This is a genomic window from Streptomyces sp. RFCAC02, assembly GCF_004193175.1.
Taxonomy (GTDB): Bacteria; Actinomycetota; Actinomycetes; order Streptomycetales; family Streptomycetaceae; genus Streptomyces.
The window spans coordinates 3362432-3420102 of sequence record NZ_SAUH01000001.1 but is presented as its reverse complement, the minus strand read 5'-3'; the positions used below and the strand labels follow the sequence as shown (position 1 = coordinate 3420102).

Sequence of the window (57671 nt, the reverse complement as noted above, 5' to 3'; positions counted from 1 at the left end):
AAGCCACGATGATCGTGCAGGTCGGCGCCGCGACCACCGAGATCGCCGTCCTGTCCCTCGGCTCCGTCGTGGCCGCCGACAAGGTGCCCATGGGCGGCGAGACGATCGACCGCGCGCTGCTCCAGCACCTGCGCAACGAGCACGAGGTCATGCTGCCGTCCCTCGCCGTCCGCCCGCTGCACGACGCCCTGGCCGACCCGGGCCGCGGCCTCGCCGAGGTCGTCGGGCGGGACGTCGCCACCGGGCTCGCCCGGACCGTCTCCGTCGACCCGCGCAGCCTGCGCGCCGCCGTCATGCCGCCGCTGACGGCGCTGCTCGACACCATCCGCGCCGTCCTCCACCGCTGCCCGCCCGATCTCGTCGCCGACCTCGCCGACCGGGGCGTCATGCTCACCGGCGGCGCGGCCGGGCTGCCGGGCCTCGACGCGATCGTCCACGAGAGCACCGGCATGCCCGTGCGGGTCGCCGACGAGCCCGGGCTGTGCGCCGTCCAGGGCCTCGGCGCCCTGCTGGAGGGCCGGGCGCGCCCGCGGCGCATCGTGCACCCCGAGCCGTCGTCGCCGCGCCGCAGGGGCCGCAGGGGCGGCCGGGTGCCGGCGGCCGCGCGCCGCGGCCCGGTCGCCGTCGACCTCGACACGGACGGCGCCGTCGACGGGCAGGACGCGGACGGCGCGGCGGACACGGACGCGCGCTCGCAGGAACCGAAGGTCACCGCCTGAGCGCCCCTCCGACCAGCCCCGCCCGGCCACGCGGGCGGGGCACCCCATGACCTACGCTCCTGAACCATGAACGCCCCGTCCCAGTGGCCGGTGGTGGCCGCCGTCTCCGTCGGGGGCGCCATCGGTGCCTGCGGCCGCTACGGGGCCGGCCTCCTGTGGTCCACGCCCGCCCCCGGGTTCCCGTGGACCACCCTGCTGGTCAACATCACCGGCTGCGCGGCCATGGGCGTCCTCATGGTGCTGATCACGGACCTGCGGTCGCCGCACCGGCTGGTCCGGCCGTTCCTCGGCACGGGGATTCTCGGCGGCTGGACCACCTTCTCGACCTGGTCGCAGGACCTCGAACGGCAGCTCGACGACGGCCGGGCGGCCGCCGCCCTGGCGTACGCGGGCCTCACCCTCGCCGGCGCGCTGCTCGCCGTCACCCTCGCGGCGACGGGGACGCGCGCCCTGATCCGCCACCGGGAGACCCCGTGACGACACCGCCGCCGGCGGGCGCGGCCCTGCGCCTGACCGTCCTGCTCGGCCAGGACGACACCGCGCACCACCACCCGCTGCACACCGAGGTGGTGCGCCGGGCGCACGCCGCGGGACTCGCCGGGGCGAGCGTGTTCCAGGGCGTCGAGGGCTACGGCCGGACGTCCGTCGTGCACACGGCCAGGATGCTGTCGATGAGCGAGGCCCTGCCGGTCATGGTCGTGCTGGTCGACACGGCGGACCGGATCAGGGCGTTCATCCCGGACCTCACGGGGCTCCTCGACGGCCGGGGGCTCGCCACCGTCGAGCCCGTCGAGGTGGTCCGGTGAACTGGCTGCTCGTCGCCGTCGGCGGCATGGTCGGCGCGCCGCTGCGCTACCTGACCGACCGGGCCGTGCAGGCGCGGACCGGCGGCACGTTCCCCCTCGGCACCCTCACCGCCAACGTCGCGGGCTGCCTCGTGCTCGGCCTGCTGACCGGCGCGGCCGTCGGCGCCCGCACGCAACTCCTGCTGGGCACGGGGCTGTGCGGGGCGCTGACGACGTACTCGACCTTCTCCTACGAGACGCTGCGGCTCGCGGAGCAGGGATCGCGGCTGCTCGCGTCAGCGAACGTCGCCGCGAGCGTGCTGGCCGGCCTCGGCGCGACGTTCGCCGGTGTCGCGCTGGGCGGGGCGCCGGCCGGGTAGACCGGCGGGCGCCCCCGTCCCGCCCCCGCGCGGGAGACGGCGACGACCAGCACGGCCATGACCAGGGCGGCGATGCCCGCCACCAGATAGACGCGGCCGAGACCCGTCGCGAACGCCTCGCGCACCAGGGCCTCGTCCCGGATCGGCGCGCCGCCGCTGACGGCGCGGGCCGCCGCGTCCGTGAGCCCGGCGCCGGTCACCACGTCCCGGACGGCGCCGCTGAACAGCGTGCCGAGGACGGCCACCCCGAGGGCGAACCCGAGCTGCCGGAACGTGTTGACCGCCCCGCTCGCCATCCCGGCGCGCTGCGGCGGCGCGGCGGCCAGCGCCGCCGACACCAGCACCGGCAGCGCCGTGCCGACGCCCATGCCGCTGATGACGAGGCCCGGCTGCAGGACCGTCCACGACGACTCGGGGCCGATCGCCGTCTGCGTCAGGAGCCCGGCGCCGATCAGCGCGCAGCCCGCGCCCACCGCGATCCACGGCGGGAGCCGGTGCAGCAGCCGCCCGGCCGCCCCGGCCGTGACGAACGCGGCCGCCGCCATCGGCACCACGGCGAGCCCGGCCCGCACCGGGCTCAGGTCCAGCACGGACTGGAGCCACAGCATCGTGTACGTGTAGTGGGCGAACGCCGCCGCCGACAGGACGGCGGCCGCCCCCATCAGCGCCGCGAACGACGGCGTGCGCATCAGCCCCAGGTCGAGCAGCGGCGCCGCCGAACGGCGCTCCACCAGCAGGAACAGGACGAGCGCGACGGCCGCGGCGGCGAGCGAGACCAGCGTGAGGCCGTCGTCCCAGCTCTCCTCGCCGCCCCGGATCAGGCCGTAGGTGAGCGCCCCCGCGCAGGCGGTGAACGCGACCGTGCCCGGCCAGTCGATCCGCGCCGCCGTACCGCGCGACTCGGCGACCGTGCGCCAGGTGATGAGGACGGCGAGCGCGCACACCGGGAGGTTGACGAGGAAGATCCAGCGCCAGTCGAGCCAGTCGGTCAGGACACCGCCGAGCAGGATGCCGATCGCGCTCGCCGCGCCGCTGACCGCGCCCCAGACGCCGAAGGCGACGCCGCGGTCCCGGCCGGAGTAGGCGGCGGCGAGCAGCGGTGCGTTGGTGGCGAACATCGCGGCGGCCGCGACGCCCTGGACGCAGCGCGCGGCCACGAGGACACCGATCGTCGGCGCCAGACCGCTGACCAGGGACGCGGCGGCGAACCCGGCGAGACCGACGACGTACACGCGGCGGCGCCCCAGCAGGTCACCGGCCGCGCCGGCCGCCATCAGCAGCGCGGCGAGGGCGAGCGCGTAGATGTCCATGACCCACTGCAGGCCGGTGAACCCCGCGTCCAGGTCGCGGGCCATGGAGGGGAGCGCGGTGACGACGATGGTGACGTCGATGAGCAGCATGAGGTTGCCGAGGCAGACGGCGGCCAGCGGCCACCACTTCCCGCGGACGCGCGGGCCGGGTACGGAGTTGTCGTGTACGGACATGGGACAAGCCTCCGGGCCGCGGCACGGCACCTGCCAGCCAGGCACCCGTCCCCGGCGGGATCCGACGTGCCAGGCTGGTCATGTGGCGGAATTCGATGACATCGACCGGCAGCTCGTGCACGCCCTCCATGTCGACGGACGCGCGCCGTTCAGCCGTATCGCGTCGGTCCTCGGCGTCTCCGACCAGACGGTGGCGCGCCGGTACACCCGGCTGCGGACGGCGGGCCGGCTGCGCGTGGTGGGCCTGTGGCAGATCGGGGCGCGCGGGGACACCGGCTGGACGGTGCGCCTGCAGTGCGTGCCGGGCGCGGTGGACGACCTCGGGCGGGCGCTGGCCCGCCGGCCCGACACCATGTGGGTGCACGCCCTGTCGGGCGGCGCGGCGATGACGTTCGCCGCACGCATCCCGGAGGACCCGGACGGCACGGGCGAACCGTCGCTGCTGGAGCAGTTGCCGCGCACCCGCCAGGTGACCGGGGTGACCGTGCACAGCACCCTGCACATGTTCTTCGGCGGCTCGCAGAGCCCGGTCGGCAAGTCGGGGGCGCTGTCCGCCGAGCAGGTCGCGGCGCTGGGCGACACGCCGCGCGACGTGCGTCCCGTACCGCCGCCGCTCCGCAGGACCGAGGGCGACGAACGGCTCATGGCGTGCCTCGCGGAGGACGGGCGCGCGCCGGTCGCCGACCTCGCGGCGGCCACCGGCTGGTCGCAGACCACCGTCCGGCGGCGCCTCGCCGAACTGCTGGAGCACGGGGCGGTGTACTTCGACGTCGAGTGCGACCGCCGCGTCTTCGGGAAGCGGACGCGGGCGGTGCTGTGGCTCTCGGTGCGGCCCCGGCTGCTGGAGGAGGCCGGGCGGGCGCTGGCCCGGCACCCCGAGGTGGCGTTCGCGGCGGCGACCACCGGGCCGACGAACCTCTTCGCGTCCGTGCAGTGCGGGGACACGGCCGAGCTGTACCGCTATCTGACGACACGGGTCGCCGCCCTCGACGGTGTCGAACGGATCGACACCGAGCCCCTGACCCGGACGTTCAAGGGTGTCACCCCGCGCGGCGGCGGCCCCGCGGCACGCCCCTGACCGCCTGCGCGCACGGCCCGCGTGGTGTCATGGGGGTGGGCAGGAACCTACCGGGAACGGTGGCCGAGCCACGTCCACCCACGAGTGTGAAAGAAGGCGTGAGGGTTTCATGAGCACGCACTACGACGTCGTCGTCCTGGGCGCGGGCCCGGGCGGCTACACCGCGGCGGTCCGTGCCTCCCAGCTGGGGCTGCGGGCCGCGGTCGTCGAGGAGAAGTACTGGGGCGGTGTGTGCCTGAACGTCGGCTGCATCCCGTCCAAGGCGCTGCTGCGCAACGCCGAGCTGGCGCACGTCTTCCAGCACGAGGCGAAGACGTTCGGCATCCGGGTGGACGGCACCGTCAGCTTCGACTACGGCGAGGCGTTCAGCCGCAGCCGGAAGGTGGCCGAGGGCCGCGTCGCCGGTGTGCACTACCTGATGAAGAAGAACGGCATCACGGAGTACAACGGGCGCGGCACGTTCACCGACGCGCACACGCTCCAGGTCGCGCTGTCGGACGGCGGCAGCGAGACGGTGACGTTCGACCACTGCATCATCGCCGCGGGCGCCACGACCCGACTCCTGCCCGGGACGTCCCTGAGCGACCGCGTGGTGACCTACGAGGAGCAGATCCTCACCCAGGACCTGCCGGGCAGCATCATCATCGCGGGCGCGGGTGCGATCGGCGTCGAGTTCGCGTACGTGCTGCACAACTACGGCGTGAAGGTCACGATCGTCGAGTTCCTGGACCGGATGGTGCCGCTGGAGGACGCCGAGGTCTCCAAGGAGCTGGCCCGCCAGTACCGGAAGCTCGGCATCGAGGTCCTCACCTCGACCCGCGTGGACGGCATCGACGACTCCGACCCGAACCGGCCGGTCCGCGTCACCGTCACGACGGGCAAGGGCGAGCAGAAGGTGCTGGAGGCCGACAAGGTGCTCCAGGCGATCGGTTTCGTGCCCCGGGTGACCGGTTACGGCCTGGAGGCGACCGGTGTCGCCCTCACCGAGCGCGGCGCGATCGCGGTGGACGAGCGGATGCGCACCAGCGTCCCGCACATCTACGCGATCGGCGACGTGACGGCGAAGCTCATGCTGGCGCACGCGGCCGAGTCGATGGCCGTCGTCGCCGCCGAGACGATCGCGGGCGCCGAGACCATGGAGCTGAACTTCCCCATGATCCCGCGCGCCACCTACTGCCAGCCGCAGATCGCGAGCTTCGGTTTCACCGAGGAGCAGGCGCGGGAGCGCGGCTACGACGTGCAGGTGGTCAAGTTCCCGTTCACGGCGAACGGCAAGGCGCACGGCCTCGGGCAGCCGTCCGGCTTCGTGAAGATCATCAGCGACGGCCGCCACGGCGAACTGCTCGGCGCGCATCTCATCGGCCCCGAGGTGACGGAGCTGCTGCCGGAGCTGACGCTGGCGCAGCAGTGGGACCTCACCGTCCACGAGGTCGCGCGCAACGTCCACGCGCACCCGACGCTGGGCGAGGCCGTGAAGGAGGCCATCCACGGCCTGGCCGGCCACATGATCAACATGTAGCCCGGTCCCCCGGTTGCGTCTGTGCGGCCCGTCCCCGTGCGCGGGGGCGGGCCGCACAGGGTTGCGGTGCCCGATTCTGGATGTCTAGGCTCCCGGATATGCGGATGAGCGAGGGTGTCGAGTGGGCACTGCACAGCTGCCTGAACCTCACCTGGGTCGAGCCGGGCGAGGCGCGGACCGCGGCGCGGCTCGCCGCGTTCTACGACCTGCCCGCCGCGTACCTGAACAAGCAGCTCCAGGCGCTGGCGCGCGCGGGCATCGTCACCTCGACGCCCGGGCCGCGCGGCGGGTTCCGGCTCGCGCGGCCGCCGGAGCGGATCACCGTCCTCGACGTGGTGACGGCGATCGAGGGGCCGGGGGACGCGTTCCGCTGCTCCGGGCTGCTCCGCAACGGGCCCGAGGGTCGGGACGACGTGGACTACGCCCGGTCCTGCCACGTCTCGCAGACGATGCGGCGGGCCGAGCTTGCCTGGCGCAGGGAGCTGGCGGGGCAGACGCTCGCCGACCTCAGGGACGACGTGGAGCGGTCGCACCCGGGGACGCCGGCGCGGACGCGGGAGTGGTTCGCGCGGCAGCGGCCGTAGCGCCCGGGCCGCCGGATCAGGCCGCGGTGTCGGCCTCGATCTCGTCGTGCAGCCGGGCGCAGATGCGGGTGAGGAGCCGGGAGACGTGCATCTGCGAGATGCCGAGCCGGTCCGCTATCTCGCTCTGGGTCCGCTCCTCGAAGAACCGCAGGTAGAGGATCTGCTGGTCGCGTTCGGGCAGGTCGCTCAGCCGGGGGCGCACGACCTCGCGGTAGAGCACCTGCTCGAAGCCGGGGTCGGCGTCGCCGAGCGTGTCGCCGAGGGCGTAGCCCTGTCCCTCGCGGGTGATGTCGGCGTCGAGGGACAGCGGGCTGAAGCCGCCGAGGGCGGCGAGGCCGTCGCGCACCTCGTCCTGGGTGAGGCCGCAGTGTTCGGCCAGGGCGCGGACGGGCGGCGCGTGGTCGTCCACCCGGACGTCGAGCTCCTGGCGGGCGGCGCGGACCCGGTTGCGGATCTCCTGCGTGCGGCGGGGCACGTGCACGCCCCAGAGGTGGTCGCGGAAGTGACGTTTCACCTCGCCCACGATGGTCGGGACGGCGTAGCTCTCGAAGGCCTTGCCGCGCTCCGGGTCGTACCGGTCGACGGCCTTGACCAGGCCGAGGGCCGCGACCTGTTCCAGATCCTCCAGACTCTCGCCCCGGTCCCGGAACCGGCGTGCGAGCCGGTCCGCCATCGGCATCCAGGCGCACACCACCTCCTGCCGGAGGCGGCGGCGCTCGGCGCCGTCGGGGAGGGCGGCGATGCGGGCGAGGCTGTCCGATGTGTCCGGGGCGTCATCGTGCGGGTGACGTCGCGTCCGGGTCGGCGGGTGGGCCGTTGTTCCCATGACTGTGCTCCGCTGTGACTGGGCTGAATGGACTGTGCTGGTGACACTGCTCGGTGTACTGGTGACCTGGTGGTGACCTGTGTGGTGACTGGCGCGGTGACACTGCTGTGTGGCCCGCCCGAGTGAACAAATGGGACCGATTTGACCGGTCTCGTCCACCCTTGTCCTCCGCTTGCCCGTCCTGTGCATGCGTAAACACGTTCGACGGGGGGTCCGCCGCGGTTGCCCCGGTCCGGGCGGCGGAAGGAGACTCGGGGCACGGACCGGGCACGTCGTTCGGCTGGGTGCGCGGGTACCGATCACCTGAACGAGGGACATCGGTCCGGGAACGCGGCCGGCCGGGCCTCCCGTTCCACCGTCGGAAGGTTTGCGCAGAGCGCGGAGGAAGGGGGGTCGTATCGGTGAACGTGCTGGACGTCCTGCTGATCGCGGCGGCCGTGGCGGCCGGCGTCGCGGGCTACCGTCGGGGGCTGCTCGCCGGGGTGGTCTCGCTGGCCGGCTTCGTCGGCGGCGCGGTGCTCGGCGTATGGCTGCTGCCGTTCGCGATCGACCCGATGACGCCGGGCGCGGCGAGCACCACGACGGTCGCCCTCCTCGTCGTGCTGGTGCCCGCGGCCGTCGGGCAGGGGATCGCCTGGCCGCTGGCCCTGCGGCTGCGGAAGGCGGTGCGCTGGGCGCCGGCCCGCTGGCTGGACGGCGTCGGCGGCGCCGCGTTCAACGCCGTCGCGGCCCTGCTGGTGGCCTGGATCGCGGCGAGCGCCCTGCTGCCCACCCCCTCGGCCGGGCTCAACCGCGAGGTGCAGGGCTCGTGGGTGCTCGGATCCGTGCAGGAGCGGATGCCCGACCAGGCACCCACCTGGTTCAGCCGCGCCACGCACGCGCTGACGGACGCCGGCTTCCCGCAGGTCTTCGACCCCTTCGCGAACGCCCCGACCGCCGAGGTGCCCGAGCCGTCGGGGGACAACGTCACCGAGGCCGCCGTGGCCGCCGCAACCGGGTCCACCGTCAAGATCACCGCCACCTCGGGGCTCGGCTCGGGCCAGGAGGGCAGCGGGTTCGTCTTCGACGACGGGCTCGTCATGACCAACGCGCACGTCGTCGACGGCGCGTCCGCCGTGTCGGTGCAGGTCGGCGGCGTCGGGCCGAGCATGGACGCCACCGTCGTCCGGGCGGACGAGCAGGTCGATGTCGCGGTTCTCGAGGTGTCGGGTCTCGACGCGCCGGTGCTCACCGTCGCCGGGGACGCGGAGCGCGGTGATCCGGCCGTCGTCGCCGGCTACCCGGAGAACGGCGGGCTCGACCTGCGCGCCGCCACCGTCGCCGGCCGCACCGAGGCGCGCGGCCAGGACATCCACGGCGAGAGCATGGTCACCCGCGACATCTACACGATCCGCTCCCTGGTCCGGCCGGGGAACTCGGGCGGCCCCCTCCTCACCACCGACGGCGAGGTGTCGGGGATGGTCTTCGCCCGCTCGGTCACCGACGCGGAGACCGGCTACGTCCTCACGGCCGACCAGATACGCGGCTTCATGTGACAGCGGAGCCCCCGCGGGTACCCGTACGGGCCGTACGCACGGTCCCCCGGGGCCGCGAAGCCGCGGGGAGAAGGAGCGCCCATGAAACTGCCAGCCGCGCGCGGGGACCTGTCGGCGGCACTGATCGGGACGCTGGAGCGCGACCCCGACCCTTCGCCCGGCGCGGTGGACCTGCCGTCGGGGACCGGGGGCGCCGATCCGTTCGGCGACGACGTCCAGCTCGCGCTGTTCCTCGCCTACGAGCTGCACTACCGCGGCTTCGACGGGGTGGACGACGGCTGGGAGTGGCACCCGGAGGTGCTGCGGCTGCGGGGAGCGCTGGAGCGCGCCTTCCTCGCCGCGCTGCGCACCGAGGTGCCCGTCCATCCCGACGTGGAGTCCGCCCTGGACGGCCTGCTCGTGGAGCCGGTCGAGGCCGGCGGGATCACCGGTTTCCTGCGCGAGGAGGGCGAGCTGCGGCACCTGCGCGAGTACGCCGCGCTGCGTTCGCTGTACCACCTGAAGGAGGGCGACCCCCACGCCTACGCCATCCCGCACCTGCTCGGGCGCGCGAAGGCCGGCTTCGTCGCGGTCGAGTACGACGAGTACGGCTCGGGGCGGGCGGACCGCATGCACCAGCGGCTGTTCGCCGACCTCATGGCCGACCTGGGTCTCGACCCGGCCTACGGCCGGTACCTGGAGGAGGGCACGCCCGAGATGCTCGCCACCGTGAACCTGATGTCGCTGTTCGGCCTGCACCGGGCGCTGCGCGGCGCCATGGTCGGCCACTACGCCTCCGTGGAGATCACCTCGTCGCCCGCCTCGCGCCGGATGACGCAGGCGATGGAGCGGCTCGGCGCGGGGCCGGCGGCGATCCACTTCTACGCCGAGCACGTCGAGGCGGACGCGGTGCACGAGCAGGTGATGCGGCGCGAGGTCGTCGGCGGGCTGCTGGCCGACGAGCCGGAGCTGGCCGGCGACGTGGTCTTCGGCATCGACGCCACGGAGTGGCTGGAGGACCGGCTCGCGCGCTCGATGATCACGCCGTGGCGTGAGGGCCGCTCCGCGCTGCGGGCGCCGTGACGGGGGCGGTCCGGCGGTGCGCGGCGCGTACCGGGTCCCCGTTCGCCCGCGGGTGACACGGCCGCGCGGCGGCGCTCAGGCGTCGTCGTCCGGGCCGCGGCGCGGCCGGCGGACGGTCCCGTTCCTGCTGCGGCGGCGGTGGCTCGTGTCGCAGAAGGGGAACAGCTTGCTCCTGCGGCAGGTGCACAGCGCCACCACCGGCCGGTCCGACCGGGTCACCGTGCCGTCCTCGCCGACGTACTCGACCGGTCCTTCCACCAGCACCGGGCCGCCCGGTTCCATGGACACACGGCGGGCCGGCCTCGGCGGTTCGACCGCTTCCCCGGTCTCCCCCGTGCCCGGCTGCTCAGATGACGCGTTCGCCGCGGACAACGGCCAGCTCCTCCCTCTCCTCGCCCGGACGCAGCAGGCCCTGCGCCCGCAGCCAGGCTGCACGTTCCCTCATGACCGGCCCGAACGGCACGTGCCGCCGGGCGGTGATCCCCGCGTTCAGTCCCGACGACTCCAGGACCCGCGCGGTGCGTTCCGGGTCGCACAGCCCCGAGTGCACGATCAGCACCACGCCGCCCGGGCGCAGCAGTTGCGGCACGGTGTGGCAGATCCGGTCGAGCACGGCGCGCCCGTCCCGGCCCGCGTCCCAGGCGAGCGCGGGGCCGCGGCGGGGCAGGTGGCGGTGCGGCGAGGGGACGTACGGCGGGTTCGCCAGCACGAGGTCGAACGTCCGGCCGGTCACGGGGGCGAACAGGTCACCCCGGTGCACGCGGACGCGGCGGCGGGCCAGCAAGGCGTTGATCCTGGCGGTGAGCACGGCGCGGCGCGACGCGTCCACCGCGGTGACGCGCGCGGAACCGAGCCGCGCGGCGGCCAGGGCGAGCGCGCCCGATCCCGTGCCCACGTCGAGGACGCGGGCGCCGGTCGCCAGCCGCTCGCGCACGAGCGCTTCGAGCAGCAGGGACGTGTCGTCCTGCGGCCGGTACACGCCTGGGGGGCTCAGAAGGAACACGCCGACCCGGGTACCCGCCCGCCGCGATCCGAAGCGCGGGCCGCGGGACAGCGAACAGACGGGGAAGCGGCCAGAAACAGACATGAACCAGGCGACGACCGTTCACTGCCGCGTAGATAGTGTCAGTTCATGACCGAACGATTCACTCTTCCGGACGGTATCGAGCTGGCCTACGAGTCGACGGGTGAGGGACCGCTCCTCGTCCACGCCCACGGCATGCTGCTGGGCCGCGCGGCCGAGGACGCGATGGACCTCTACAGCTGGGACCCGGTGCGCGCGCTGCCCGGCCGCCGTTTCGTCCGGTACGACGCGCGCGGTCACGGGGAGTCCACCGGCCGGGCGGAGAACTCCGACTTCACCTACCCGGCCGTCGCCCAGGACCTCCTCGACCTCATCGACCGGCTGAGCCCCGGCGCCCCCGTGACCGGCATGGGCGCCTCGCTCGGCGCGGCGACCGTGCTGACGGCCGCCGCGCTCGCCCCGGAGCGCTTCGACCGGCTGGTGCTGCTCATACCGCCGACCGCGTGGGCCACGCGTCCCGCGCAGGCCGACCGCTACCGCGCGGACGCCGACCTGCTGGACGAGCGGGGCATCGAGGCGCTCGCCGAGGCGTGGGCCGGCGCCCCCGTCCCGTCGTCCCTGGCGGACGCGCCCGGCTACCCGCCGCGCTCGCCCGGCGTGCACCCCGAGGTGCTGTCCGCGCTGCTGCGCGGAGCCGCCCGCTCGAACCTGCCGGCACACGAGGCACTGGCCGCCCTCCCGCAGCCCACGCTGATCCTGGCCTGGGCCGACGACCCGGGGCACCCCGTGTCCACGGCCGAGGAGCTCGCCGAGGTCATGCCCGGCGCGCGGCTGCACATCTCCACCGACGCCGCCGGCGTCAGGACCTGGGGCGAGCGGATCGCGGCGTTCCTCGGCGGCTGACCGCGCCCGCCCGGCGGGGGAACCGCGGATGACGGCCGGGCGAACGTTCCCCCGGCCCCCTCCCGTACGCCCGGTGCACGCCCCGATACTCACGGACGGCCCGCTCGTCCGCTCCCTTCCTCGGAGGCACGCACCGTGGCACATTCCTTTCCCCGGCGTACGTTCGGCCTCGCCGCCGCCGGCCTGACCGGTCTGCTCGCCGCCGGTCCCCTCGCGGGGGCCGCGGCGGCCACCGCCCCGCGCGGACGCGCGCACGAGGCGCCCGCGCCTCTCCCGCGCGCCCACGCGCACAACGACTACGAGCACGCACGCCCCTGTTCGACGCGCTCGACCAGGGGTTCGGCAGCGTCGAGGCGGACATCTGGCTGGTGGACGGGCACCTGCTGGTCGCGCACGACGCCGAGGACCTCGACCCGGCCCGCACGCTGGAGGCCCTGTACCTGGAACCGCTGGCCGCCCGGGTGCGCGCGAACCGGGGCGCCGTCCACCGGGGGTACGGCCCCGGGTTCCAGCTCCTCATCGACATCAAGACGGCCGGCGGACCCACCTACCGGGAGCTGGCGCGGCGGCTCGGTCCGTACCGCTCGCTGCTGACCCGGTGCGTGGACGGGCGGGTGCGGCCCGGAGCCGTGACGGCCGTGGTCTCCGGCGACCGGGCGGCGCGGGAGCCGATGGCGGCGCAGCGGGTGCGGTACGCGTTCTACGACGGCCGGCCGGAGGACCTGGGCAGCGGGGTCCCCGCGTCGTTCATCCCGCTGATCAGCGCGTCCTGGAGCGCGGTCTTCACCTGGCAGGGCGAGGGAGCGATGCCGGCGGCCGAACGCGCCCTGCTGCGCGACAGCACCGCGCGGGCACACGCGGCCGGGCAGCGGGTCCGTTTCTGGGCCACGCCGGACATCCCGGGGCCGGCGCGGACCGCCGTCTGGCGGGAGCTGCTGGCGGCCGGGGTCGACCACCTCAACACCGACGACCTGGCCGGTCTCGCGGCGTTCCTGCGCAACGCCCGGGCCGCGGCCTGACGCCCGGCCGGCCGCCGGTCCCCGGGGTCACGCTCCGGGGGCCGGCGGCCCGGGCCGGACGGGGAGGTCGTCGATCCAGGCGTAACGGGTGCCGCCGCCCCGGGTGTTGCGCAGCTCGTAGAGGCCGGTGGCGGGCGGCTCGCCCCGCTCGGGGCGTGCGGCGAGCATCAGCGGCAGCGGCGCGCGGTCGGTGATGACCAGGTCGATCGTGCGGCCGTCGCGCGGGCCGCCCTCGAAACGGACTCGGATCACGGGAAGCGTCGCCATGCGCGCCAACCTACTGGCGCGCCGCCCGCCCGAAGTGCCCGGGAATCTTCCCCTCTCGCCTGTTTCCACGGGCGCCCGGACACCTCGTATCACCCGGACGAGCGACAAGAGTCGAAGGGATCAGGGCGCGGGCCGCAGGGCCGAGCGCTGGCGTCCGATCCCCTCGATCTCCAGTTCCACGACATCGCCGGCCGCGAGGTAGGGGAAGCGGCCGGACAGGGCCACGCCCTCGGGCGTTCCCGTGTTCACGATGTCGCCCGGTTCCAGGACGAGGTACTGGGACAGTTCGTGGACGAGCTGGGCGACGCCGAAGATCATGTCGGACGTCGACGAGTCCTGGCGGGGCTCCCCGTTCACCCAGGAACGCAGGCGCAGGGCCTGGGGGTCGGGGATCTCGTCGGCGGTCACGAGCACCGGGCCGAGGGGGTTGAACGTCTCGCAGCACTTGCCCTTCGACCACTGGCCGCCGGACTCCTCCAGTTGGAAGGCGCGTTCGGAGACGTCGTTGCTGATCGTGTAGCCCGCGATGTGGGCGAGGGCGTCGGCGGGGGTCGCGAGGTAGCGGGCGCGGCGGCCGATGACGACGGCGAGTTCGACCTCCCAGTCGGTCTTCAGCGCGCCGCGGGGGATCAGGATGTCGTCGTCCGGGCCGACGACCGTGTTGGGCGTCTTGTGGAACAGGATGGGGCGTTCGGGGGGCTCGGCGCCCGACTCGCGGGCGTGGGCGATGTAGTTCTGCCCGATGCACAGGACGGCGGAGGGGCGGGCGACGGGCGGGCCGGTGCGTTCGCCGGCCAGGTCGGTCACGGGCAGCGCGGCCGGATCGCCGGGCACGAGGTCCGGGTCGTCGGCGAGGGCGGCGAGGAACCGCCCGTCGATGTCGTCGGTGACGGGCCGCAGGTCGCGGGCGGTGCCGTCCGGGGCGACGAGGACGGGGCGTTCGTGCCCCGGCTCGCCGACGCGCATCAGGCGCATACGGGTCTCCAGCTCGGTGGTTCGGGCAGTGCGGTTCCGGTCTGTGTACTTCCGGTCTGTGTGCTTCCGGTGTGTGCGGTGGGGCGTGCGGGGATGTGTGGTGTCCGGGTGACGATCCCGGAAGCACTCTTCCGCAACCAGGCGTGCGGGCTCAAGCGTGCGCCCCTCAACTCACCGCGTACGCCCGTACGATCGGGCGAGGTGAAGAGAAGGTGACAGACGGAACGGAGTGCGTCGTGCGGCAGGATGACGGCCCGTCGCGGGCCCGCAGGCAGAAACCGACAGTCCGTGTCCGCGCCATGGGCGCCGCTCTCGGGACGGCCGTCGCGCTGGCCCTGCCGGTCTGGGCCGGATTGCCCGCGGCCCCGGCGTACGCGGCGGACGCCGTCGCGCACGACGACTTCGACGGCGACGGCTACCACGACCTGGCCGTCTCCCATCCCCTCGCGACGGTGAACGGCCACGCGGGCGCCGGTGTGGTCGTCGTCCTCTACGGGTCGGCGAACGGCCTCTCGACGGCCCGGTCGACGGTCGTCTCGCAGGCGTCCCCGGGGGTTCCGGGCGCGGCCGAGGAGGGTGACCGGTTCGGCACGGCGACGGCGAGCGCGGACCTCGACCGCGACGGGTACGCCGATCTGATCGTCGGATCGCCGGCTGAGGCCGCCGGCGGTGTCGCGGAGCGCGGCAGCGCGACCGTCGTGTGGGGCGGCCCCGGCGGGCTGTCCGGCGGCGCCGAACTGGGCGCCGGGACGATCGCCGCGGACGACTGCGGTTACGGCGGCACGGTCGCGGCCGGCGACCACGACGGTGACGGCGCACCGGACGTAACGGTGGGCTCGCGCTGCGCCACGCACCGCTACGAAGGACCGTTCACGCGGGCGGGCGCGGCCGCGGCGCACGCGGTGGACGCCGAGGAGCCGCCGGCCGGGCGTCCGGTGCTCACGCTGTTCGGCGACGTGGACGGCGACGGCGCGGCGGAGCGCGTCTCGCTGCCCGGTCCGGCGGCGGACGACCCGGGTGGCGCGGTGTGGGTGGACGACTGGCGCGCGAACGGCACCGTGCGGACCGCGCTGACCGCGGCCGAGGGGCTGACCGGCGCCATCGGGGACGTGGACGGCGACGGTTACGGCGATCTCGTCATCGGCGACCCGCAGGACCCGCTCGGCACCCGCCCCACCGGCCGTTCGGGCGGCGAGATCACCGTCTGGTACGGCGGCCCCGGCGGCATCGACCCGGCGCAGAGCCCCACGCGCCTGTGGCAGGGGTCGAACGGTCTGCCCGGCACGAGCGAGGCGGACGACGCGTTCGGCACGTCGGTCGGCGTGGGCGACGCGGACGGCGACGGCTACGCCGACGTGGCGGTCGGCCTGCCGGGCGAGGATCTCGGGACCGTCCAGGAGGCGGGGAGCGTCATCGTGCTGAGCGGCACGGCGGACGGCCTCACCGGGCGGGGTGCCCGGTCCTTCAACCAGGGCGTGGCCGGCGTGTCGGGGGCGCCGGAGTACTGGGACCTGTTCGGGGAGCGCGTGCGGCTGGCGGACCACGACGGGGACGGGCGGGCCGACCTCACGGTCGGCGTGCCGGGGGAGAACGCGGAGGGCTGCCTGTGGCTCGCCCCGGGCGGCGCGTCGGGACCCGCGGTGGACGGGTCGTCCGGGATCTGCTCGGGGTCCCTCCCCGGGTACACGGCGGACGGGCCGGGGTTCGGCGAGGTCATCGCGCCCTGACGGGTCCCGGCCGGCTCAGCCCTCGGGAACCTCGGCGGTGGTGGTGGCCAGGTCGATGACCATGAAGTTCGCGCCCTGGGAGTCGGCGACGGCGGCGTAGCGGCCGTACGGGCTGTCCATCGGCCCGTCGATCAGCCGGCCGCCGAGGCCCCGGACGGTCGCGACGGCCGCGTCGCAGTCGCCGACCGCGAAGTACACCTCGATGTGCGGCACGACACCGGACGGCGCGTCGCGCGGGACGCGGAAGCGCCCGACGCTCGGCGCGCCGTCGAGCTGCCAGACGGCGTAGTCGATGGCGGCGGCGCCCTGGGCCTCCACGCGGCTCACGGCGAACGGGAAGACGCCGGCGAAGAACGCGTCGGTCGCCTCGGCGTCCCGCGTGTACACCTCGGCCCAGGCGTACGCCCCCGGCGTGCCCCTCAGGCCGAAGCCCCGGTGCGTTCCGGCCTGCCAGACCCCGAAGACCACGCCGCCGGGGTCGCGGCCGACGAGCATCGCGCCGAAGTCCCCGACCTGCATGGGCTCGACGAGCACGTCGCCGCCGTGGTCCCGGACGCGCTCGGCGGTGGCGGGGACGTCGTCGGAGGCGAGGTAGAGGTTCCAGGCGGCGGGAGCGATGTCGCCCTGGCCCGGCATCTGGGGGGCGAGCGCGGCGACCTGTGTGCCGCCCCGGCCGTGTACGCCTGGGTGTATCCGCCGAAGGAGGCCGCGCCGGGATCGAAGTCCCAGCCGAAGAGCTGGCCGTAGAACCGTTTGCCCTCGTCCACGTCGGGCAGCGTCACGTCGGCCCAGCAGGGGGTGCCTTCGGGGAAGTCAGCGATGCCGGCCATGTCCGCGCCTCCGCGTCCTGTGTGGCGTGCCGGTGTGCACCGTCTTCCCGGTGCGCACCGTCTTCCACGCTAATCACACCTTTCGCGGCCCGCATGTCACGGCGGTGGCGGCGGGCGGTCAGCCGGAGCGGGTGCGGCCGCCGAGGAAGCAGCCGTGGGAGCAGACCCACAGGACGAAGGCGTGCCCCCACCGGTCGCGGACGGTGCCGACGCGGCGCCCGGACGCGCCGAGCCGCCGGCCGCAGCGCGCGCAGGCGATGCCCATCTGCTGGACGGGCGATAACCGGGTGAGGTCGGGCACGTCGTACGCGCCACCGCCATTCGCAAGCACCGCAACTGCCCCTTAGGCCGACCGCGGCCGCCGCCGGACCTCCCCGGTGGGACATGCCGCGGTCACAGGACAGATACCCCGTCGCACGGTCCCTCTCACCGTGTCCCCCGGGCGTCCGCGATGCGCCCCGTGCGCGACCGGCAACACTGGTACGACGTTCATCGAAGTTTGACAACGCTCGTACTTCACTGGTTGGCTTGCGCCCGACGGACGGACCCACCCGAAGAGAGGCCGGCGCACATGGCGATGACCGTGCGGTTCCACGAGTACGGCGACCCGGAGGTACTGCGGATCGAGGAGGTCCCGGCGCCGGAGCCGGGGATCGGCGAGGTCCGCATCCGAGTGGACGCCATCGGCCTGAACCGGGCCGACGCGCTGTTCCGGCGGGGGCAGTACGGGCGGCCGGTGCGGGCGTTCCCCGCGGGCCTCGGGTACGAGGCGGCGGGCGTCGTCGAGGCGGCCGGGCCGGGCGTCACCACCCTGCCCGTCGGCAGCCCGGTGAGCACCATCCCGGCGTTCAGCATGACCGACTACGGGGTCTACGGCGACACGGCCGTCGTCCCCGCCGCCGCCGTCGTGCGCCGCCCGGACGGCGTGGACGCCGTGACGGGCGCGGCCACCTGGATGACGTACCTCACCGCCTTCGGCGGGCTGCTCGAAGGCGACGACCTCCGCCCCGGCGGCACCGTCGTCGTGACGGCCGCCTCCAGCGGCGTCGGCATCGCGGCGCTGCGCACGGCCCGCCGCGTCGGCGCCCGCGCCATCGCCACGACACGCACGGCGGCCAAGCGGGACCAGCTCCTCGCCGCGGGCGCCGACGCGGTCGTCGTCACCGGCGAGGAGGACCTGGCCGAGGGCGTCCTGCGCGCGACGGACGGGCGCGGCGCCGACGTCGTGTTCGACGCGGTGGGCGGCCCGGAAGCCGCGGCGCTGCCGGGGGCGCTCGCGCCGTCCGGACGGATCGTGCTGTACGGGGCGCTCGGCGGCGCGACCGTCGAACTGCCGGCGCTCGCGACGCTCAGGTCCGGGCTCACGCTGCGGGCGTACAGCATCTCGGCGGGCACGACGACATCGGGCGACACACTGCGCCGGGCCACCGCCTTCATCACCTCCGGACTCGCCGACGGATCGTTCCGGCCCGTGGTGGACCGGGTGTTCGACCTGTCGGAGATCGTGGCGGCGCACCGCCACCTGGAGTCGGGGACGCAGGTCGGCAAGGTGGTCGTGACGGTCCGCCACTGAGGCGCGCCGGGCGCCCGTACGGCCCCGCATGGCCGGCGGGAAGCCGGGTACGCGGGGCGGAATGGGTGCGCTGCTCGCTCTTGCCTCCGCGGTCGTGTACGGCGTCGTCGACTTCTTCGGCGGACTGCTGTCGCGCCGAGCGCACTACGCGACGGTGACGGTCGTCGGGCAGGTCGGCGGGCTCGTGCTCGCCGTCGCGGTCGCGGCGTGGGCCGGCGCGGACCATGTGGGCGGGGCCGACCTGCTGTGGGGCGCGCTGTCGGGTGTCGGCAGCGGGACCGCGATGCTGTTCCTCAACCGCGGGATGAGCCGGGGCGCCGTCAGCGTGGTGGTGCCGGTGAGCGCCGTGACGGGCGTCGCGCTGTCCGTCGTCGCCGGGGTGTGCTTCCTGGGCGACCGGCCGGGGTTCGCGGCGTGGCTCGGGATCGTCGTCACGCTCGCCGCGCTGTGGCTCGTGTCGCGCGGCGACGGGAGTCCGGCGGCCCGGGAGGAACGGCCGGCGGTCGCGGACGGTCTCGTCGCGAGTCTCGGCGTGGCGGTCCAGTACGTGGGGCTGGCGCAGGCCGACCCGGCGAGCGGCCTGTGGGCGGTGGCGGCGGGACGGCTCGGGGCCGTCCTCGTGCTGCTGCCGACCGCCGTGCGGCACGCGTCCCGGCTGCGGGAGACGCCGGGACGGCTCGGCGCGGCGGCCCTGATCGGCGCGGGGGCGGCGGTGGGGCTGATGCTGTACCTGGACGCCGCGCACCGGGAGATGCTGGCGGTGGCGGTCGTCCTGGCGTCGTTCTACCCGGCGATCCCGGTGCTGCTCGGGATCGCCGTACTGCGGGAGCGCCTCTCCCCCGGGCGGACCGTCGGCCTGGTGGCCGCGGCCGCGGCGATCGCGCTGCTCACGGTGGCGTGAGCCCGGGATTCACTCCTGCGGGGGATGGCGAGATTCATCACTCTCCGTATAGCTTGTCGCCATGAATGTTTACGGAGAGCAGTCGAAGCGGGCGGGGCACCACCCGGACGGGCCGACGCGCCGGAGGTGCCTGCCCGTCCCGTCCGGCGGTTCCGCCCTTCCTCCCACCGGACGGGCCGCCGCGGCCGGACACCGATCCTCCCCGGCGGTGGGACCGCTCCGGTGTTCCCGCCCCCTGCCGCGGGGTTCCTGCGGGGAGGAACGCCCCCCGGTGGACGGTTCGGCGGTGCGGCGCGGTCCGCGCCCGGCACCCGTCCCCTGTCCCGCACCGGCACACAGCAGGCGGGCCGCCCGGTCCGCCCCGTGGCTCGGGGGGAAGCCGGGCGGCCCACCGTGCGGGTCAGCCGGCGGTCCGGAGGGAGAACCGTCCCGGCAGGCTGGTCGCGATCAGGGCCAGGGCGGTCACACCTGCCGCGACCAGGAGGTACGGCACGGCTGCCGGCGCCGGGGCCGCCTCGCCGGTCATCCCGGCACTGAAGCCCGTCAGCACGGCCAGGGATATGGCGCTGCCGATCAGTACCGCCGTGATGGCCACGGTGAGGGATTCGAGGCGCAGCATCCGCAGGACCTGCCGGCGCGTGGTGCCGACCTTCCGCAGCAGCGCGAACTCACGGCGCCGGTCGGCCGTCGCCATCGCGAGCGTGTTGACGGCGGCGATGGTGGTGAAGGCCAGCACGAGTCCCATCGCGAGGAACGCGACCTGTGCCCCGTTCTGCCGCTGTTCGGCGAGGGCGTCGGCGACGTGGCCGCTGCCCTTGACCGACAGGCCGGGGTGACCGGCGAGTGCGGCGGTGAGTTCGCCGTCGGACAGGGTGGTGGCGACGAGCACCGTGTCGGCGAGCGGGTTGTCGACGTGCGCGGACAGCAGGTCGTAGGGCAGTGTCAGGTCGCCGAAGCCGAGCGCGCGGTCGTAGACGGCGGCCACGGTCGTCTCCACGGGGGTGCCGTCGCCGAGGACGAGGGCCAGCGTGTCGCCGGGGTGCAGGTCCTTGCTGTCGGAGATTACGTCGCTCACGGCCACGCCGCCCTCGCCGAGGTCGGCGAGCGACCCCTCGGTCACCCCGAGGTCGAGTGTCGCGTCGAGCCCGGGACCGGTGGTGACCCCTGGACCGAGTACTTGTCGAGCCCGGGCGTGCGGACGGTGGAGTGCGTCACCTCGGTCACGGCGGTCACGCCGTCGGTGTCCCGCAGGGTCTCGACGGCGGCGTGGGGCACGCCGGGGCCGGCGGCGGCCACGACCCGGTCGGCCACCACGCCGTCACGCGCCTGCCGCTCCGCCGCGGCGGTGAGCGTGGTCTGGGTGAACAGGACGGTGCAGGCCATGGCGACGAGCAGGGTCAGCGGCGTGATGACGGAGGCCAGCCTGCGGGCCCCGGCCCGGGCGTTGTGCGCGGCCAGGTGTCCGGGGACGCCGCACCAGCGCAGGGGTGCCCCGATCAGGGTGAAGGCGACGCGGCACAGCGTCGGACCGAGCAGCGCGACCGCGATCGACAGCAGCAGCACGGTCAGGTAGGTGACGGGGGTCGAGGCCGGTTCGATGTGCAGGACCGTCAGGACGAACAGGAGGACCACTCCCCCGGCCAGGGCGGCGAATCCGGCGATCAGGCGCGGCAGGGGCGTGCGGCGGGGTTCCGCCGCGGCCTCGGTGAGCGCCTGCGCGGGCCGGACGCGGGCGGGGCGGCGTGCGGAGATGCGTGCGGCGAGCCAGGCGGTCGGCAGGGTGGCGAGCACGGCGGCGGCCATCGGGAAGAGGCTGTGGACCTGTCCGACGGTCTCGGGGACGGTGCCGAGGCCGGTCAGCCGGTCGTACAGCCATCCGGAGAGCGGCAGTCCGGCGAGCGCGCCGAGCGGTCCGGCCGCCAGGGCGACGAGCAGGGCCTCGCGGCCGATGAGCCGCCGGATCTGGCGCGGGGTGGCCGCGACGGCCCGCAGCAGCGCGAACTCGCGTGCCCGGGCGTGGGCGGTGAGCCCGAAGGTGCCGACGACCACCAGGACGGCGACGATCAGCCCGGTGCCGCCGACGGCGCCGCCCATGCTGACGAGCTGCACGCGGGCCTGCTCGGCGCCGGGGAACTCGGACTGTCCCCGGTCGTCCCCGGTGCGGACGACGGCGCTGGTGCCGTCGAGGGCGGCGCGGGCGCGGTCGGCGAGTTCGGCGGTCGTGGTGCCGTCGGCGGGGAAGAGGCCGGCCATGGTGATCCGGCCGTCGTGGCCGGCGAGGCCGCGGGCCTCCTCGTCGGAGAAGAAGACGGCGGCCTGTTCGGTGAGGGCGCCGTCCGCGATGCCGGTGACGGTGTGGGCGGCGGGGTCGCCGGTGGACTGGACGGTGACCGTGTCACCGACCGAAAGGCCGGCGCGGTCGGCCAGGGCGCGGTCGAGGACGATCTCGCCGGGCTGCCCGGGGGCGGTGCCGTCGGTGAGGGTGAACGGGGTCAGCGGTGCGGAGGACCAGGCGTGGCCGAGGGCTTCCGGGCCGCCGAAGGGGTGGCCGCGCTCGTCGAGCGGGGTGGCGGGGAAGGTCAGTTCGGTGATCACGGCGTCCGCGCCGGGCAGGTCCGTGAGGCGTTCGGCGGTGTCGGCGGGCAGCCACACCCGCTCGTACACCGGCTTGGCCTTGTGCTTGGTCTTGTCGTTCTTCCGGGTTTCGTGGTGGACGTTCTGGTCGGCGGTGACCACGATGGGCGTGGCCGCGTAGCGCTCGGTCAGGATCGGGCCGCGCAGGCCGGTCTCCAGCAGCGAGCCGCAGGCGGTGACGAGCGCGGCCGCGCAGAAGAGGGCGAGGAAGGCTCCGACGAAGCCGGAGGTGCGGGCGCGGAGGGTGGCAAGGGCGTAGCGCAGCATCAGGCCCACGCCCCCAGGTGCGTCATGCGGTCGGCCACACGGTCGGCGGTGGGGGCGTCCATCGTGTCGACGATCCGGCCGTCGGCGAGGAAGAGGACGGTGTCGGCGTGGGCGGCGGCCACCGGGTCGTGGGTGACCATGACGACGGTCTGCCCGCCGGTGTCGACGCAGGTGCGCAGCAGGCCGAGGATCTCCTTGGCGGTGACGGTGTCCAGGGCGCCGGTCGGTTCGTCACCGAACACGACGTCGGGGCCGGTGATCAGGGCGCGGGCGACGGCGACGCGCTGCTGCTGGCCGCCCGACAGTTCGGCGGGCCGGGCGTTCGCCTTCCCGGCGAGTCCGACCCGTTCGAGGATCTCGGTGACGGCTCTGCGGTCGGGTCTGCGGCCGGCGAGCCGCAGCGGCAGGCCGATGTTGTGGCGGACGGTCAGCGCGGGGACCAGGTTGAACGCCTGGAACACGAAACCGACGCGTTCGCGGCGCAGCCGGGTGAGGGCGGTCTCGTTCATGCCTTCCAGGCCGGTGCCGCCGATCGCCGCGGTGCCGGTGGTGACCCGGTCGAGGCCGGCGGCGCAGTGCAGGAAGGTGCTCTTGCCCGAGCCGGACGGCCCCATGACGGCGGTGAACGAGCCGGTGGGGATCGTCACGGACACGTCGTCCAGGGCGCGGACGGCCGAGGCGCCGCGGCCGTAGACCTTGGTCACGGAGTCGAGCCGTACGGCCGGGACCCCGGTGCGGGCGGGGGCGGTGGAGGCGTGGGTGGTCATGGGTGGCGCTCCGGTGAGTCCGATGTGGTGAGGGGAGTGGTGGCGGGAGGGGTGGTGAGCGGGGCCGGGAAGGCGAGGAAGCGGGTGAGGACGGTGCGGGCGCCCGGTGGTGTGGCGTCGTCGGGGCGCTTGTAGCGGTTGAGGAGGGCGATGTACTCCTCGAAGAACTCGCGCAGTTCGGGGAGGGTGAGGCGGATGGTGCCGCGCGAGTAGGGGTAGGCGTCCTGCCACTCGTCCGGGTCGCCCGCCGTTCGCTGGATCTGGTCGAAGAGCCGCAGGTCGGCCGCCCAGGCGAGGCGATTCATCTCGTCCACGACGGCGCGGGTGCCCTCGTCCTGGGCGCTGCGGGGCGGGAGCCTGAGGTCCTGGGCGACCGCCCGCCACCAGCGGCGCCGTCCGCCGCCGGGGTCGTCGCCGGGCGGCCCCGTCTCCTCCACGAAGCCGTGGCGGGCGAGTTCCCGCAGGTGGTAGCTGGTGGCGCCGGTGTTGAGGCCGAGGGCGCGCGCGAGTGTCGCCGAGGTGGCGGGGCCGTGGAGGGTGAGGTGCTCCAGCATGCGCAGGCGCCGGGGCTGGGCGAGTGCCTTGAGGGCTTCGAGGGAGGGCGTGAAGGGCATGTGCACAGCCTCTTGTGCACAGTCCGCTGTGCACATCCGGCGGCCCTCCGTCTTCGGGGTGGGGTTTTCCCCACCCTCGGGACGGAGTGACGACGCCCGCCTGATGGTGACGCGGCATGCCGGAGGTGAGGACAGCCCCGTGCCCCGGCGCGGTGGTGCTGCGCCGGGGCACGGGACGGAGGGTGGAGGCGGAGGTGGGACGGGGGGTGGGGGGGCGGGCCCCCGGAGGCGCGGGGAGTTACCGGGCTTCGGCGCCGACCGCTTCCGGGGTCCCGGTCGGTTCCCCGGTGGGTGCGGGGGCTTCGGCGGTCGGGGCGGTGGGGCTGTCGTCGGCTGCGGGGGTGGCCTGGCGTGCTCTCCGGGGCAGGAGGAACGCGAGGGCGAACGCGAGGACCGTCATCCCGAGGGCGAGCAGCACCACCTGACGTTCCGCCGACACGAAGTCACCGACGGACGCGGGGCCGTCCGTGCTCCCGGTGACGCCGGAGAAGAAGACGGTCCCGAGGACCGCAACGCCGAGACTCGACCCGGTCTGCTGGAACGACTCCAGGAGCCCGGAGGCGGAGCCCAGTTCGTGGTTCCTCACGTCGCCCAGCACGATGTCGAACAGCGGCACGAAGATCTGCCCCATGCCGAAGCCGTAGATCAGCAGCGGTACGACCAGGTCGGAGCCGTCCACCCCGGTGCCCGCCGAGCCGATGACGAGGTGCGCCAGCACCTGGCCGACCGCCATCACGGCGAGACCGATGTGCAGGATGTGCCGGCCGAGCCGCCCCATCAGCGCCCCGCCGAACGCCGACCCGAAGAACGCGCCGATCGCCCACGGCGCCATCACGATGCTCGCGTCCATCGGCCCGTACCCCCTGCCGAGCTGCAGGAACAGCCCCAGCGTCAGGGAGAAGCCGACGATGGCGCCGAAGAAGACGACCGTGAAGCCGAGGCCGGAGGAGTAGGAGCGCAGCCGCAGGACGCCGAGTTCCACCAGCGGTGCGCGGCCCGCCCGGAGCCGCCGCGTCTGGCGGACACCGAAGAGGACGAACGCCGCCACGGCCCCGGCCGTCATCGTCCACAGCCAGGCGGGCCAGCCGAGTTCGCGCCCCTGGACCAGCGGGAAGACCAGCAGGAACATGCCGGCGCCGCCGAGCAGCGCACCCACGCCGTCGAGCCGCAGCCCGTCCTGCCGCCCGCCGCGCGGCAGGGACCTCACCCCGGCGGCCAGCGCGAAGGCGCCGAGCGGCAGGTTGATGAGGAAGACCATCCGCCATCCCGTGCCCCACACGTCGGCGTCCACCAGCGTGCCCGCGACCAGCGGCCCCAGGATCGTGGCGAGCCCGATCACCGGCCCGAGCGCGCCGAACGCCTTGCCGACCTGCTGCGGCGGGAACAGCGCCTTGATCAGTCCGAACGACTGCGGGAGCATCAGCGCCGCGCACAGCCCCTGCGCCGCGCGCGCCACGATCAGCGAGCCGGGCGACCAGGCCAGCGCGCACGCGGCCGAGGTGACGAGGAACCCGGTGACGCCCCACAGCAGCATCCGCCGCCGCCCGAACATGTCGCCGAGCCGTCCGCCCGTCAGCAGCCCCACCGCCATGGCCAGTGTGTAGGCGGTGGCGACCCACTGGAGGTCGGCCGTCGTGCCGCCGAGGTCGGCGCGGATGGCCGGTCCCGCGACATTGGCGACGGTGGAGTCGAGGAGGTTCATGATCATCGCTGCCAGCACGGCGAAGAGGCCGAGCCAGCGGCGGTCGTGGCCGGACGCGGCGTGTGCGGCCGGGGAGGAGTCGGCGTTCGTGTTCATGGAACGACGATCTCCCGTATACAGGCACGGTCCTTTCCGCTTTCCCGCATGAGAATGGTCGGCGTGCTGGAAACCTCCGCCCGCCTCCTCCGTCTCCTGTCCCTTCTCCAGTCCCCGCGCGAGTGGACCGGTCCCGAACTCGCCGACCGGCTCGGCGTCACACCGAGGACCGTCCGCAACGACGTGGACCGCCTCCGCCGCCTCGGCTACCCGGTGAACGCCACACGCGGCCCGGTCGGCGGCTACCGCCTCGGCGCCGGTTCGTCCCTGCCGCCGCTGCTGCTCGACGACGACGAGGCGATCGCGGTCGCGGTCGGCCTGCGCACGGCGGCCGGCGCGTCCGTCGCCGGCATCGAGGAGTCGTCCCTCAGCGCCCTCACGAAACTCGAACAGGTCCTGCCGCCCCGGCTCCGCCGCCGCGTCGCCGCGCTCGGCGCGTACACGGTGAGCAGCGCGCCGCCCGGCGACCGGGACCGCGTCGCCCCCGACGTGCTGACCGTCCTCGCCGCGGCGTGCCGGGACCGCGAGCGCCTGCGGTTCGACTACCGGACGCACGAGGGCTCGGTCGGCCGCCGCGACACCGAGCCGTACCGGCTGGTCAACCGGGGCCGCCGCTGGTACCTGATCGCGTGGGACACGGGACGCGAGGACTGGCGGACGTTCCGGGTGGACCGGATCACGCCACGCGTGCCCACAGGGCCGCGCTTCGCGCCGAGGGAGCTGCCCGAGGAGGACCTCGCGGGCTACGTGCAGCGCGGCGTGCACCGCGCGTACGCGCGTTTCGAGGCGCGCGTCATCGTGCACGCGCCGACCGCCGTCGTGGCCGAGCGCCTGCCGCCCGGCAGCATCGCCCTGGAGACGCTGGAATCCCTGGACGAGAACTCCTGCGCCGTGACGCTCGGCGCCGACTCCGCGCGCACGATGGCGCAGTGGCTGCCGCACTTCGACGCCGATTTCGACACCTCGGCCAGTCCGGAACTCACGGCGGCCTGCCAGGAACTCGCCGCCCGCTGCAACCGCGCGGCGCGCCCGCCGGGGACCGGGGCCTGACCGGCGGCCACCGGGCGTGACGTCGTTCCCGCCGGCGAGGTGTCCCCGGCCGGAAGGGAAGATCGACACTGTCCTACGCTGACGGGACGGCGTTCGGGCCGTCACGGCACTGGAGGGACGTTCCGGAGATGCGTGTCTTCCTCGCGGGCGCGGGCGGCGCCGTCGGCCGCCCCCTCGTCCGTCTCCTGCTGGCCGCCGGACACCACGTCACCGGCACATCCCGCACCGACTCCGGCGCGGCCCGCGTCCGCGGCCTCGGCGCCGACGCCGTCCGCGTCGACGCGCTCGACCCCGCCGCGCTGCGCGAGGCCGTCACCGCCGCCGCGCCCGACGCCGTGCTCCACATGCTGACGGACCTCACCGCCGCCGACGGCGCGGCCAACAGCCGGCTGCGGCACGAGGGCACCCGCAACCTCATCGACGCCGCCCGCGCCGCCGGCGTCACGCGCATCGTCGCCCAGTCCATCTCCTGGGCCTACGCGCCCGGCGACGGCCCGGCCGGCGAATCCGTGCCCCTCGACCTCGGCGCCGACGAACCGCGCCGCTCCATGGTGGCCGCCGTCGACGCGCTGGAACGCACCTCCGCCGAACTGCCGCACGCCGTCGTCCTCCGCTACGGCCTGCTCTACGGACCCGGCACCTGGTACGCCCCGGACGGCGCCGCGTCCGCCGCGCTGCGCGGCGAGCCGGGCGACGCCTTCCTCGGCAGCGTCGCGCCGGACGGCTCGGTGGCGTCGTTCGTGCACGTGGCCGACGCCGCGTCGGCGGCCGTCGCGGCCCTCGACTGGCCCGCGGGGCCGGTCAACGTCGTGGACGACGAACCGGCGCCCGGCCGCGCCTGGGTCCCGGCGCTCGCCTCGGCCGTGGGCGCGCCCACGCCCGTCCCCGACCCGCACGCCCCCGGCGCGCCCTGGGCACGCGGGGCGCGCAACGACCTCGCGCGCGCCCGTGGCTGGCGTCCGGCCCGGCCGAGCTGGCGGACCGGCTTCGCCCACCAGTCGGACAATTGATTGGCGGCTACACGTACCTCGTCTAGGGTGGGCGCATGTCGCACCGCGCCCCCACCCCGCCCCCGGCAGCCCGCGCCGCCTCCGCGAGGCGGTCCCCGGTACGCGACCTGCTGGCGCTGACCGCCCGCCCCGAGGTCATCTCGTTCGGCGGCGGACTCCCGGCGCCGGAGCTGTTCGACGCCGAGGGGCTGCGCGCCGCGTACGACCGGGTGCTGACGGACGCGCCCCACGCCGCCCTCCAGTACTCCACGACCGAGGGCGACCCGGCCCTGCGCGCCGCGATAGCCGGCCGCCTGACCGGCCAGGACCTGCCGACCGACCCCGACCGGCTGCTCATCACCGCCGGCTCGCAGCAGGCCCTGACGCTCCTGGCGACCGTCCTCCTCGAACCGGGCGACACGGTCGCCGTCGAGGACCCGACCTACCTCGCCGCCCTCCAGTGCTTCGGCTTCGCCGGCGCCCGCGCGGTGCCCGTCCCGTCCGACGAGCACGGCATCGACCCGGCGGCGCTCGCCGACCTCGTGGCCCGCGAGCGGCCCAAGCTGCTGTACCTCGTCCCCACCTTCCACAACCCCACCGGCAACACCATGCCGGCCGCCCGCCGCCGGGCCATCGCCGAGACAGCCGAACGGCACGGGCTGTGGATCGTCGAGGACGACCCGTACGGCGAACTCCGCTTCTCCGGCACGCCCGAGCCGCGCATCGCGTCGCTCCCCGAGGCGGCCGACCGGACGGTGCTGCTCGGCAGCTTCTCCAAGATCATGGCCCCGGGCATGCGGCTCGGCTGGCTGCGCGCCCCGGAGGCGCTGCACGGGCCGTGCGTCATCGCGAAGCAGGCGGCCGACCTGCACACGTCGACCATCGACCAGGCCGCAGCCGCCCGCTACCTGGCCGACAACGACCTCGACGCCCACCTCGCGCGCGTCCGCGCCGAGTACCGCACACGCCGCGACGCGCTGGTCGCGGGCCTCCCGGAGGCCCTGCCGCCCGGCAGCACGTGGAACCGGCCGGACGGCGGCATGTTCGTGTGGGCGCGCCTGCCCGAGGGCCACGACGCGACGGAATGCCTGGCGAAGGCGATCACCAACGACGTGGCCTACGTCCCGGGCGCACCGTTCTACGCGGGCACCCCGGACCGGACGACACTGCGCCTGTCCTTCACGACACACGCCCCGGAGACGACGGCGGAGGGCCTGCGCCGCCTGGCGAAGACGTTCCTCTGACGGCGGGGCGGCTCTACTCCCCCGCCTCCTCCTCGAACTCCTCGCACGGTATGAGCTGCATGGTCGCGTCCATGAACGGCTCAATCAGATCCGACAGCACACGGACCGACTCCTCGTCGTCCTCGGGATAGGGCGCTTCGACGGTGAGCGTGACGGAGACGAGCTGGTTCGCGTGGCATTCCATCCGCGCCATGGCGACACCGGGCCAGACACGGACCTCATAGGCCCCATCCCGCTCCACCGCGTCATTCAGATCGACGCCCAGGTCTTCCCGACTGATCGTTTTCTCGAAGTCCATGTCGCTCGACGTGAAGGCCCGGACGGCCTCCTCACCGTCCACCAGCAACAAGCACTGGTGCATGGTGAACGGTCCATGGTTTTCGAACAGCCAGGGCGTCTCCAACTCATCGCCCGGCGGGAGAAGCGGATCGTAGAGAGCTTGATCGACCCCGACACCACACAGCGTCTCCGGCAGCGCGTACTCACGCTCACTCGGACCGCCGCACGCGGACAGCACGATGATGAGCCCTGTTGTCCCGAGGGCTACCGCACCCCTGCCCCTCAGACCCCCCACACCCACTACCCTCCGGACTCCTCGCACGGCAGAAACTCGGCAACGGCGGTCATGTAGGACTGGACCAACTCACCCAGGATCCGCCGCTGATCGTCGCCGTCGATCGCAGGTGCCCGCACTCCGAGGGTCAGCGTCTCGATGAAGCTGGACGAACCGCTCGGCACCACACAGGGCACTCGGACCAATCCCAGGTCGGGCCACACCTGTGCGTCGAACCGCCCCTCGACCTGTCGGCCGTCGTCCAACGACTGCGACAACTCCTCGTCCCTGAGGTAGTGCTCGAACAGCTCGGCCGGGGACCCATCGGAGACAACGACCGGTTCCCCGTCGACACGGTACGAGCAGGTGTCGGACAGCAGGCTCGCGAGGTCATGAGAGAACTCGCCACCGACGGTCAGTTCCTTCCCCGCCGGAAACAGCGGCTCGTAGAGGTTCGGCGGAACCTCGAACCCACAGAACGTCTCCGGCAGCGCGTACTCACGCTCACTGGACTCGCCACCGCACCCCGACACCGCGACGGCGAGCGCGACTCCTACCAGAGCCGCCAACTTTTTCCCCCTCACGCCCCCACCCTGATCACTCCTGGAACTCCTCGCACGGTATGAGCTGCATGGTCGCGTCCATGAACGGATCGATCAGATCCGACAGCACACGGACCGACTCCTCGTCGTCCTCGGGATAGGGCGCTTCGAGAGTGAGCATGACCGACACGATGTCGATCGCGTGGCACTCCATCCGCGCCATGGCGACACCGGGCCAGACACGGACCTCATAGGTCCCGTCCCGCTCCACCGCGTCATGGAGATCGACGTCCAGGCCGGCTCTGCTGATTCCGTCCTCGAAGTCCATGAACCCGTAGGTGCCCGCCGTGACAGCGGGATCGCCATCGACCTGCAACTCACACGTGTGCCCGACGTACGGCCCAGCGATGTCGAACACCCGACGGGGCTCGAAGTCTTCACCTGGCGGGAAGATCGGTTCATAGAGAGCCTCATCGACTCCGACCCCGCACAAAGTCTTCGGCAGCGCGTACTCACGCTCACTCGGACCACCACAGGCGGAAGCCACCATCGCCGCCAATCCAATCGCTACGCAGTATCGGCGCGACCTCACTGCTCCGCCTGCCACTCGACGCGATGCCCGAACCACTGTTGCATCACCAGAGGGACGGCGTTCGCATTGATCTCAGCATTCGCTGAACCAGTGGCGCGCCGGACGGCACTCAGCAGTGCATCACTGGCCGCTTGATAACTCCGCCGGAAACTCGACTCCGCGTCTTCGATAATCTCTTCGCTTTTATCCTGCCGCAACGTCTCGAAAATCGCTTCACTGATCATACCGACGCCTTCCTCGATGATCGGACCAGCCAGCGGAGCGCGTTCGGAGATCCGTCCGACGGCCTCATCAATGACATACCCAGCCCATTGCTCAGCCAAGTCCACCTTGCCGTTGTACTCATCCTGCTCTGCGATTCCGACCTCATACACCGCATCGGCCCGCGCCTCGGCGAGAATTCCCGCCATGACCGCTCCGGGCGCCATGGCTCTGGTAAGACGCGTCGATGTGTCGGCTTGTCCCTCATCGGACGGGGCATTGATCGCATGGTCGATCGCCACTGCCGTGTACGCCTGCTGGGCGCCGGTGAGGATCGCGTAGGAGTCCGGATCTCTGCCGATCTGCGACACGAGATCCGTCAGATTCTCGAAGGCACTGAAGTCAGCAAGAAGCGGTTCTCCGGGGAGAGCCACCATCTCGTCTCCGACCGCAAATTGCATCTCCCCCATGTAAGCGGCCATCATCCTGGCGATATTCGGCCGCATGAAAGCATACTCACCACTGTCTCCGACCAGACTCACGTCTTCGTCGAGGATTCCCAGCACCGCGTCCATCACGCGGGTGCCGGATGCTGTGTGGCGGATGTTCGCGGTGGTCGTCGGTTCGCCGGTCGGGATTCCTGTTGTTGCGGATTCCAGGGCTGAGGCCAGGCCGGGGCGGTTCGATTCCAGGGTCGGTGAGCCGTGGTGTGGCCAGGCGCGTTCTGTCAGCAGGTAGTCCAGGCGTTCCGGGTCAGCTCTCGGGTCCAGGTAGGCCGCCGCCGTGTCCGGGTCGTGGCTCATGATGCCGAGGACGCTGTCCAGCGGGTCCACGGCGAACCACGTCATGTCGTCCTCGTCCAGGTAACGGTCGGCCGCCGGGCCGCCCACCGTGAGGTTCCACAGGCCAGGGCGGCCGCCCTGGTCGGCGTCCTCCGCCGTGATGAGCTGGTCGGCCAGGTCGCTCAGGAAGCGCGTCGAGTACGTGGGGTGGTCGCCCTCGCCCAGCAGGCTGACCAGCAGCTGGTAGCCGAGCACGGGCTCGTCCGTCAGCGTCGGCACGCTGAACTCCCGCAGGCCCGCCTCCTCCAGACCTGCCATGAAGTCGTCGCGGAACCGGCCCCACTGCGCCCGCTCGTCCGTGCCGGCGGGCGGTGGGTCGGTCGCCGTGGCGAGGACGGCGCGCAACTGGTCCTGCAGGTGGCTGTGCCGTGGCAGGTCCGGGTCGGCCGCGATGCGGGCCGTCAGGTCGAGGAGACCGCCCGCGCCCAGGTCGCCGAGGAAGGAACGGGCGAACTCCGGGTCGTCCGCGTTGATCTCCAGGGTGCGCGTGAACTCCGCCCACTCCGACGCGGACAGTTCCTCGCCGTCGGCCAGCCTGCGCGCGTATTCCTCGGCGTGGTCGGCGAGCATCTCGTCGGAGTCGCCCCAGGGCGCGCCGTTGAAGATGCCGTCCTCGCGGGAGTCGGTATCGGTCGCGGCCTTCGTCAGCAGGACACGCAGGGTGAAGTCCGCCTCGCCCACCGCGTGGACGGCGGCGTCGAGCCGGACCTGCCACGCGTCACGGGCGGTCCGGATCTCCGGTATGCCGGTCCGGTCGAGTGCGTCGCGGACGTACCCGTGGGAGTCCACGGTGAAGCCGGCTTCCTCCGCCTGGGCTGTCACGTCCAGCAGGGTCGCGCGCAGTTCGACGAGGGTTGTGTGGCCGTCGCGCAGCATGCCGGCCAGTGCGCGGCATTCCGTGCGTGCCGCCTCCAGTTCGGTCAGCGTCGCGGTGAAGCGTGCGCCGGCCGCCGTGGCGGTCTCACCGGACCAGGTGCCGCCGCGTTCGCGGGTCAGGTCCGCGATCCGCACCTCGTAGTCGTCCGTCACGCCGACGAGGTCCTCGGCGGCCCGTTCCAGGGCGTCGGCGGCCGCCTCGATGCCGGACAGGTCGGCCGCGGTGATCTCGTCATGGCCGAGCACCGCCGCTCACACCCCCCACGGCCGGGTGCCGCCGTGCCACTGGGAGGCGATGTCCTGATCCAGTGCGCCGAGGCCCGTGCCGGCGGAGCGGGGGATGTCGGCGTCGGCGACCAGGCGGTCCCGCAGCCGGTCGGTCTTCCCGGTCCACGACTCCGCCAGCCGCACCAGGCCGTCCGCCGTCTCCCAGCCGCGCACCCCGCCGGCGGCCCGCTCCAGCTCGGCCGCCGGAGGGCGCACGGTGTCGCGTGCCTCGTCCGCCAGGTCGTTCTCCAGGTAGTCGGCCGCCCGGCGCAGGGCGTCCGGCTCGATCCCCAGGTCCTCCGTGCCCTCGGCGGGCGCGCGTGCCGGCAGCAGCCCCCCGGCCGCCACCTCGCGGCGGGCCGATGCCTGGATGGCGGCCCACTCCTCGTCGAACGTCCCCACGACTTCCCCCTGGTCCCGGCCCTGTGTCAGAAGGCCTCGAACTTCCACTGCTGTGCGCGCGCCTGGTTGCAGTCCCACTGCCGCACGTTGGTCCACGACTCGGACTTGCCGTTCTCCACGTCCATGCAGTACTTGCTGTGCCCGGCGGCCAGTTCGAAGTAGCCGTCGCCCACCTCGGTGAGCGACCAGCGCTGCGACATCGACTCGTTGCACGTGTACATCCGGATGTCGCCGCCCATGTCCTGGCTGGCGTCCTGCACGCCCACGCAGACGTTCCCGGACTGGAGCATCCACAGGTCGCGGCCGACCTCGTGGAGCGTGAACCGCTGCGCGTCCCCGTCGTTGCAGCCGAACGACTGCACCGCAGTGCCCGGGTCGGTCAGGCCGTTGGAGCGGTCGAGGCAGGTGCCGAGGCCGGAGATCAGCCGGTACGTCTGGCCGTCAACGGGTTCCGGTCCCTGGATCGTCTCGGTGAGGGCCGTGCCCGACTCGGCGCCGGTGTCCTCTTCCTCGACCTCCTCCTCCTGCTCCTCCTCCTCGATCTCCGGCTCCGGATCGGGCTCCTCCTGCACCACCGGGGCTTCCTCCTCGACCGGCGGTTCCTCCTCCTCGGTGGGCTCCTCGGCCGCCTCCTCCGTCTCCTCCTCCGTGGGCGCGGCCGGTTCGGCGGGCTCCGTCTCCTGCTGCTCGGGGGTCGGCTCCAGCGTCCCCGACACGAGCGTCGTGTCCGGGTCGCCGTCGCCGCCGAGCACAGCGCCGGCGGCGACGACGCTCAGCGACACGACGACGGCCGTGGCGACGCCCCAGCCCATCGACGTGAAGACCCTGCGGCCCGGCAGCAGCCCGCGCGGCGCCACCGCCGGTTTCTTCCGGTACGTCGAGGCGAAGCCCTTCTCGGGTTCGTCCACCATCGCTCTCGTTCCTCCCTCACGGGCGCGTCAGCGCCGTTCGAGCCGCCACATCTGCGCCGCGGCACCGTTGCAGCGCCACTGCTGGACGTTCGTGCCCCACTCGGACGAGCCGTACTTCACGTCGAGGCAGTGCCCGCTGCGCACGGATGTGAGCTGGTAGTAGCCCGAGCCGAGGGACGTGACCTCCCACTGCTGGGCCGGGGCGTCATTGCAGTACCACATACGGACGTTGGCGCCCTCGGTCAGGGAACCGTTCTCCACGTCCGCGCAATTGTTCTTGGAGTGCAGGGTGTAGACGCTACCGCCACGTGCCTGCACGGTGAACTCCTGGGCCGGGGCGCCGTTGCACTCCCACACCTGGAGATTGGTCCCGGGGTCGTTCGAGCCGTCGTCCACGTCGAGGCACAGGCCGGACGCGGCCCGCAGCCGGTAGGCCACGCCGTCCTGCAGGGGGCCGGCCCGCACCGCCGGGCTGCCGGCGAGCGCCTGTCCCGACCGTTCGGTGGAGTTGTCCGGGGCGTCCTGCCCGTCGTCCTCGTCCGTCCCGCCCGTCCCGCCCGTCCCGCCCGTGTCCCCGGCGGTGTCGTCGGAGGCGCCCGTGGTGCCGGAGCCGCCCGTGTCGCCGGTGTCCTCGCCGTACGCCGGGGCGTCCGGGCCGTCGTCCGCCGGGTTCACGGCCTGACCGGTGTCGCCGGCACCGCCGCCGGACGCGGCCGCTTCGCCGGTCCCGGACTCGTCGGTCTCCCGCCGGTCGTCGGCGGGCTCGTCCCCGGTGTCGTCCACCGTCTCCGCCGGCTCCTCGGCCGGCGCGTCGCCGGGCGTCGCGTCCGTCTCGACACGCGCCGGCAGCTCGGCGGCGACGGGCGCCTTCTGCCCGCCGCCCCCGTCGAGCACGGCACCGGCCGCCGCCACCGAGCCGGACACCACCAGCGCCGTCACGACCGCGCAGGCCAGCGACGTGAACACCCGGCGGCCGGGCGCCAGATCACGCCGTGCCAGCGCCGGTCTGCGCGCGAACGCGTCGGCGAAACGATCCGCCTGCCGGCCGGGTCGTCTCCTCACCACAAGTTCTCCCCCTCCTGGGAACGGGCCGGGCGGCGGCGGGTCAGGCGATGGGCAGCGGGAGGTCCGTCTCGTCCAGCGTCATGAGCTGGCCGGGCTCCGGGTTCTTCATCTCCGCCATGCGCATCGCCTGCCGCTCCGTCATCTGCTGGAAGAGCTGGCGGGCCGTGCGGCCGTTGCCGAACCGGTCGCCGCGCGGAATGGCGCCCATGAACCCGGTCAGCGCCTTCCGGCCCGCCTCGCTCAGCTCGTAGCGGTGCTTGCGCGCGTGGTGCTCGACGATGCGGACCAGCTCCTCGTCGGAGTAGTCCGCGAAGTGCAGGGTGCGGGTGAAGCGGGAGGCGAGACCCGGGTTCGAGTCGATGAACCGGTCCATGTCGTTCGGGTAGCCCGCCGCGATGACGACGACCTCGTCCCGGTAGTCCTCCATCAGCTTCACGAGGGTGGCGACCGCCTCGCTGCCGAAGTCCTGCCCCATGCCGATCCCGGCCGGGGCCAGGGCGTACGCCTCGTCGATGAACAGGACGCCGCCCCGCGCGCGCAGGAACGCCTCGGTCGTCTTCGGCCCCGTGTGCCCGATGTACTCGCCGACCAGCGCGCTGCGGTCCACCTCGACCAGGTGGCCGTACGACAGGAGGCCGAGCGCGTTCAGCAGGCGGCCGTAGAGCCGGGCGACCGTCGTCTTGCCCGTTCCCGGGTTCCCGGCGAAGACGAGGTGGCGGCTCAGCGGCGGCGCCGGGAGGCCCGCCTCCTGCCGCATCCGCACGGTCTGCATCAGCTTGACCATGCCGCCGACGTTCTCCTTGACGCCGTCCAGGCCGACGAGTTCGTCGAGTTCGGCGAGCAGGTCCTCCAGGGACTCCTCCGGCGGCGCCGGGGGCAGCTCGTCGGCGTCCGGGTCGGCGGGCGTCTCGCCCGGGTGCGCGGCGGCGCCGCCGTGGGCGCCCGCGGGGCCGGCGTGCGGCGGGTTCGGGACGTGCCGGCCGGGCGGGCCCGCGGGCTGCTCGGGGCGCTGCGGGCCCTTGTCGTCCGGGGTGTTCGGGTCACGCGGCGGCCCGTCCTGCGAGCGCTGGGCTCCCACGCCCGGCAGCCGCGCCGTGCCGACGTTGATCGACACGCAGTTCTCGACGACGGCCTGCGCGTCCTGCGCGAGCCCGAGGTCCTGGGGGGAGTCGAAGACGCGGCAGCCGAGGAACCGGGGCTCCGCGTCGCGCGCCACGTACAGCGCGGGGAGCTTGCTGGCCAGCACGTCGCAGTGGTCGAACACGCCGCGCGCCCCCTCCCCGACGAGCACGCCGTGCTTGCCGCTGCGGATGATCCGCACCGCGCGCACCCGCGGGTCGGCCCCGGCGGCGAGTTCGAGGCCGTTGCCGCGCTGCCGGGCGAGGGAGCTGTGGAGCAGGGCCGACTCCTCGGTGGAGCGCAGCCGCACGCCGGTGTCGCCGCCGGTCACCCGCGCGTCCCGGAGCGTCGCGCGGGCTTCGTCGCGGACCTCGACGCCGCACAGTTCGGCGTCGGCGATCGTCGTGTCGCTGATCTCGGCGCGTGCCGTGTGGTCGAGCCGTATGCCGGAGCGTGCCGCCTTCTCGACGCGGCAGTCGGTCAGCAGCACCTCGGCCTTGTCCTGGACGAGGACGCCGTGCCGGCCGGGGCCGAAGACGCCGCTGGCCCGCATCAGGACGCGTGACGAGTCGCGCGCGCGGATGGCGGAGCCGGAGCCGCCGTGCACGCGGAAGCGGTTGGCGCGCAGGACGGCGGTGCCGGAGACGGCGACGCCGATGCCCTCGACGCCGTCGACCGACGAGTCCTCAAGACGGGCGAGGGCGTCGCCCGTCAGGTGGAGCGCGGTGTGGCGCGAGGAGCGCAGCCGGGTGCGGAGGGCCAGCAGGACGCCGCCGCCGGTGGGGTCGGCCAGTTCCTCGGCGAGGTCGTGGTCGATGGGGATGCTTCTGACGGGCGGGTCGGGCCGGGGGGTCGTGCTGCGGGAGCCGAGGACCTCGATACGGCCGCGGGCGACCGTGCAGTCCTCAAGGACGAGGGACGCTGCGTCCTCGACGCGCAGCAGCGCCTCGGACGGTTCGTCGCCGCGCAGGGTGATGCCGCGGAGCCGGCAGCCGGGCGCGGCGACGGTCATGGTGCCGGCGGTGGTGCGGACGATGATGACGACGGACCCGTTGCCGTACTCGGGCCGCAGGGTGACGCGGCGGGAGAGCCGGAGGGTCTCCGTGTACTCGCCCGGGGCGATGCTGATGACGGCGTCGGCGGGAGCCGCGGCCAGCGCCTCGGCGATGGTCCGGTGGGCGCCCCGCGTGCGGGGTGCCACGCGTATCGGCTCGTTCTCGTCGGACATGCTCAGACCCCCTGGTCGTGCTCGGTCGTCCCGCCCGGGGACGGGTAGTAGTCGGTCACCGGGCCCAGCACCGGTATGTGCATCACCGGCGGCACGGAGTTCGCCACCACGGCCGCCCGGTCCGGCGCGGGCGGTGGTGCGCTCGGCGGTGTCAGGCCGAGGGATTCGCGGACCAACGGGGTGAATCCTACGGCGGCGATCGACTTGTCCAGCAGCTTGCTCAGCATCGGGATGAAGACGAAGTCGATGACGCCCTGCCGGTGGTACCAGCGGGCGCCGGCGGTGTTCTGCATGATGGCGCGGACGAAGCCGGAGGTCAGCGACGAGATGACGGTGGCGGCCGCGGAGCCGGCGGCGAAGGCCGCGGCCTCGGCGGTGGACACGTCGATCCGCTCGCCGTCGGCGGTCTTGATGCCGAAGACGTCGATGGCGGCCAGCTGGCCGAGGAAGGCACCGAGCGGGCCGACGACGAAGCTGTCCTTGAAGTACTCGTACGAGCCGCCGCGCCAGCGGAGCACGGCCTCGTTGAACGCCCACTCGCCGAGCCAGTCGTCGTCGTCCTGGCGCCAGCGGTACGGGAAGCCGCGGTCCTGCCAGTTGAGGCCGACGCGGTAGGTGCTGCGGTGCATGGCCCAGTTGTGGAGGCCGATGGAGGTGCCCTTCGTGGCGCCGGAGATGACGGCGGCGAGGGCGGCCTGCGCGACGTCCGTGAGGGTGAACGGGCCGGGCAGCATCGCGTACACGGCCATGCCCATCAGGAAGTCGATGGTGTACTCCGTCAGGAACTCGACCAGGATGTGCTGCCAGTTCCGGACGAAGAACGGGGTGTAGGCGGACTCGACGCCCCACAGGGGCCGGCCCCCGTTCCTCGCGCTGAGGTCGACCGTGACGGCCGTGCCCCAGGGGGTGCGGCGGTTCTGGCGGAACTGCCGCTCGTAGCCGCGGAACTCGTTGAGGAAGCCGATGTACCGCGTCTCGCGGCCCGTCAGCTCGAAGTCGGGCCGGAAGCCGCTCCAGTAGCGCTCGGGTCCCCCGAGCACGAGCGCGCCGTTGCTCATGCGTTCCCAGACGAAGCCGGAGATGGTGCGTTCGCCGATCACGGACGGGGTGCCGTCCGTGCCGTAGAAGTGGCGGCGCCAGTGCTTGGCCATGCTCTCGCGCTCGACGTACGTGCCGTCCGGCAGCCGCTCCATGGTCCGGGACGCGGCGCCGCTCTCGTACTCCTTCCAGGAGCGGTACGCCTCCGTGCCCCGGACGGTCGTGGCCATGCTGTCGGGGGTGGGGGCGTACTCGCGGACGCGCAGCGGCATGTCGTTGAAGTACCGGCGCGCGGCGCTGCCGACGGCCCTGGGGATCTCCTGCACGACGACGTAGGGGCGGGCGTCGGGGGTCGTGGCCGTGGCGGTACCGGTGGTGGTCCCGGTCGCGGCGGGGGCGTCGTGGAGGCGGTCCTCCCAGCGCGCGCCGCGCCGCCAGCCGGGCAGGACGCGGTCGCCGTCCAGCCAGACGCGGACCCGGTCGTCCTGCCGGCCGAAGTCCAGGACGTTGCCGTGGGCGTCCGTCTTGCGCCAGTTCCACACCTCGGCCGTCGTCCCGTCCGGGCGCGTCCGGCGGGAGACGAGCCACGCGTCGACGGTGACGCCGTCGGCGAGGACGCGGTGTTCGCGCTCCAGCAGGCCGTTTTGGTAGTCGCGGAACGACTCGCGGTCGAAGTAGTTGATGTGGTCGAACTGGTTCTTCGAGGCGAGCTTCCTGACGCCCCCGGTCTCGGTTCCCTCGACGCGCCAGGTGGCCTTGCCCGACGTGTAGACGCTGACGATCCCGACCTCGTCGCCGGCCACGCCGAGGGCGCCCGTCGGCAGGGTGTCCTTGCGCGCCAGGAGTTTGCCCTGGTGGGTGACGAGCGTCCAGTCGCCCTCCGGGTAGGCGGCGGGGTCGACGACGCGCTCGGCGTCGCCCGACGCCCTGGTGACCGTCGTGGTGCCGTCCGGCAGGTCCTCGTCGACGGCCGTGCGCCGGACGGGCGGCGCGCTGCGGTCCGCGTGGACGGTGCGCCGGAAGTCGATGCCGTCGTCGCCCCTGGCGTCGGCGGGACGTGTCGCGGGGCGCGGGTGGTAGTCGAGGATGGTGCCGTCCTTGAAGCCCATCCGGATGACGTGCCATTCCTTGCCCGGGTTGGGCGTGTACCAGTCGCCGTCCGCGAGGTCGCGGGTGTAGCGGTCCTGCCACAGGACGTCGTCCACGGATCTGCCGGTGGCGGCCGGCGGCGGGACGGCGTCGAAGTCGTCCCGTTCGAAGGTCCGGTGGCCCGACAGCTTGTCCTTGCCCTCGGTCCACGGCAGGTAGCCGGTCACCCGGTCGACGTCGTCGCCGTCGATCTTCGGGACGGCGACGTCGAACCCGGCCTTCAGCTCGCTGCCATTGGCCAGCTTCCGGATCTCGCCCGCCACGTGGGCCTGCTGGTCGACGAAGAGCGAGTTGAAGCCGCGCTGGCTCAGGACGGCGATGCCGGACTGCGTGCCCGCCCGCCAGTCGAACGTCTGGAGCTTGCTGTCGAGGACCCAGGTGGCGCGGTCGGTGGTGTTCGCCCAGCGGCCCGCCGCCGGCAGGGACCAGTCGGGCCTGACCATGTGCCGCCACGACGCGGTGCCGAGGTCCATGCCGCGCATCTCGGAGCTGAGCAGCCACCGGTACAGGTTGGGCGGGCGCTGTTCGGCGATGCGCCGGATCTCGAGGAACGTGCCGTCGGCCGCCAGCTTGGCGGAGCCGGACTCCTTGCCCTGCGGGGAGATGGAGGTCCAGGTGTCCTTCGGCAGGCCGTCGGGGCCGATGTCGAACGCCTTGTAGCTGCGGACGCCGGTGTACGCCATCGAGCCGGTCTTCACGTTGACCTCGGTGAGGGCGCCGGTGCGCGGGTCGGGCATGCGGTCGGTCCAGCCGTTGCCGAGCCGGTGCCACGACCGCCGGCCCTGGGCGACGTGCCGGAAGTCGGCGTCGTAGCGGTGCCAGGAGCCGGTGTCCCCGGTGCGGAACGCGAACGGGGCGCCCCGGCCGTCCCGTTCGGCGATGACGTAGCCGCCGTCGGGCGACTCGCGGTAGTGGCGCACCGGTCCGGCCGGGGTCCGGGTGACGTGGAGCTGGTCGTGGTAGTCGAACCAGGTGCGGCGGCTGGTGCCCCAGATCCGGATGCCGTGGTCCACGAAGTCGCCGCCGGGCGTGAGCTCGACCCAGCGCTCGCGTTCGGTGAGGCCCCACGGGATACCTGCCCTGCGGTTGACGAAGCCGGTGACGCTGCCGCCGGTGTGGGCGTCGAGGAAGTTGCCGTTCGCGAGGGGGCGGCGTTCGAAGACGAAGCCCTCCTTGAAGGTGGTCAGCGTGATGTGGCCCGCGCCCAGGCCCTTGGTGTCCACGATGCCGCGGTCGAGCCACCTGGCCTGCGCCGGCGGCCGGTTGCCGCCGCGCCAGCGCTCCCAGGTGCCGGACGCCTTGCCCGCGTCGTCGTACGTGAAGTCGAGGCGGAAGTACTGGTCCCGCACCAGCCCCTTGCGGAAGACGGCGTTGATGCGCTGCTCGACGAGGCGCCCGTTCGCCTCGTACACGCTGTACTCGTTGTTGCGGAAGCCGGGCTGCCCACTGGATCCGGTGACGGGGCCTTCGATCCGGTAGCGGTTGTCCCGGAAGGTGATCGTGCCGTGCTGGAGCGTCGGCTCCAGCTCGCCGTCCAGGAGACGGATCTCCATGGCCGCCGGGTCCGTGGTGAGGTAGCGGCGGCCGACGCCGTCCGACAGCTCCACGACGGTGAACGACTCCGTGGTCGTCGTGCCGTTCTCGCCCTGGAACCGGACGGTCGCGGTGCGCGCGTTGTTGTTCGCCGCGTCCGCCGCGCCGATGTGCTTGTCCAGGCGCCCTTCACCGTCGAACAGCCACACCTGGCTGCCCTCGCCCTCGGCGCGGAAGCCGGTGTCGGCACCGCCCGGCTCCCCGCGCGCGCCGGTGCGCACGGTGTCCATGAACTCCATGTGGGCGTCAAGCAGCCGGTACGAGCGGTACTCGGCCCGGCCGATGGTGGCGCTGGTGATCCGGACGTAGCTGCCCGCCGCCGTGAGGCCGCGGTGGTCGAGCGTCAGCGCCTCGAACTCGAACCGGCCGGTCGCGTCGTACCGGGAGACCGTCCGCCCCCCGTCGCCGAGCCGGAACGCGCCGCTCCGCAGCCGGTCGACGGTCAGGCCGTTGTGCAGCAGGGCGCCGTTGTCGCCCCGCAGGGTGATCGCCCCGCCGCTCACGGGGAGGTAGGCGTAGCCGATCGTCCCGGTGGTGGCGGGGTCCGCCGGGTCGGTGAGCCGGGTCAGGCGGACGGCGTCGTCCGTCACGGCGCCGTCGCGGTCGAGGATCGTGATCCTGCCGTCCGCCTCGATGCGGTGGCCGCCGCCGCCGAGGCGGGTGACGACCGGGGTGAGGACCGTCCCGTCGAGCAGCGTCAGCCTCGTGCCCGCCGGGTCGGCGGTGAAGGTGAGGCTCCCGCCCTGGAAGGCACCCGCCCGGAGACGGATCGTCTCCTGGACGAAGCTGCCGTCGGTGCGGAACACCTGGGTGGAGTTCCGCGCGGCGTTGGTGATGACGTACGTGCCGTCGCGCTCGGCGAAGCCCCCGTTGTTGAGCGGGTGGATGTCCCCGGCGGGGGACCGCAGTTGCGCCTCGCCCGGTATCCAGCGGTGCGCCGGACGGAAGACGTACATCTCGACGCTCCCGTCACGGCCGCTCAGCGGCGCCGCGTCGAAGACGTGCCGGCCCTGGTCGTCCAGCACCGCGTGCGGGCCGGTGTCGGTGGGTACCCGGAAGAGCCCGTGGGGCTGCGGCTCGGCGTCGATCTGGCGCCCGGACCGTGTCAGGACGTGCGGCCGGACACGTCCCTCGAAGTCCAGGATGAGCCTCCCGCCGTGGTACGCGCTGCCGACGACGCGGTGCTCGGCGCCCACCGGCCTCGCCACGAACGCCCCGGGGACACCCTCGATCCGGTAGGTGTAGGTGCTCCCGCCCCGTTCCACCGTCATGTCCCTGTGGCGGGTGTCCATGGTGCCGCCGAACGACACGGTGTCGGGGCGCGGCTGCCCGCGGTCGAAGAGGCTCTGGGGGAAGTCCGGGTCGTGCCCCCAGGTGGTGAACTCGCCGGTGGGCATGCCGTCGGGGCGCAGCACCGTGACGATCTCGTAGCTGTGCTGGCCGTCCGTGTCGAGGCCGAACCTGACCCCCGGCCTGCCGGGTTCCGCCTGGATGACCACGTAGCCGCGGTCACGGCCGAGGCGTACGACCGTCGTGTGAGGAACCGGCCGCAGCCTGCCCTCGCTGTCGAGTTCGTGCAGACGCGGTGTGCCGTCGCCCTCGGGCACCTGGAGGATCCTGCCCCTGAGCGGCCCTTCGTCGTAGATCTCGTGCCGCTGCTCGACGAGCCGTCCGCGGAGCGTGTACTGCGAGAGGGTGGGGACCTCGTCCACGAGGATCGAGGTGCCCGCGAACCGGACGTCGCCGGTCTCCCAGTGCTCACCGTGGAGTTCGCCGGACGCGTAGGGGCTGCGTTCCATCCCCGCCGGGAACGCGGCCTGGCGGACCGTGCGGCCCGTCGGCCGGCCCCGCCGGTCGAGGAGCGGGATCTCGACGTCCTGCTCCTCTCCGGTCCTGTCCACCTGGGTGATGGCCCTGTCCTTGACGATGACGAAGTCGCCGGAGTCCAGGCGTTCGGCCACGGCGGCGGTGTCGACGGTCCCGTCCGGCAGGGCGACCTCCGCGGTGCGGCCGTCGGGGGAGACGAGGAGACGCTGCCCGGCGAGCGGCGTGCCGCCGGTGATCTCGTGGGACCAGTGGGCGAACGCCCCGTCGGCCGTGTGGATCTCCCTGGTGTACGGGTCGTCCTCGCGCTCCACGGCGAGGCCGTCCCGCGTCCGGTGGACCTCGGCGCCGGGTACGGGTGTGTCGTCGGCGAACAGGCGCGGGGGCTGCCCGGGGTCGGCCGGGATCAGGAACCACTCGTCGGACCGTGCGGGGTCCCCGCCGGTGCGCGGTACGGAGTCGCCGGCGTACCGGCCGTCGTCACCGATCACGACGCGGTGGTGGGGGGTGGTGACGATGCGGCCGCCGGTGGTGAGCGGGAGCATCGAGGTGATCTCCAGCTCGCTGCCCGCGCCGTCCGTGAGACGCGGCCGTCCGCCGGGACGGAACACCGGGTCGGGGAGGCGCAGGTCGTGGCCGTCGAGGTCGCCGCCGCGGATGTGCAGCGTCTCCTCGGCGAGTTCGCCGGTGTCGAGGTGGACGGTGGTGCGGTCGGGGCGGCGGACGGTGATCAGGCCGTCGGTGAGGTCGATGTCGCCGGGGCGGTCGTCGCCGTGGGCGTCGCGCAGGGCCGGCCGTCCGCCGTCGCGGCCGTCCAGGGGCCGGAAGAGGTAGTCGTCGGTGGTGCCGCCGCGGCGGGTCAGCGGGATCACCAGGTCGGTGGGGGCGCCCTCGCCGGTGACCGCGATGTGGCCCTCGGGCAGGGCGATCCGGTGGCCGCCGTCCACGAGGCGGGTGACGGGCACGGCGAGCGGTTCGGCACCGTCGGTGCCGCGCTGGAGGACGGTCGGCGCGGAGCCCGGCAGGGTCGTGTCGTAGCGGAGGATCAGGGGCGGGCGGCCCTCGACGGTGACGGGGACCCAGCGTTCGGTGCGGACGGTCGCCTCGCCGTCCCCGTTCCGGACGGTGATGGTGAGGGTGTCGTGCGTCTCGCCCGGGGTGACGCGGACGTCGGTCGTGGCGGCGCCGTCGGCGGGCGTCGCCGACGCGCCGCGCACGCGTCCGGTCGCGGGGGCGAGGTCCACGCGCAGTCCGGCCAGGAGCACGCCGTCGCCGGGGAGCACCACGCGGAACCGGCTCATGTCCTGCAGCTCGATGCCGGTGTCCACCAGGGCGGCCAGCACGGTGGGCCGGTCGGTGACGGCGGGCGGCACCGCGGTCCCCGCGCGCTGCCCCAGCCGGTCGATGACCACGGCGCGATCGGCCTCGTCCAGCAGGCGGAACTCGTCGCCGTCCACCCGGTTGAGACCGGGCACACCCGGGCCGCTGTGCACGAGGGCGCCGGTGCGCGGGTCGTGGACGGCGAGGGCGCCGCCGTCGCCGTACACCCGCACCGCGCCGCTCTCGAACCGGACGGCGCTGTCCCGCAGCGGGGTGCCGTCCAGCCCGTACGGGTGCGGGTAGGGGCGCCCGTCGGTCAGGTGCCGGACGAAGCCCGTGATCCGCCCGTCGCCGTCCCGCAGCGGTGTCACGGGGAACCTGACGGCTCCCGCGCCGTCCAGCAGGACGGGCCGTGCTGCGGTGCCGCCCGGGGGGACGACGAGGAGCTGGTCGCCGCCGACGCGTGCGGCGGTGATCTCCGTGACGCCGCCGTGCCCGTCGCCGAGACGTGCGGTCCCGTCCGCGCGGAACTCCAGCGTCGCGTCGCCGAACTCGACCCGCTGGTACAGGAAGCGGCCGGTGCCGGGGTGGTGGACGAACTCGGCGGCGCCCCGGACGATCCGGATCGCGCCCCGGTCGGCGTACACCTCGTCGGGGGTCACCTCGCCGCCCCGGACGACCGCGGCCGTCCCGCCCGGATCGAGCGGCACCAGCGCGATCGGCCCGTCGCCCGTACCGGTGAGCGGCACGGTCCGGTGGGTGGGGAGGCCGTCCGCGTCGAGCACGGCGGTGCGGCCCGCGGCGGTGACGAGGAACAGCGTCTCGTCGTCCAGGGGCAGCGGCGTCGTACCGGCCCGCACGCCGCCCGGCAGCGTCACCCGGGGGGCGGCGCCGGGGACGGGCTCGACGGTGACGCCGTCGCCGAGGAGGCGCGTGAGTGCCCCGTCGGGGGCGGCGCGGCCGGTCACCTGTGCGGCGCCCGGCTCGGGCCGTCCGGCCGGGTCCACCTCCCACAGCCGCTGACCGCCCGCCCCGTGGAGGAACAGGCGGGAGTCCTCGGCCCAGGCCCTGGCCGGCAGCAGCGCGCCGTTCCGGCCGAACACCGGGAAACCGGCCCGGCCGCCGTCGAAGTCCGACACGGCGTACGCGGTGCCGCCGTCCTCGCCGGGCGTCCGCAGCACGTCGCGGACGACCGCGCCGGACTCGTCCACCACGGCGGGGTGCTCGCCCGGCGCCCGGACGAGGTACAGGTCGGGCCGGCCTTCGAGCGGCACGACCGACGAGCCCGGCACCTCGCGCCTGCCGCCCGGGAGCGTCAGGCGTGGTTCGCCGGTCGAGAAGTCGAGGGTACGGCCCGTCATCACCCCGTCGCCCCGGCCCGGGGCCGTGGCCAGCAGGCGGCCCGCGCCGTCGTGGACGCGCGTGCCGTCCGCGCCCTGGACGACGAACCTGGTGCCGCCGAACGAGCTGCGGACCCGGTCGGGCAGCGGCGTGCCGTCGCCGAGGTGGAGGGACCAGCCGTCCCGGCCCGCGACGGCGTACCGGTCCACGGCGCGGCCCGCCCCGTCGCCCAGCCCGACCGTCCGGTGCCCGGTCCAGCCGTCGGCGGCCACGACGACGGGCGGCTCCCCGGCGGCCCGCAGCAGGTACCGGTCGTCGCCGAACCGGGCGGCGACCGGCTCGGCCGGCAGCGCGTCGCCCAGCAGCCGGGGCGCGGTGCCGTCGCGCGGGACGACGAGCAGGCTGCCGCTGTAGGGCGCCGGGCGCACCTCCACGACCTCGGCGTCCACCGGGCGGCCCGAGGCACGGTCGTACGCGCCGAGGCGGTCCCCCGACGGCGCGACGACCAGGTCGTCGCTCACCACGGCCGGTCCCACGGCCTCCTCGGGATCGGTGGCGCGCGTGTCCACGGCCAGGCCGCGGGAGTCGCCGGGGGCCGGCAGGACGACGGTGCTCCCGGGACGGCCGTCGGCGTCGAGCGGCCGGAAGACCTCGGGGGTGACCGGGGTGCCGTCCGGTGCCAGCAGGACCGGGTCGGCGCCGGTACGGCCCGGCAGCACCAGGTCGTGTCCGGCCCACGCCCCGGGCACCCTCGTCCAGAGGGAGTCGAGCCCGATCCGGACGGTCCCGGCACCGGTGGGGACGGCAGTCGTCCCGGACGTGATCGGGCGGCCGGTGTAGTCGTACTCCCGCGTCACGCCGGACGGGTGGCCGATCTCCACGCGGTCGGGCAGCAGGCGCACGTCGAGATCCGCCCGCTCCCCGTCCGCCCGGAAGGCGACGGCCTCGCCGCTGTACACCTCGACGACGTGCACGTCATCGCCGCCCGGTCCGGTGACCCTGACCACGTCGCGGGCGAACGCGCCGTCCCGGCCCACCACCATCGGGGGGGTGTCCTGCCGCGTGATGAGGAACAGGCCGTCGTGGCCCGCCAGCTCCGCCGCCCGCGAGCCGGACACCTCGTCGCCGGACGGCTCCGCCACCAGGCGCGGCCTCGCACCCGTCAGGTCGAGGCGGTTGCCCGCCATGGCGGCGTCGACCGGCCCGGCTCCGGTGCCGATCAGGCGGCCGGTGGAGTCGTGGAACCGTACGCCGTCCGCCGCGCCGATCGTGAGGCGGTAGCCGTCGAACGTCGTCCTGACCGGTCCCGGCGTCGCCACCGGCCCGTCCAGGCCGTGGAGCGTCGCGTCGAACCCGCCCCTGTGGTCCGGCGGGACGACGAAGAGGCCGGTGGGCCGGTCCGCCTCGTCCAGGAGCTGCGGGACGTAGGCGTCCCGCCAGCCGGACGGGGAGATCACGACGGTGGGCCGCCCCGCGGCCGCGAGCGCGTACGCGTCCGCCGTGATCCGGCTGACCGAGGCATCGACCAGCGGCTCGGTGCCGCCGTTCAGCAGCCGCAGCGCGCCGCCGTCGCCCGGGTCGAACAGCACCGTGCCCGCGTACTCGTGCGCCCCGCGCACGGGGGTGGCCTCACCGGTCAGCACGCCCGTGTCGCGGGCGAAGACCGCGGGGTAGTCGGGGTCGCGCATCAGGATCAGTCCGTCGCCCGTCACCCGGACGGGGAACACGTCGCCGCTGTGCTCATCGACGATCACGCCGTCGCCCGCGCCGCGTTCCGGCACGAGGGCGCGCAGGGCGAACTCGGGATCGTCCGGGACGGTCAGCCGCACCGGCACGAGCTCGACGGGCGCGCCGGTGGCCGACACCACGGTCGGGGACAGTCCGGCCGGGGCGTCCGGCACGGGCCGCAGCGCGAAGCGTCCCCGCCACGCCTCGGGCAGCCCTGCCGCGTCCACGTCGATGCGCCGCCCGGTCAGGAGCGGCGTCCCGCTCAGGTCGGTCGTGCGGGCGTCGTCACCCGCCAGGAGCGTGACGCGGTCCGCCGCGCGGTCGAACCACACCACGTCGCCGGATTCGGGCAGCAGGTCGTGGCTGTTCCAGACCCGCGCGGGGCCCTGCCCGCCGACCGGGACGCCGATCAGCCGGCCGGCGTCCCGCACGAGCACCGGGTCGTACGTGTGGGCACCCTGACCGTCCGTCACGAACCGGTGCCCGCCGGGCAGTTCCACGAGGAACCCGCCGTCGCCCATCGTCCGCACCGGGGCGTCCACGACCTCGGTGCCGCCGCCGTCCACGAGATAGCCGTCCCGGCTCCCCGGCGGCACGACGAGCCGGTACGCGGGGTCGGCGGCCAGCGGGTGCGTGTGGCCGGGAACGGCCGCCCTCGGCACGCGCGCGGGGATGTCGGAGGTGCCGTGCGCGGGACCGCCCGAAGACGGCAGCGCGTCGGCGGCGGCGGTGCCGGCCGCGCGGTGGGTCACGACGCCGTCGGCGCCGAGCGTCCACTCGCGGCCGTCGGGGAGGGTCGCGAGCAGGGAGCCGTCACCGAGCGGCCGGACGTCCGAGCCCGGCACCCGCGCGCCGTCGGCGCCCGCGACATGGGGGTCCCCGCCCTCCGGCCTGACCAGCTCGAAGTGGCCGGACGCGGACGGCAGCCGGTCGCCGCGCCCGAGCCGGAAACCGGCGGCGTCCCAGGAGACGGTGGCACCGCCGTGCGACACGGCGTACGAGGCGTCCTCGGCGAGCGTCAGCGTGATCGCCCCGTCTCCCCGGCCGATCGTCAGGGACCTGGGCTCGACGGGACGGCCGAGCGGCGCGTCGATGTCCGTGACGAACCGGCCGTCGCGCGTGTGGACGCGCAGCGTGTCGCCGTCGCGGAGCACGATCAGCGCGTCGTCGGCGGTGACCGGGTGCCCCAGCATCTCCCCGCCCCGGAAGAGGCTCGGGCCACCCTCGGTGATCACGACGGTCAGGCCGCTCCCGACGCCGTCCGCGGTGCGCAGCACGACCGTCTCGCCCGGGACGACGCCGAACACCGGGGCCACCGTGAACGGCGCGCCGGGCGCCGGGAGGACGGGCCGGGACGCGGGCGCGCCGCCGAGCGCGGTGGCGTTCACGACGGCGACCCGCACCCGGTCGGCGTCGCTGAGCCTCGCCGTCTCCCCGGGGGTGAGCCGGCCGGCGTCCGCCTCGTCCACGCCGCCGCCCGTGAACCGGCCGGTCTCCCCGTCGAACCGCTCGAACCGCCCGTCCCGGCCGAACACCGCCAGGCCGCCGTCCGGCAGCCGCCGTACGACCGAGCCGGGGTCCGTGTGGCCGTCGAAGCCGAGCGGCAGCGGGTACGGCTCCCCGTCCGGGCCGTGCATGACGATCGCGTCGAGCGCACCGGGACGATCGCGCAGCACGGTGACGGGCGTCGCCCCGCCGCCCTCGCCGTTCACCAGGACGCGCCCGCCGTCCCACTCCAGCAGGTGCGCGTCCTGGCCCACCGGGAAGACGTTCACGTCGTCCACGGACTGGCCGCCCGGCCCGCGCACGGTGGGTCGGCCGCCCAGGGTCAGTTCGATGCGGAAGCCGTCGGCCCGGCCGCCCGTGACGTCGATCGCCCTGGACACGAACAGGCCGTCGTCCGTGTACGTGGTCACCGCGCTGTCCCGGCGCACCACGATCCCCTCCGGGGAGACCGTCACGTCCGCGGACAGCAGGGTGCCGTCGCTGCGGAACATCGCGGCGGCCCCGGGCCCGTCCACCGGTACGGCGATGAACGCGCCTTCGTGCGACGTGCCGAACGAGCCGGTCGGCTCGACGATGCGATGGCTGATCAGGCCGTCCCCGTTCAGCACGGCCGAGTCGCCGTCGGACAGTGCCACGAGGTACCCGCGGCCGCCCTCCAGCTCCGTGAGGGTGCCGTCGTGCAGGACTCCATCGTTCGGGACCAGTTCGGACCGGACGGACCTGTTCTCGGAGATGAACAGCGAGAAGTCCTCGAACGCCCCTTCGGCGCGGATCTCCTGCATCCTGCCCAGGAGGCCGCCGTCCGTCCCGTGGACGGTGGAGAGGCCGCCGGGCCAGTGGACGGTGAACGACGGGAAGGACGTGCCCGACGGCACGGCCCGCGCCCCGTCCATGAGCGCCAGGATCCGCCCGGACCTTCGGTCGAGGGGCAGCGCCACGAAGGTCTCGGCACCGCTCGGGGCGGTCACCCGGACGATCTCGTGGGTGTGGTTGCCGTCCCGGTCGGCGCCGACCGGGCGGTAGCCGGGTGCCTGGACGAGGTAGTGCTCCCCGCCCAGCGGGTCGGCCGACGACCCCGCGACCTCGGTGGCCCCGGCCGCGCCCTCCGCTCCGTCGTCCGGGCGGTGCGTGACGCGTGCCCGGTCCGGGTCGGACAGGTCGAGCAGGTGATCGGCCAGGGCGCCGCGCAGCGGCCCGGGCTGGGCGTCGAGCAGCGCTCCGGCGCTGTCGTGGACGAGGACCCCGCCGTCCGCCTCGGTGGCGATCCTGCTGCCCCTGTCCAGCACCACGGTGGTCGGGGGCTGGGTGCCGTCCGGCCGCAGGACGCGGGACAGCCCGTCGTTCAGCAGGTCGCCCGGGGCCAGGGAGAGGCCGGTGGGCGCCCCGCCGGGGCCGGGCAGCGGCACGGCCGGGGTCACCCGTTCCTGCCAGGTGTTCACCACCAGGTGGGAGTCTCCGACACGGACGTACACCCCGCCGCTGAGAAGCGACCGCACCGTGTGGTCGGGGTGGACCGTGCCGCCCGGGGTCAGGACGTGCTGGGGTGCGCCGTCGGGATCGGCCATGAGCCGGTGCCCGCCCGGCAGATCGTAGGACGTGCCCAGGAACTCGGGGATCTCGTTGTACCGCCGCTCGACCCCGGGGCGCTGCTGGACGACCGGCCCGTCGGCGCCGGGACGGGCGGTCCCGGCACGTTCCAGATCGCCGGTGAACACGGCGGTCTCCTCGCCGGCGACCGGCTGGATGGAGTACAGCCCGACATCACCGTCCTCGTCCAGCAGGGCATCGAGGCCGTGGCGGTGTGCTCCGGCGCCGTCGACGAGGACGCCACCCTCCAGGCCGTCGATGAGGTACAGGCCGTCGCGCGGGCCGGCCACGGCCGCCGGCGCGCGCCCGGGCCGTGTCGCGTCCGGGACGAGGGCGGGGCGGCCGTCGGCCCCGATGACGAGCCGGTCGCCGTCGTACAGGCCGCCCTGGATGGGCCGGTCGGGCACGACCGCGCCCTGCGGGTGGATCGTGACGCCCATGCTCCCGATGGTCGCCCGGCCCGTCTCCGGATCCACCGTGACCGGGTCGGCGAGGCGCCGGGCACGGCCCTCGAACAGCGCGGCCGTGCCGTTGCGGTCCAGCGGGAGGATGGCGAACCGCTCCGGCGTCACATCGACCACACGATGGGTGGTCGCCCCGGCGCTGTCGAGCACCACGGGGGGGCGGCCCGGCGGACGGGCGAGGAAGCCGCCGCCGTCCAGCGGCTGGGTGCGGGTCTCGATCGTTTCGCGGCGCCTGCCGGGCGTGTACAGGACGGGCGGCTCCCCCTCGACCAGCCACACGACGGACCGGTCGTGACCGGGCAGGGACGGCCCGGGGACCTCCCGCCGCAGGACGGTGCCGTTCGGCCGGTAATGGGTGACGACCGTGCCGTCCGACACGGAGAAACCGCCGCCGTCATAAGTGGTCACCCTGCCCGCGACCGGTGTGCCGTCGGCCAGGAACAGCTCCGACGGGTAGTACGCCGCGTTGAGCGAGCGGATGAGGACGCGTTCCACGCCGCCGTCCGCGCCGCTGCCCGGCAGCCGCTCGGCGATGTGGGTGATCCGGCCGGAGGGGTCGATGGCGACGCTCCGGCCCTCCGGAGTCTCCACGAGGAACAGCCGGCCGCCTCCCAGCGGCAGTATCCCGGCGGCCTCCCCGGCGCCGCCCGTCCGGACGATGGTCGGGACGGCGCCCGGCGCGCCCGTGCCGCGGAAGGTGTACCCGGCCAGCGCGCTCCCCGCCGAGTGGGTCCGTTCGATGCCCGTGACGGCGCCGGTGCGGCGGTCGTACGTGGTCAGCGCGAAGCCCTCGCGGACGCTGACCGTGGTCTCGCCGAACTCCACGTCGGCGGTGACCTGCCGGCCGCCGCGCCAGACCGCGGTCTCGACGCCGTCACGGCGCCGCGCCTGGGTGATGAACAGGCCGTCCGCGCTCCGCACGAAGTTTCCTGGCACCTCGTCGATCAGCTCGCCGGTCGCCCCGTCGAAGCGCCCCACCGCGCCGTCCGGGAGCGGTCCCGCGCCCCCGCCGGTGCCCGGCCCCAGGTGGACGGTGAAGGTGTCGGCCGATCCGGTCCATCCCGGACCGATGACCAGGCTGTCCCTGATCCAGCGACCGTCCAGCCCGAGCGCCGCCTCCCGGAGGACGCCGTGCCGGTCCGTCACGACGAGGACGTCACGGCGGACGCCGCCCGGGCTGAGGGTCACGATGCCGGTTTCCCGGGCCGAGCCGTCCCGGGCGACGATCCACCCGCCCCGCTCGCCGCGCACCAGGAACGATTCCGCGCCCATGCGTGTCACCGGCGTGCCGAGGTCGCCCTCGCCGTCCATCAGCCGGGGCGGGAGCCTCGGGCCGTCGACCCGGATGACCAGCCCGTCGAGTGCTCCGCCCCGGATGACGACGCGCTGGCTGATCAGCCTGCCGGCCCGGGTGTACACCGCGACCGAGCCGCCCCCGGCCACGGGGTCCCCGGCGGCCCCGGTCTTCCCGGCGCCCGGGTGACGCCGGGTCACGGTGATCGTGCCGTCCTCGACCCGCACCTCCGCGCCGGCCTGGAACTGCCCGTCCACATAGAGCCGCCCCGCCCGGCCGTCCGGCGCGATCGTCACGACGAGACCGGTGCGAGCGCCGAGTTCGCCGCGCAGCCCGATGGCGGCGAAGACCCGCCGCCCGGGAACGTCCACCGCCAGGTGGGCGTCCCCGGCGCGTACCACGTACACGCCGTCCCCGAGGTGCGTCATCGACGAGTCGGGGACCGCCCTGCCACGGGAGTCCACCAGGCGGGGCAGCGCGCCGTCGTCGGTCGTGAGCAGGCCGAGGTCCCGCCACGGGCCGCCCTCCGGCGCGCCCTCGAACGCCCGGGCGCGGCCGATCTCGCGGCCGGCGGTGTCGTGGAAGGTCATCGCGGGCCGGTCCGGGTGGGACTGTGCCGCGTCGACACGTATCCGTGCGCCGGCGACCCACTCGGCCTCCGCCGGTGGCACGGCCTCCCGGCCCACCGGGGTGGCGATCAGCCGCTCGTCGGGACCGGGCCCGACGGTGACCTTGTGCGTGACCGCGCCACGCTGGAGCACGGCGAAGCGGCCGTCCACCTCGACCAGGAAACCGACTCTCCCGAGCGGTACGGCGGGGCGGGCGTCCGGCAGCGGCGTGCCCTGCGCGTCCACCACGCGGGGGAACCGGCTGACGGGGTCGAAGCCGATGGACGCGCCGCCCAGCAGGCGGCCGAGCGGGCTGTCGGGCGCGGCGCTGCTGTCCGCCAGCAGGCGGCCGTCCCTGGTGTGGAGGGCGGTGCCGTGCTCGCCCCGCAGGGTGATCCGCTCGCCGTCGGTCGTCACCCGGTACGGCAGCGGTGTGCCCTCGCGGGTGAACGCCGCCGCATCGCCCGGCCCGTCGAGCGGGTGGACGACGACGTGCCCGGTGAGGCCGCCGGTGGAGCTCCCCAGGAACACGGGGCCGCGCGTGACCGAACCGTCCGTGTCGATGACGACGTACCGGCCGTCGCGCCGGATGAGGTGGCCGGTGTCGCCGAGCGCTACGGCGGTGGTGCCCGCCAGGGGCCGGAAGTTCGTGCCCTCGATGTACGCGGCGCCGCCGCCCAGCGGGAAGAAGAGGTACTCGCCGTCGAACGGTTCGTCGGTCAGCGGGATCGCGCGCCCACGCAGGCGGCCGGCCATGTCGTACACGCGGTCGAACCCGCCGTCCGTCGGCAGGTGGATGGCCGTGCCGTGGACGATGGTCGCCCGGTCCGGCAGGGCGACGCCGTCGCTGCCGTACGCGGTGGCCCCGGGCCGTGCGCGGTCCAAAGACGCGACCACGTGGATGCCGAGCGGGCGGTCCGCCTCGTCGGTCAGTGCGACGACGTCGTCCGTCCACCGGCCCCGGACGTCCAGGGCGACGGGGCGCGTGCCGTCCATCGTGACGAGGTACCGGTCCGGTGCGGCCGTGGGGGGCGCGTCGCCCCTCCCGACCAGGGGCAGGACATCGGGGTCCGCCGCCCCCGCGGCGCCGGCGCCGATCCGGGGCGCGCCGCCGCCCTCGGGGATGTGCACGGTGCGGTCGGCCAGCGGGCCGTCCAGCCGTCCGGGGCCGGTGTGCAGCGGGGTGCCGGACCCGTCGTAGGTGGTGAGGACGCCGTCCCGCTCCACCACGACGCGGTGGCCGCCGAAGCCGGTGGTGAACCGGTCGGTGCCCGGTGACAGGTCGGCCGTCCTGAGGGTCGCGGGCGCGTCGGCCGCGTCGGGCAGCAGTACGTGGCCCGTCACCTCGCCGGACTCCGCGCGCAGCACGATCGCGCGGCCCGTGCGCGCGAACCCGGCATCGAGGGTCCAGGCCCTGTCGGGCAGCCGGACGAGGTGACCGCCCTCGGGGGGCAGCAGGACGTCCGAGCCGGTCACCTCCCGCCCTGTCGTGGCGTCGCGCAGGGTCGGCGGGCCGTCGCTCGACCACCGCAGCCGGAAGGCGCTCAGCTCGCCCTCCAGGGTCTGGTCGGAGGAGACGAGTCGTCCGTCGCGCGTGTAGCGGTCGATGCGTCCCGGCCGTTCGACCACGAGCGACTCGCCGTCCTGGTGGACGGGCGGGCTGACCTGCTGCTCGGACCCGAGCAGCAGGTAGCTCCGGTTGCCGCCGCTCCAGCTGAGGTACTCGCCGGTGAACCGGCCGGACCGGTCGTGCAGCAGGACGAGGTCCGATCCCTCCCCCAACGACCGGTTCAGAGCCGAGTAGGGCGCGTCGGGCGACATCCGCAGCGCGTAGCCGAGCGGGTCGAGCCGTACGACGTCGGCGTCCGGCAGCGGGCCGCCGTCGCCCGCCCGCAGGTACGGACGGCCGCCGCCCGGGGGGTCGCCGAGCAGGGTGCCCGCCGCGTCACCCGACCGGATCCGGCGGAGTTCGTGCGACCAGGCGCCGGACGCGTCGTACGCCTGGAACACGCCCTGTTCCCGGACGATGAGCCAGCCGCCGTCGGGGTCCCGGAACGCGGGGTCCGGCAGCGGGGTGAGGTCGTCGGCCCAGCGGTCGAGCCGCCCGTCGCCGCCACCGGGCGGCACGGTGACGAATCCGGCCGATCCGCCGTTCCTGGTGAGCCGGACGATGTCGAGCGCTTCGGTGTCCCCGGCCACCGGTGTCAGGCCGTCGGGGCCGTTCCCGACGCGCAGCGCCGTCCGCAGCGAGCCGTCGGTGTTCCACACCCACCGGGTGCCGTTCACGTCGACGGAGAGCTCCGTCGTGCCGCGCGTCACCGGATAGGCGGTTTCGGTGCCGTCGCGGAACACGACCGGGCCGGCCGGCGTCGACCGCAGGGTGAGGCCGGTCGGGCCACCGTCCCGGTTGCGGAGTGTGACGGTTGGGTGCGGCTCGATCCCGTTGAGGACGGCCACCGTGTAGGTCTCGCCCCCGGGCGGCGGGGTGGCCGCGTCGGCGCCGGCGTTCCCGGCGTTCTGGAGGCGCGCCCGTTCGGCGAGCCGCCCGTAGTCGTCGGGGCGCAGCATGGGGAGTTCGTCGGCCTGCGGCCAGTTGGAGCCGATGGCGCCGTCGCCCTCGCTGTCGAACCGGCCCGTCGTCCCGTGGAACCGTTCGAAAGTGCCGCCGGGGCCGTACAGCACCAGGTCGCCGCCGGGCAGCCGCCGCACCACCGAGTCGATGACGGACACGCCGTCGAGCGCCATCGCCAGCGGGTACGGCGTGCCGGTACCGGTCGTCAGGGCGAGCAGGTCCGGCCGCCCGCCGGTGCGTCCCGACAGGACCGTGACACCGGTCGAGCGGCCGTCCGGGGCGACCAGCGCGCCTCGGCCGTTCCGCTCCAGCAGCAGCGCGTCGGGGCCGACCCACCGGGGCGACGCCGTGACGGCCCGGCCTTCGGGGCGGGTGACGTCGATGCCGCCGCTCGCCGTCGGTTCCACCCGGAAGCCGTCGGCGGGACCGCCGGAGACCAGGATCTCGGCGCCGGCGAACCGCCCGTCGGTGCCGTAGCGGTGCACCGCCGTGCCACGGCGCACCTCGATGCCCGTCTCCGTGAACTCCACCCGGGTGGACACGACCGTGCCGTCGCCGCCCCGGAACAGCACGGGGTCGCCGGGGGTGTGCACGGGTGTGGCGAGGAACAGGCCGGTGTGCGCGCCGCGCGGACCGGCCAGCGGCAGCACACCGTGCGTGAGGTCGCCGAAGCGGTCCACGATGCCCCGCGCGCCGGGGACGTCCACGAAGTACAGACCGTCCGCCACCCGCACCACCGGGGAGTCGGTGAGCCGGGTGCCGTCCGCGGCCTGCAGGTGCGGGTCGCCGTGCGCGGGCAGGACGAGGCGCGGCGGTTCCGCGAGCCGGTCGAACGGGCCGCCGCCGAGCGTGGCGGAGGTGCCGTGGACACGGCCGAAGCGGTCGTGGAACGTCGCGAAGCCGCCGTCGCTGTCGTCGGTCCGCAGCCGTGCGCCGTCGATCCAGACCCGGTCCGTCGCGGCGGGGCCGGCGCCCGCGCCCGACGGGACGGCGACGAGCCGGTCGGCGCCCTGCGTCCCCGGCAGCGGGACCACGATGTCCTCCGTCGGCAGACCGTGCTCGCCGAGGATCGCGTGCGCGCCGGGCACCTCGGCCAGGAAGCGTTCGACGTCCTGCGCGAGCCCTTCGATCCGGGTGACGGAGGAGTCGCGGAGGACGTTCAGGTACGTGTCGGCGATCCACGGCCGTCCGCCGTCCGGCGGGTACACCACCCGGCGGCCGGCCAGGGGCCCCGCGGGCACGGCGTGGGAGTGGCCGGCGAAGTCGCCGTTCATCCTGTAGACGAGCCCGTGGCTGCCGGAGTCCAGGCTGAACAGGGGGCCGTCCCGGTGGTACACGGTGTCCCGCAGTTCCCGGCCGTCGGCGGTGAGCACCATGGTCCGGCTCTCGTCGTCGTCGAGCGGCACGGCGACGTACCGCTGCTCGCTCGCGCCGTCGCCGCGCAGGACGATCACATCGTGCGTCAACTCGCCGGAGTCGGGATGCAGGACGAGCGGGCGGTGGCCCGGGGACTGGATGAGGTACGAACCGTCTCCGACCTCCGTCGCGTCACCGGCCCGCGTCCCGTCGCTCCAGCGCACCAGGACGGTCTCGCCGTCGATGCTCACCACTCGGTTGCCGGCGACGGCCCCCAGGAGGGTGCCGCGCTCGGAGCCGACGAGGAGACCGTCGGTGTACGTCTCGACCACACCGGCCCGCTCGAAGGTGACGCGGGAGCCGCCGAGCGTGCTGAAGACCGTCTCGGTGACCAGCGTGCCGTCGGTGCGGTACACAGCCTGGAATCCACCGGTTGCCGGCAGGGTCAGGATCAGGTCGGGATCCTGGCCGTGCGCACCACCGAGCATGGTCACGTCGGCCGTCCACCGGCCGTCCCCGTCCAGAACCTCGCCGGCACGCGACGCCGTGACGAGGAACGTCCCGTCCACGGTCCGGGTCACCTCGACGGTCTCCAGGCGCGTGCCGTCCCTGTCCACGAGGTACGGCCTGACCGCCGGGTCGTCGGGAATGACCAGCGAATTCGTGCCCCGCTCGACGAAGACGGCGCGCCCGACCCGTCCGCCGTCCGCGGCGAGGAAGACAGCCGTCGTCGCGTCGTCCACCCGCAGCCGCGCGCCGTCCAGCCACGCTTCCGCGGGGACGTTCCCTCCCCGGCGGGCCGGGCCGTGCGGAACGGCGTGGAGCCGCTCGGCGCCGTCCGGACCGGGCCGGGCCGTCACCACGTGGGTGAGGTCGCCCTGCCAGTCGACCAGCGCACCGCCGCGGGGGGTGGTGAGGAGCACCGAGCCGTCGTCGAGCCGCACGGCCGTCGAGTCGGTGGACCTCAGCCCGTTCGGGCCGAGGACGAGGGGCGACTCGTGGGCGGGGATGACAAGCCGGTCGGTGCCCAGCAGCGTGTCCAGCAGAGGCTGGGGCCGTGCCGGCGCAGGTGTGACGCTGGTCACCACCCACTGGCCGTGCCGGTCGAAGCCGAGACCGGCGCTGCCCCGGGACACTTC

At 74.3% G+C, this 57671-nt stretch carries 37 protein-coding genes and 2 pseudogenes (2 of these 39 running past the window's edge); 17 read left to right on the top strand and 22 right to left on the bottom strand.

What is annotated here, in order from left to right; genetic code table 11:
- The 4 genes from EMA09_RS15725 to crcB form a co-directional block, all read left to right on the top strand.
- A protein-coding gene (locus tag EMA09_RS15725) for a rod shape-determining protein (protein WP_129841657.1) crosses the window boundary here: on the top strand, positions 1 to 719 show its 3' portion. Its footprint begins 466 nt before the window's first position; only the last 719 of its 1185 coding nucleotides appear in the window; the start codon falls outside the window, past its left edge; it ends in the stop codon at positions 717 to 719.
- A gap of 66 nt (positions 720 to 785) precedes the next feature.
- Complete coding sequence (locus EMA09_RS15720; RefSeq protein ID WP_129841656.1) at positions 786 to 1196, top strand: CrcB family protein; 411 nt, start codon at positions 786 to 788, stop codon at positions 1194 to 1196.
- Positions 1193 to 1525, top strand: coding sequence for a DUF190 domain-containing protein (locus tag EMA09_RS15715; protein ID WP_240796420.1), 333 nt, complete (start codon positions 1193 to 1195; stop codon positions 1523 to 1525). Before EMA09_RS15720 ends, EMA09_RS15715 begins: the two co-directional genes overlap by 4 nt.
- Positions 1522 to 1884, top strand: coding sequence for a fluoride efflux transporter CrcB (gene crcB / locus EMA09_RS15710; RefSeq protein ID WP_129841655.1), 363 nt, complete (start codon positions 1522 to 1524; stop codon positions 1882 to 1884). Before EMA09_RS15715 ends, crcB begins: the two co-directional genes overlap by 4 nt.
- Before the next feature lie 257 nt (positions 1885 to 2141).
- On the opposite strand, the pseudogene EMA09_RS15705 reads toward crcB, so the two are convergent.
- Positions 2142 to 3368: pseudogene (locus EMA09_RS15705) on the bottom strand (MFS transporter); the annotation flags it as partial.
- 82 nt (positions 3369 to 3450) lie between these two features.
- Between EMA09_RS15705 and EMA09_RS15700 the strand changes: the two are divergent.
- From EMA09_RS15700 to EMA09_RS15690, 3 genes are all read left to right on the top strand, one after another.
- Positions 3451 to 4446, top strand: coding sequence for an AsnC family transcriptional regulator (locus tag EMA09_RS15700; protein WP_240796419.1), 996 nt, complete (start codon positions 3451 to 3453; stop codon positions 4444 to 4446).
- Positions 4447 to 4555: 109 nt separating this feature from the next.
- Positions 4556 to 5965 (top strand): dihydrolipoyl dehydrogenase, encoded by a 1410-nt coding sequence (gene lpdA, locus EMA09_RS15695; protein WP_129841653.1) that lies wholly within the window; start codon positions 4556 to 4558, stop codon positions 5963 to 5965.
- A 98-nt stretch (positions 5966 to 6063) separates the two neighbouring features.
- Positions 6064 to 6549, top strand: a complete 486-nt coding sequence (locus EMA09_RS15690; RefSeq protein ID WP_129841652.1) for an Rrf2 family transcriptional regulator — start codon at positions 6064 to 6066, stop codon at positions 6547 to 6549.
- A gap of 16 nt (positions 6550 to 6565) precedes the next feature.
- On the opposite strand, the gene EMA09_RS15685 is transcribed toward EMA09_RS15690, so the two are convergent.
- On the bottom strand, positions 6566 to 7375 hold the full coding sequence (locus EMA09_RS15685; RefSeq protein WP_129841651.1) for a SigB/SigF/SigG family RNA polymerase sigma factor: 810 nt from the start codon (positions 7373 to 7375) through the stop codon (positions 6566 to 6568).
- A gap of 401 nt (positions 7376 to 7776) precedes the next feature.
- Between EMA09_RS15685 and EMA09_RS15680 the strand changes: the two genes are divergently transcribed.
- Entirely contained in the window at positions 7777 to 8910 is a 1134-nt protein-coding gene (locus tag EMA09_RS15680) for a MarP family serine protease (protein ID WP_129841650.1), read from the top strand.
- Positions 8911 to 8991: 81 nt separating this feature from the next.
- On the top strand, positions 8992 to 9972 hold the full coding sequence (locus EMA09_RS15675; protein WP_129841649.1) for an iron-containing redox enzyme family protein: 981 nt from the start codon (positions 8992 to 8994) through the stop codon (positions 9970 to 9972).
- Between the two features lie 75 nt (positions 9973 to 10047).
- Here the strand turns inward: EMA09_RS15675 and EMA09_RS15670 are convergent, their stop codons facing one another.
- Together EMA09_RS15670 and EMA09_RS15665 are read right to left on the bottom strand one after the other, a co-directional pair.
- Positions 10048 to 10254: a CDGSH iron-sulfur domain-containing protein gene (locus EMA09_RS15670; RefSeq protein ID WP_129844059.1), complete on the bottom strand. Its 207-nt coding sequence runs from the start codon at positions 10252 to 10254 to the stop codon at positions 10048 to 10050.
- Positions 10255 to 10318: 64 nt separating this feature from the next.
- Positions 10319 to 10975 (bottom strand): HemK2/MTQ2 family protein methyltransferase, encoded by a 657-nt coding sequence (locus tag EMA09_RS15665; RefSeq protein ID WP_240796418.1) that lies wholly within the window; start codon positions 10973 to 10975, stop codon positions 10319 to 10321.
- Positions 10976 to 11104: 129 nt separating this feature from the next.
- Between EMA09_RS15665 and EMA09_RS15660 the strand changes: the two genes are divergently transcribed.
- Both EMA09_RS15660 and EMA09_RS15655 read left to right on the top strand, forming a co-directional pair.
- Positions 11105 to 11899: an alpha/beta fold hydrolase gene (locus EMA09_RS15660; protein ID WP_129841647.1), complete on the top strand. Its 795-nt coding sequence runs from the start codon at positions 11105 to 11107 to the stop codon at positions 11897 to 11899.
- Positions 11900 to 12082: 183 nt separating this feature from the next.
- Positions 12083 to 12918, top strand: a pseudogene (locus tag EMA09_RS15655) (phosphatidylinositol-specific phospholipase C/glycerophosphodiester phosphodiesterase family protein).
- 27 nt (positions 12919 to 12945) lie between these two features.
- Here EMA09_RS15655 and EMA09_RS15650 read toward each other — a convergent pair.
- Both EMA09_RS15650 and EMA09_RS15645 read right to left on the bottom strand, forming a co-directional pair.
- On the bottom strand, positions 12946 to 13185 hold the full coding sequence (locus EMA09_RS15650; protein ID WP_129841646.1) for a hypothetical protein: 240 nt from the start codon (positions 13183 to 13185) through the stop codon (positions 12946 to 12948).
- A 120-nt stretch (positions 13186 to 13305) separates the two neighbouring features.
- Positions 13306 to 14160, bottom strand: a complete 855-nt coding sequence (locus tag EMA09_RS15645) for a fumarylacetoacetate hydrolase family protein (protein WP_129841645.1) — start codon at positions 14158 to 14160, stop codon at positions 13306 to 13308.
- Between the two features lie 299 nt (positions 14161 to 14459).
- Between EMA09_RS15645 and EMA09_RS15640 the strand changes: the two genes are divergently transcribed.
- Positions 14460 to 15887, top strand: coding sequence for an FG-GAP-like repeat-containing protein (locus tag EMA09_RS15640; protein WP_129841644.1), 1428 nt, complete (start codon positions 14460 to 14462; stop codon positions 15885 to 15887).
- Positions 15888 to 15902: 15 nt separating this feature from the next.
- Here the strand turns inward: EMA09_RS15640 and EMA09_RS15635 are convergent, their stop codons facing one another.
- Complete coding sequence (locus tag EMA09_RS15635; RefSeq protein ID WP_346655835.1) at positions 15903 to 16523, bottom strand: VOC family protein; 621 nt, start codon at positions 16521 to 16523, stop codon at positions 15903 to 15905.
- A 312-nt stretch (positions 16524 to 16835) separates the two neighbouring features.
- Positions 16836 to 17048, bottom strand: a complete 213-nt coding sequence (locus EMA09_RS15630; protein ID WP_129841643.1) for a hypothetical protein — start codon at positions 17046 to 17048, stop codon at positions 16836 to 16838.
- A 240-nt stretch (positions 17049 to 17288) separates the two neighbouring features.
- Here EMA09_RS15630 and EMA09_RS15625 point away from each other — a divergent pair, with 240 nt between their 5' ends.
- Both EMA09_RS15625 and EMA09_RS15620 read left to right on the top strand, forming a co-directional pair.
- Entirely contained in the window at positions 17289 to 18290 is a 1002-nt protein-coding gene (locus EMA09_RS15625) for a zinc-dependent alcohol dehydrogenase family protein (protein ID WP_129841642.1), read from the top strand.
- Positions 18291 to 18351: 61 nt separating this feature from the next.
- Complete coding sequence (locus EMA09_RS15620) at positions 18352 to 19191, top strand: EamA family transporter (protein ID WP_129841641.1); 840 nt, start codon at positions 18352 to 18354, stop codon at positions 19189 to 19191.
- Between the two features lie 400 nt (positions 19192 to 19591).
- Here EMA09_RS15620 and EMA09_RS29465 read toward each other — a convergent pair whose 3' ends face one another.
- From EMA09_RS29465 to EMA09_RS15600, 5 genes are all read right to left on the bottom strand, one after another.
- Complete coding sequence (locus EMA09_RS29465; protein ID WP_346655834.1) at positions 19592 to 20311, bottom strand: ABC transporter permease; 720 nt, start codon at positions 20309 to 20311, stop codon at positions 19592 to 19594.
- Entirely contained in the window at positions 20308 to 22092 is a 1785-nt protein-coding gene (locus EMA09_RS15615; protein WP_346655833.1) for an ABC transporter permease, read from the bottom strand. The genes EMA09_RS29465 and EMA09_RS15615 overlap by 4 nt, the downstream gene beginning before the upstream one ends.
- Positions 22092 to 22859 carry an ABC transporter ATP-binding protein gene (locus EMA09_RS15610; RefSeq protein ID WP_129841640.1) on the bottom strand — a complete coding sequence of 256 codons (768 nt, stop codon included), beginning with the start codon at positions 22857 to 22859 and terminating at the stop codon, positions 22092 to 22094. The genes EMA09_RS15615 and EMA09_RS15610 overlap by 1 nt, the downstream gene beginning before the upstream one ends.
- A complete protein-coding gene (locus EMA09_RS15605; RefSeq protein WP_240796417.1) occupies positions 22856 to 23473 on the bottom strand; it encodes a helix-turn-helix domain-containing protein in 618 nt (205 codons plus the stop codon). The genes EMA09_RS15610 and EMA09_RS15605 overlap by 4 nt, the downstream gene beginning before the upstream one ends.
- Positions 23474 to 23711: 238 nt before the next feature.
- Positions 23712 to 25271: an MFS transporter gene (locus EMA09_RS15600; protein WP_129841638.1), complete on the bottom strand. Its 1560-nt coding sequence runs from the start codon at positions 25269 to 25271 to the stop codon at positions 23712 to 23714.
- Between the two features lie 63 nt (positions 25272 to 25334).
- On the opposite strand from EMA09_RS15600, the gene EMA09_RS15595 reads away from it, so the two are divergent.
- The 3 genes from EMA09_RS15595 to EMA09_RS15585 all read left to right on the top strand — a co-directional run bounded on the left by EMA09_RS15595 (position 25335) and on the right by EMA09_RS15585 (position 28554).
- Entirely contained in the window at positions 25335 to 26321 is a 987-nt protein-coding gene (locus EMA09_RS15595; RefSeq protein WP_129841637.1) for a YafY family protein, read from the top strand.
- A gap of 128 nt (positions 26322 to 26449) precedes the next feature.
- Positions 26450 to 27331: an NAD(P)-dependent oxidoreductase gene (locus tag EMA09_RS15590; protein WP_129841636.1), complete on the top strand. Its 882-nt coding sequence runs from the start codon at positions 26450 to 26452 to the stop codon at positions 27329 to 27331.
- Between the two features lie 35 nt (positions 27332 to 27366).
- Positions 27367 to 28554 carry a PLP-dependent aminotransferase family protein gene (locus EMA09_RS15585; protein WP_129841635.1) on the top strand — a complete coding sequence of 396 codons (1188 nt, stop codon included), beginning with the start codon at positions 27367 to 27369 and terminating at the stop codon, positions 28552 to 28554.
- Between the two features lie 13 nt (positions 28555 to 28567).
- Here the strand turns inward: EMA09_RS15585 and EMA09_RS15580 are convergent, their stop codons facing one another.
- The 9 genes from EMA09_RS15580 to EMA09_RS15540 form a co-directional block, all read right to left on the bottom strand.
- Positions 28568 to 29071, bottom strand: coding sequence for a hypothetical protein (locus tag EMA09_RS15580; RefSeq protein WP_129841634.1), 504 nt, complete (start codon positions 29069 to 29071; stop codon positions 28568 to 28570).
- Between the two features lie 62 nt (positions 29072 to 29133).
- Positions 29134 to 29691, bottom strand: coding sequence for a hypothetical protein (locus tag EMA09_RS15575; RefSeq protein WP_129841633.1), 558 nt, complete (start codon positions 29689 to 29691; stop codon positions 29134 to 29136).
- Positions 29692 to 29704: 13 nt separating this feature from the next.
- The gene (locus EMA09_RS15570; protein WP_129841632.1) at positions 29705 to 30067 is read right to left on the bottom strand and encodes a hypothetical protein; all 363 of its coding nucleotides are present in this window, start codon (positions 30065 to 30067) and stop codon (positions 29705 to 29707) included.
- Positions 30068 to 30237: 170 nt separating this feature from the next.
- On the bottom strand, positions 30238 to 32406 hold the full coding sequence (locus tag EMA09_RS15565; RefSeq protein WP_129841631.1) for a DUF6571 family protein: 2169 nt from the start codon (positions 32404 to 32406) through the stop codon (positions 30238 to 30240).
- A 6-nt stretch (positions 32407 to 32412) separates the two neighbouring features.
- Positions 32413 to 32829: a hypothetical protein gene (locus tag EMA09_RS15560; protein ID WP_129841630.1), complete on the bottom strand. Its 417-nt coding sequence runs from the start codon at positions 32827 to 32829 to the stop codon at positions 32413 to 32415.
- 26 nt (positions 32830 to 32855) lie between these two features.
- The gene (locus tag EMA09_RS15555; protein WP_129841629.1) at positions 32856 to 33740 is read right to left on the bottom strand and encodes an RICIN domain-containing protein; all 885 of its coding nucleotides are present in this window, start codon (positions 33738 to 33740) and stop codon (positions 32856 to 32858) included.
- A 27-nt stretch (positions 33741 to 33767) separates the two neighbouring features.
- Positions 33768 to 34802 carry an RICIN domain-containing protein gene (locus EMA09_RS29295; RefSeq protein WP_129841628.1) on the bottom strand — a complete coding sequence of 345 codons (1035 nt, stop codon included), beginning with the start codon at positions 34800 to 34802 and terminating at the stop codon, positions 33768 to 33770.
- Positions 34803 to 34845: 43 nt separating this feature from the next.
- Complete coding sequence (locus EMA09_RS15545; protein WP_129841627.1) at positions 34846 to 37152, bottom strand: right-handed parallel beta-helix repeat-containing protein; 2307 nt, start codon at positions 37150 to 37152, stop codon at positions 34846 to 34848.
- Between the two features lie 2 nt (positions 37153 to 37154).
- Positions 37155 to 57671, bottom strand: the 3' portion of a protein-coding gene (locus tag EMA09_RS15540; protein WP_129841626.1) for a hypothetical protein. It continues 15768 nt past the right edge of the window; the window shows 20517 of its 36285 coding nt (coding positions 15769-36285); the start codon falls outside the window, past its right edge; the stop codon is at positions 37155 to 37157.

Excerpts from the sequence above, each read along its gene's own strand:
- EMA09_RS15610 (WP_129841640.1), bottom strand. The coding sequence starts at position 22,859 with ATGACCACCCACGCCTCCACCGCCCCCGCCCGCACCGGGGTCCCGGCC.
- EMA09_RS15670 (WP_129844059.1), bottom strand. The coding sequence starts at position 10,254 with ATGGAACCGGGCGGCCCGGTGCTGGTGGAAGGACCGGTCGAGTACGTC.
- EMA09_RS15645 (WP_129841645.1), bottom strand. The coding sequence starts at position 14,160 with ATGCGCCTGATGCGCGTCGGCGAGCCGGGGCACGAACGCCCCGTCCTC.
- lpdA (WP_129841653.1), top strand. The coding sequence starts at position 4,556 with ATGAGCACGCACTACGACGTCGTCGTCCTGGGCGCGGGCCCGGGCGGC.
- EMA09_RS15690 (WP_129841652.1), top strand. The coding sequence starts at position 6,064 with ATGCGGATGAGCGAGGGTGTCGAGTGGGCACTGCACAGCTGCCTGAAC.
- EMA09_RS15590 (WP_129841636.1), top strand. The coding sequence starts at position 26,450 with ATGCGTGTCTTCCTCGCGGGCGCGGGCGGCGCCGTCGGCCGCCCCCTC.
- EMA09_RS15545 (WP_129841627.1), bottom strand. The coding sequence starts at position 37,152 with ATGTCCGACGAGAACGAGCCGATACGCGTGGCACCCCGCACGCGGGGC.
- EMA09_RS15650 (WP_129841646.1), bottom strand. The coding sequence starts at position 13,185 with ATGGCGACGCTTCCCGTGATCCGAGTCCGTTTCGAGGGCGGCCCGCGC.
- EMA09_RS15660 (WP_129841647.1), top strand. The coding sequence starts at position 11,105 with ATGACCGAACGATTCACTCTTCCGGACGGTATCGAGCTGGCCTACGAG.
- EMA09_RS15615 (WP_346655833.1), bottom strand. The coding sequence starts at position 22,092 with ATGCTGCGCTACGCCCTTGCCACCCTCCGCGCCCGCACCTCCGGCTTC.
- EMA09_RS15625 (WP_129841642.1), top strand. The coding sequence starts at position 17,289 with ATGGCGATGACCGTGCGGTTCCACGAGTACGGCGACCCGGAGGTACTG.
- EMA09_RS15640 (WP_129841644.1), top strand. The coding sequence starts at position 14,460 with ATGGGCGCCGCTCTCGGGACGGCCGTCGCGCTGGCCCTGCCGGTCTGG.
- EMA09_RS15635 (WP_346655835.1), bottom strand. The coding sequence starts at position 16,523 with ATGCCGGGCCAGGGCGACATCGCTCCCGCCGCCTGGAACCTCTACCTC.
- EMA09_RS15675 (WP_129841649.1), top strand. The coding sequence starts at position 8,992 with ATGAAACTGCCAGCCGCGCGCGGGGACCTGTCGGCGGCACTGATCGGG.
- EMA09_RS15685 (WP_129841651.1), bottom strand. The coding sequence starts at position 7,375 with ATGGGAACAACGGCCCACCCGCCGACCCGGACGCGACGTCACCCGCAC.
- EMA09_RS15720 (WP_129841656.1), top strand. The coding sequence starts at position 786 with ATGAACGCCCCGTCCCAGTGGCCGGTGGTGGCCGCCGTCTCCGTCGGG.
- EMA09_RS15555 (WP_129841629.1), bottom strand. The coding sequence starts at position 33,740 with ATGGTGGACGAACCCGAGAAGGGCTTCGCCTCGACGTACCGGAAGAAA.
- EMA09_RS15585 (WP_129841635.1), top strand. The coding sequence starts at position 27,367 with ATGTCGCACCGCGCCCCCACCCCGCCCCCGGCAGCCCGCGCCGCCTCC.
- EMA09_RS15620 (WP_129841641.1), top strand. The coding sequence starts at position 18,352 with ATGGGTGCGCTGCTCGCTCTTGCCTCCGCGGTCGTGTACGGCGTCGTC.
- EMA09_RS15605 (WP_240796417.1), bottom strand. The coding sequence starts at position 23,473 with ATGCCCTTCACGCCCTCCCTCGAAGCCCTCAAGGCACTCGCCCAGCCC.
- EMA09_RS15600 (WP_129841638.1), bottom strand. The coding sequence starts at position 25,271 with ATGAACACGAACGCCGACTCCTCCCCGGCCGCACACGCCGCGTCCGGC.